The organism is Corynebacterium ciconiae DSM 44920 (assembly GCF_030440575.1).
GTDB lineage: Bacteria > Actinomycetota > Actinomycetes > Mycobacteriales > Mycobacteriaceae > Corynebacterium > Corynebacterium ciconiae.
Map to the genome: position 1 here is coordinate 229908 of NZ_CP047189.1, position 57671 is coordinate 287578.

At 63.6% G+C, this 57671-nt stretch carries 47 protein-coding genes, 4 tRNA genes and 1 pseudogene (2 of these 52 cut by a window edge); 36 read left to right on the forward strand and 16 right to left on the reverse strand.

The features are described from left to right. Together CCICO_RS00950 and CCICO_RS00955 are read left to right on the forward strand one after the other, a co-directional pair. Positions 1 to 106, forward strand: the final stretch of a protein-coding gene (locus tag CCICO_RS00950) for a glycosyltransferase family 87 protein (protein WP_083878214.1). Its footprint begins 1433 nt before the window's first position; only the last 106 of its 1539 coding nucleotides appear in the window; its start codon lies off the left edge, out of view; it ends in the stop codon at positions 104 to 106. Between the two features lie 11 nt (positions 107 to 117). Then, positions 118 to 1404 (forward strand): glycosyltransferase family 87 protein, encoded by a 1287-nt coding sequence (locus tag CCICO_RS00955; RefSeq protein ID WP_083878215.1) that lies wholly within the window; start codon positions 118 to 120, stop codon positions 1402 to 1404. A 3-nt stretch (positions 1405 to 1407) separates the two neighbouring features. Here the strand turns inward: CCICO_RS00955 and CCICO_RS00960 are convergent, their stop codons facing one another. Continuing rightward, entirely contained in the window at positions 1408 to 2175 is a 768-nt protein-coding gene (locus tag CCICO_RS00960) for a class I SAM-dependent methyltransferase (protein WP_018018580.1), read from the reverse strand. A 26-nt stretch (positions 2176 to 2201) separates the two neighbouring features. On the opposite strand from CCICO_RS00960, the gene CCICO_RS00965 reads away from it, so the two are divergent. Next, complete coding sequence (locus CCICO_RS00965; protein WP_018018581.1) at positions 2202 to 3278, forward strand: glycosyltransferase family 4 protein; 1077 nt, start codon at positions 2202 to 2204, stop codon at positions 3276 to 3278. On the opposite strand, the gene CCICO_RS00970 is transcribed toward CCICO_RS00965, so the two are convergent. Further along, complete coding sequence (locus CCICO_RS00970) at positions 3229 to 4653, reverse strand: MmpA family trehalose lipid delivery protein (protein WP_018018582.1); 1425 nt, start codon at positions 4651 to 4653, stop codon at positions 3229 to 3231. The genes CCICO_RS00965 and CCICO_RS00970 overlap by 50 nt on opposite strands. A gap of 1 nt (position 4654) precedes the next feature. Continuing rightward, positions 4655 to 5590: a porin PorA family protein gene (locus CCICO_RS00975; protein WP_018018583.1), complete on the reverse strand. Its 936-nt coding sequence runs from the start codon at positions 5588 to 5590 to the stop codon at positions 4655 to 4657. Positions 5591 to 5684: 94 nt separating this feature from the next. Between CCICO_RS00975 and CCICO_RS00980 the strand changes: the two genes are divergently transcribed. Next, positions 5685 to 6800, forward strand: coding sequence for an acyltransferase family protein (locus CCICO_RS00980; protein WP_026161258.1), 1116 nt, complete (start codon positions 5685 to 5687; stop codon positions 6798 to 6800). A gap of 988 nt (positions 6801 to 7788) precedes the next feature. Here CCICO_RS00980 and CCICO_RS00985 read toward each other — a convergent pair. The 3 genes and pseudogenes from CCICO_RS00985 to CCICO_RS00995 form a co-directional block, all read right to left on the reverse strand. Next, a pseudogene (locus CCICO_RS00985) lies at positions 7789 to 9531 on the reverse strand (alpha-(1->3)-arabinofuranosyltransferase domain-containing protein); the annotation flags it as partial. 52 nt (positions 9532 to 9583) lie between these two features. Continuing rightward, on the reverse strand, positions 9584 to 9778 hold the full coding sequence (locus CCICO_RS00990; protein WP_018018586.1) for a DUF2613 domain-containing protein: 195 nt from the start codon (positions 9776 to 9778) through the stop codon (positions 9584 to 9586). A 3-nt stretch (positions 9779 to 9781) separates the two neighbouring features. Then, entirely contained in the window at positions 9782 to 10246 is a 465-nt protein-coding gene (locus CCICO_RS00995; protein ID WP_040357156.1) for a universal stress protein, read from the reverse strand. Positions 10247 to 10628: 382 nt separating this feature from the next. Here CCICO_RS00995 and CCICO_RS01000 point away from each other — a divergent pair, with 382 nt between their 5' ends. Continuing rightward, positions 10629 to 12269: a VanW family protein gene (locus tag CCICO_RS01000; RefSeq protein WP_156809780.1), complete on the forward strand. Its 1641-nt coding sequence runs from the start codon at positions 10629 to 10631 to the stop codon at positions 12267 to 12269. A gap of 516 nt (positions 12270 to 12785) precedes the next feature. Here CCICO_RS01000 and CCICO_RS01005 read toward each other — a convergent pair. Then, complete coding sequence (locus tag CCICO_RS01005; protein ID WP_018018589.1) at positions 12786 to 13847, reverse strand: alpha/beta hydrolase; 1062 nt, start codon at positions 13845 to 13847, stop codon at positions 12786 to 12788. A gap of 578 nt (positions 13848 to 14425) precedes the next feature. Here CCICO_RS01005 and lpdA point away from each other — a divergent pair. From lpdA to CCICO_RS01020, 3 genes are all read left to right on the forward strand, one after another. Further along, positions 14426 to 15835 carry a dihydrolipoyl dehydrogenase gene (gene lpdA, locus CCICO_RS01010; RefSeq protein WP_026161260.1) on the forward strand — a complete coding sequence of 470 codons (1410 nt, stop codon included), beginning with the start codon at positions 14426 to 14428 and terminating at the stop codon, positions 15833 to 15835. 142 nt (positions 15836 to 15977) lie between these two features. Then, complete coding sequence (locus tag CCICO_RS01015; protein ID WP_018018592.1) at positions 15978 to 16394, forward strand: hypothetical protein; 417 nt, start codon at positions 15978 to 15980, stop codon at positions 16392 to 16394. Further along, positions 16385 to 16699 (forward strand): hypothetical protein, encoded by a 315-nt coding sequence (locus CCICO_RS01020; protein WP_018018593.1) that lies wholly within the window; start codon positions 16385 to 16387, stop codon positions 16697 to 16699. The genes CCICO_RS01015 and CCICO_RS01020 overlap by 10 nt, the downstream gene beginning before the upstream one ends. A 33-nt stretch (positions 16700 to 16732) precedes the next feature. On the opposite strand, the gene CCICO_RS01025 is transcribed toward CCICO_RS01020, so the two are convergent. Beyond that, complete coding sequence (locus tag CCICO_RS01025; protein ID WP_018018594.1) at positions 16733 to 17659, reverse strand: 1,4-dihydroxy-2-naphthoyl-CoA synthase; 927 nt, start codon at positions 17657 to 17659, stop codon at positions 16733 to 16735. Positions 17660 to 17679: 20 nt separating this feature from the next. Between CCICO_RS01025 and CCICO_RS01030 the strand changes: the two genes are divergently transcribed. From CCICO_RS01030 to CCICO_RS01050, 5 genes are read left to right on the forward strand one after another with little or no spacing between them, the layout of a single operon-like run. Then, entirely contained in the window at positions 17680 to 18642 is a 963-nt protein-coding gene (locus CCICO_RS01030; protein WP_018018595.1) for an o-succinylbenzoate synthase, read from the forward strand. Continuing rightward, entirely contained in the window at positions 18639 to 20258 is a 1620-nt protein-coding gene (menD, locus tag CCICO_RS01035; protein ID WP_156809781.1) for a 2-succinyl-5-enolpyruvyl-6-hydroxy-3-cyclohexene-1-carboxylic-acid synthase, read from the forward strand. Before CCICO_RS01030 ends, menD begins: the two co-directional genes overlap by 4 nt. Next, a complete protein-coding gene (locus CCICO_RS01040) occupies positions 20255 to 20710 on the forward strand; it encodes a DUF3592 domain-containing protein (RefSeq protein ID WP_018018597.1) in 456 nt (151 codons plus the stop codon). The genes menD and CCICO_RS01040 overlap by 4 nt, the downstream gene beginning before the upstream one ends. 5 nt (positions 20711 to 20715) lie before the next feature. Then, positions 20716 to 21840 (forward strand): glycosyltransferase family 4 protein, encoded by a 1125-nt coding sequence (locus CCICO_RS01045; RefSeq protein ID WP_018018598.1) that lies wholly within the window; start codon positions 20716 to 20718, stop codon positions 21838 to 21840. Positions 21841 to 21900: 60 nt separating this feature from the next. Next, complete coding sequence (locus tag CCICO_RS01050; RefSeq protein WP_026161262.1) at positions 21901 to 22599, forward strand: demethylmenaquinone methyltransferase; 699 nt, start codon at positions 21901 to 21903, stop codon at positions 22597 to 22599. Here the strand turns inward: CCICO_RS01050 and CCICO_RS01055 are convergent. Then, positions 22596 to 23843, reverse strand: a complete 1248-nt coding sequence (locus tag CCICO_RS01055) for a geranylgeranyl reductase family protein (protein ID WP_018018600.1) — start codon at positions 23841 to 23843, stop codon at positions 22596 to 22598. The genes CCICO_RS01050 and CCICO_RS01055 overlap by 4 nt on opposite strands. 155 nt (positions 23844 to 23998) lie before the next feature. Here CCICO_RS01055 and CCICO_RS01060 point away from each other — a divergent pair, with 155 nt between their 5' ends. From CCICO_RS01060 to rplA, 9 genes are all read left to right on the forward strand, one after another. Beyond that, the gene (locus CCICO_RS01060) at positions 23999 to 25051 is read left to right on the forward strand and encodes a polyprenyl synthetase family protein (RefSeq protein WP_018018601.1); all 1053 of its coding nucleotides are present in this window, start codon (positions 23999 to 24001) and stop codon (positions 25049 to 25051) included. Between the two features lie 105 nt (positions 25052 to 25156). Further along, positions 25157 to 25241, forward strand: a tRNA-Tyr gene (locus CCICO_RS01065). Positions 25242 to 25509: 268 nt separating this feature from the next. Further along, a tRNA-Thr gene (locus CCICO_RS01070) sits at positions 25510 to 25582 on the forward strand. Between the two features lie 50 nt (positions 25583 to 25632). Further along, positions 25633 to 25706: transfer RNA gene (locus CCICO_RS01075), tRNA-Met, on the forward strand. 161 nt (positions 25707 to 25867) lie between these two features. After that, positions 25868 to 25940: transfer RNA gene (locus tag CCICO_RS01080), tRNA-Trp, on the forward strand. 34 nt (positions 25941 to 25974) lie between these two features. After that, the gene (gene secE, locus CCICO_RS01085) at positions 25975 to 26289 is read left to right on the forward strand and encodes a preprotein translocase subunit SecE (protein ID WP_018018602.1); all 315 of its coding nucleotides are present in this window, start codon (positions 25975 to 25977) and stop codon (positions 26287 to 26289) included. A gap of 163 nt (positions 26290 to 26452) precedes the next feature. Continuing rightward, positions 26453 to 27382, forward strand: coding sequence for a transcription termination/antitermination protein NusG (gene nusG, locus CCICO_RS01090; protein ID WP_018018603.1), 930 nt, complete (start codon positions 26453 to 26455; stop codon positions 27380 to 27382). Positions 27383 to 27690: 308 nt separating this feature from the next. Continuing rightward, positions 27691 to 28122, forward strand: a complete 432-nt coding sequence (rplK, locus tag CCICO_RS01095) for a 50S ribosomal protein L11 (protein WP_018018604.1) — start codon at positions 27691 to 27693, stop codon at positions 28120 to 28122. A 131-nt stretch (positions 28123 to 28253) separates the two neighbouring features. Then, positions 28254 to 28967, forward strand: a complete 714-nt coding sequence (gene rplA, locus CCICO_RS01100) for a 50S ribosomal protein L1 (protein ID WP_018018605.1) — start codon at positions 28254 to 28256, stop codon at positions 28965 to 28967. A gap of 156 nt (positions 28968 to 29123) precedes the next feature. Here rplA and CCICO_RS01105 read toward each other — a convergent pair whose 3' ends face one another. Beyond that, entirely contained in the window at positions 29124 to 30389 is a 1266-nt protein-coding gene (locus CCICO_RS01105; protein ID WP_167540124.1) for a DUF2254 domain-containing protein, read from the reverse strand. Between the two features lie 118 nt (positions 30390 to 30507). On the opposite strand from CCICO_RS01105, the gene CCICO_RS01110 reads away from it, so the two are divergent. The 6 genes from CCICO_RS01110 (at position 30508) to CCICO_RS01135 (ending at position 37791) form a co-directional block, all read left to right on the forward strand. Beyond that, a complete protein-coding gene (locus CCICO_RS01110; RefSeq protein WP_018018607.1) occupies positions 30508 to 31071 on the forward strand; it encodes an LppP/LprE family lipoprotein in 564 nt (187 codons plus the stop codon). 54 nt (positions 31072 to 31125) lie between these two features. Continuing rightward, positions 31126 to 32163 (forward strand): endonuclease/exonuclease/phosphatase family protein, encoded by a 1038-nt coding sequence (locus CCICO_RS01115; protein WP_156809782.1) that lies wholly within the window; start codon positions 31126 to 31128, stop codon positions 32161 to 32163. A gap of 582 nt (positions 32164 to 32745) precedes the next feature. Then, on the forward strand, positions 32746 to 34581 hold the full coding sequence (locus CCICO_RS01120; protein ID WP_167540125.1) for a thioester-forming surface-anchored protein: 1836 nt from the start codon (positions 32746 to 32748) through the stop codon (positions 34579 to 34581). 181 nt (positions 34582 to 34762) lie between these two features. Then, positions 34763 to 35956 (forward strand): acetyl-CoA C-acyltransferase, encoded by a 1194-nt coding sequence (locus tag CCICO_RS01125; protein ID WP_018018610.1) that lies wholly within the window; start codon positions 34763 to 34765, stop codon positions 35954 to 35956. Positions 35957 to 35974: 18 nt separating this feature from the next. Further along, on the forward strand, positions 35975 to 37024 hold the full coding sequence (locus CCICO_RS01130; RefSeq protein WP_018018611.1) for a 3-hydroxyisobutyryl-CoA hydrolase: 1050 nt from the start codon (positions 35975 to 35977) through the stop codon (positions 37022 to 37024). Continuing rightward, entirely contained in the window at positions 37021 to 37791 is a 771-nt protein-coding gene (locus CCICO_RS01135; protein ID WP_018018612.1) for an enoyl-CoA hydratase, read from the forward strand. Before CCICO_RS01130 ends, CCICO_RS01135 begins: the two co-directional genes overlap by 4 nt. Before the next feature lie 84 nt (positions 37792 to 37875). On the opposite strand, the gene CCICO_RS01140 is transcribed toward CCICO_RS01135, so the two are convergent. Further along, positions 37876 to 39636, reverse strand: coding sequence for an AMP-binding protein (locus CCICO_RS01140; RefSeq protein WP_018018613.1), 1761 nt, complete (start codon positions 39634 to 39636; stop codon positions 37876 to 37878). 184 nt (positions 39637 to 39820) lie between these two features. On the opposite strand from CCICO_RS01140, the gene CCICO_RS01145 reads away from it, so the two are divergent. Then, on the forward strand, positions 39821 to 41401 hold the full coding sequence (locus tag CCICO_RS01145; protein WP_018018614.1) for a succinic semialdehyde dehydrogenase: 1581 nt from the start codon (positions 39821 to 39823) through the stop codon (positions 41399 to 41401). Here the strand turns inward: CCICO_RS01145 and CCICO_RS01150 are convergent. Beyond that, positions 41398 to 41991 (reverse strand): TetR/AcrR family transcriptional regulator, encoded by a 594-nt coding sequence (locus CCICO_RS01150; protein WP_018018615.1) that lies wholly within the window; start codon positions 41989 to 41991, stop codon positions 41398 to 41400. The genes CCICO_RS01145 and CCICO_RS01150 overlap by 4 nt on opposite strands. A 147-nt stretch (positions 41992 to 42138) precedes the next feature. Here CCICO_RS01150 and CCICO_RS01155 point away from each other — a divergent pair, with 147 nt between their 5' ends. Both CCICO_RS01155 and CCICO_RS01160 read left to right on the forward strand, forming a co-directional pair. Continuing rightward, complete coding sequence (locus CCICO_RS01155) at positions 42139 to 43347, forward strand: acyl-CoA dehydrogenase family protein (protein ID WP_018018616.1); 1209 nt, start codon at positions 42139 to 42141, stop codon at positions 43345 to 43347. A gap of 37 nt (positions 43348 to 43384) precedes the next feature. Beyond that, positions 43385 to 44149: an SDR family NAD(P)-dependent oxidoreductase gene (locus tag CCICO_RS01160; RefSeq protein ID WP_018018617.1), complete on the forward strand. Its 765-nt coding sequence runs from the start codon at positions 43385 to 43387 to the stop codon at positions 44147 to 44149. On the opposite strand, the gene CCICO_RS01165 is transcribed toward CCICO_RS01160, so the two are convergent. Together CCICO_RS01165 and CCICO_RS01170 are read right to left on the reverse strand one after the other, a co-directional pair. After that, positions 44092 to 45288, reverse strand: a complete 1197-nt coding sequence (locus tag CCICO_RS01165; RefSeq protein ID WP_018018618.1) for a pyridoxal phosphate-dependent aminotransferase — start codon at positions 45286 to 45288, stop codon at positions 44092 to 44094. The genes CCICO_RS01160 and CCICO_RS01165 overlap by 58 nt on opposite strands. A 10-nt stretch (positions 45289 to 45298) precedes the next feature. Then, positions 45299 to 46804 (reverse strand): alanine/glycine:cation symporter family protein, encoded by a 1506-nt coding sequence (locus CCICO_RS01170; protein WP_244263961.1) that lies wholly within the window; start codon positions 46802 to 46804, stop codon positions 45299 to 45301. Positions 46805 to 47000: 196 nt separating this feature from the next. On the opposite strand from CCICO_RS01170, the gene CCICO_RS01175 reads away from it, so the two are divergent. The 5 genes from CCICO_RS01175 to CCICO_RS01195 all read left to right on the forward strand — a co-directional run bounded on the left by CCICO_RS01175 (position 47001) and on the right by CCICO_RS01195 (position 54865). Further along, the gene (locus CCICO_RS01175; protein WP_018018620.1) at positions 47001 to 47717 is read left to right on the forward strand and encodes a GntR family transcriptional regulator; all 717 of its coding nucleotides are present in this window, start codon (positions 47001 to 47003) and stop codon (positions 47715 to 47717) included. A 93-nt stretch (positions 47718 to 47810) separates the two neighbouring features. Beyond that, the gene (locus CCICO_RS01180) at positions 47811 to 48998 is read left to right on the forward strand and encodes an NAD(P)/FAD-dependent oxidoreductase (protein ID WP_018018621.1); all 1188 of its coding nucleotides are present in this window, start codon (positions 47811 to 47813) and stop codon (positions 48996 to 48998) included. An 8-nt stretch (positions 48999 to 49006) separates the two neighbouring features. Next, positions 49007 to 50401 (forward strand): 2-oxoadipate dioxygenase/decarboxylase, encoded by a 1395-nt coding sequence (gene hglS / locus CCICO_RS01185; protein ID WP_018018622.1) that lies wholly within the window; start codon positions 49007 to 49009, stop codon positions 50399 to 50401. Positions 50402 to 50419: 18 nt separating this feature from the next. Then, positions 50420 to 51928 carry an L-piperidine-6-carboxylate dehydrogenase gene (gene amaB, locus CCICO_RS01190; protein WP_018018623.1) on the forward strand — a complete coding sequence of 503 codons (1509 nt, stop codon included), beginning with the start codon at positions 50420 to 50422 and terminating at the stop codon, positions 51926 to 51928. Between the two features lie 81 nt (positions 51929 to 52009). Next, entirely contained in the window at positions 52010 to 54865 is a 2856-nt protein-coding gene (locus CCICO_RS01195) for an FAD-binding and (Fe-S)-binding domain-containing protein (RefSeq protein WP_018018624.1), read from the forward strand. A 2-nt stretch (positions 54866 to 54867) separates the two neighbouring features. Here the strand turns inward: CCICO_RS01195 and CCICO_RS01200 are convergent, their stop codons facing one another. After that, positions 54868 to 56022, reverse strand: a complete 1155-nt coding sequence (locus tag CCICO_RS01200; RefSeq protein ID WP_018018625.1) for an acetoin utilization protein AcuC — start codon at positions 56020 to 56022, stop codon at positions 54868 to 54870. 6 nt (positions 56023 to 56028) lie between these two features. Then, positions 56029 to 57671, reverse strand: the 3' portion of a protein-coding gene (locus tag CCICO_RS01205; protein WP_018018626.1) for a GNAT family N-acetyltransferase. Its footprint extends 1075 nt past the window's final position; 1643 of the gene's 2718 nt are visible here — the last part of the coding sequence; its start codon lies off the right edge, out of view — the gene reads right to left on this strand; its stop codon occupies positions 56029 to 56031.

Consider the following 57671-nt stretch of genomic DNA (forward strand, 5'->3'; position numbering starts at 1 on the left):
GCCGCCGCGGCCTGCTCGAAGGGGCGCTGTGGCCCCTGTGGTGCCCGCGCGGGCTGAGTATCGCGGCCGGCCTGCGGACTCGCGTCCGCGCCGCGCCCAGCGCTAAACTGCGCGGTTATGGTTTCCTCTGCAGCCCGCGCGCCTCATGTGTCCTCTGTGCCTACGCGGGGGATCTTCTCGGCCCCAGTGTGGCTGGTGGCGGCGGGTTTCGCGGCGCTGACGCTCTATACCCAGCTGCGCCTGTCCACCCCGGACGATGCGGCCAGCTGGTGGATCGCGGGCCGGTTGGTGGCCACTGGGCATGCGGATGCGCTCTACTCCATTGACCCACAGGACTATGGCCTGTACACCGGTCCGGAGTGGTCTCACGAGGCGGGGCTCATCGCCGATCACACTATGGTTCCGCACCCTTATGTGCATGTGCCCACGGTGGCCTATGTGCTTGCCCCGCTGACGGCGATCATGAGCTTTCCCGTGTTTATCGGCCTCGGTGCGGTGATCACGGGGGTGTCGCTGACGCTGATGGTGGCCGCGGCGATCGCGATGTGGAGCGATCAAGCTCCCCGTCCTGGGGTGGTGATGGCTGTGACCGCGCTGCTGTGGGTGAGTGCGCCCGCCCAGGCCAGTATCACGCTGGGCCAGACCTCGCCGTTCATTTATGCGCTCATCACTCTGAGCGTGGCGTTGAGCCGCCGCCACCCTTGGGTTGCTGGGGTGGTGATCGCGGTGGCGAGCTTCATCAAGATCACCCCGATTGCCGTGGTGGTGGCCATGCTCTTTTTCGCTTCTCGACGCCGCGCCGGGGTCATCGCCACGCTCCTGCTGGGCATCGCCGGGCTGCTGTCGTTCCTGCTCATCCCGCGGTCAGTGATCCAGTCCTGGCAGGAGACGGTGGGCTGGATCGGCTCCCATACGCTCGCCCCGCACAATGTGGCCATCGATGCGCTGCTGATCTCTCCGGTGCACACCGATGCCATCGTGGGGGTCTTTGAGGAGTCCTCCCCGTGGGCGCTGCCGCTGAAGCTGCTGATTGCCGCGATCCTCGCGGTGGGGGCGCTGGCTCTGATGGGGACGCAGAGCACGAAGAAATTCGAGATCCTCGCCGTGGCCATGATGCTGGGCGCCACCGGTGTGTCGAGTGTGCTGTGGGGCCACTACATCCTCATCGCGGTGGTGGGAATCATCGGCCTGGTGGCGCTGTATCGCTGGTGGTGGGCGGTGGCCTTCGTTCTGCTGCTGGTAACGCCCTTCGCTGCCGGCGATGAGCAGCTTTCGTGGGAGGCTGCACCCCTGGTGGCGCTGCTGGTCCCAGCGCTGCTGTTGATGCTGGGCGCGGTGGGCGCCCAGCGCCCTAGCCTGGCGGCGATCGGCCGCGGGCTGCGGGAGGAATTCACCGGCTCCTAGCGGCTAGTTTTTGCGCAGCACAACCACCAGGTTGGATACGGCGAATTCACGGAAGATCGGGATGCGTACGGCCCACCACGCCCACCAGGGGTGGTAGCGAGGGAAGGCCAACACCAGCTGGCCGGTACCTTCGGCCCAGCGGAGCCCTTCCGCGCAGGAGACGTCGAAAAGCGATGTGCCAAAGATATTCTTCGGCTCGTGGCCATGTGTCTTCCGGTAGCGGCGGCGGGCAAACTCCCCGCCCACATAGTGCTGCCACAGCCCGGTTTCGTGGCCGCCGAAGGGGCCGAGCCAGATGGTGTAGGACAACACCATCAGCCCACCCGGGGCGGTGACGCGCAGCATCTCATCGGCCATGGTCCACGGTTCGGGCACATGCTCGGCCACATTGGAGGAATAGGTGATCTCGCAGCTGTTGTCGAGAAAGGGCAGCTGCATGCCGGAGCCGCGCACATCGGTGGCGAGCTCGCCCGGCTCGCAGGAGATATAACGGGCGCCGCGGGCAGCAAACTCCGAGGTGAAATAGCCAGGGCCGCCGCCCACATCCAGTACCCGGGCGCCGTGCAGGGGCACGTCGAAGTCCTCCCCGAGGGCGGCGATGAGATCGGCGGTGTCGCGGGCCAGGCCGGTGTAGAACACATCCGGGTCAGCCTGTTCGAGGGGGAAGGAGCGCAGCAGAGACCACGTGCGCCCAAAGGTGGCCCGCGCGAAGGTCTGCGGTGCGGGCCGCCCATTCAGGCGGTTGAGGGCCGAGCGGAATATGGTGCGCATGGGGCTCCATTATAGGCTTGGGGGTGATGAAGATTCTCCTGCTCTGCTGGCGCGACTCCACCCACCCCCAAGGCGGTGGTAGTGAGCGCTATCTTGAGCGTGTCGCCGAGCATCTCAGCGAGCGCGGCCACGAGGTGATCTTCCGTACCGCTGCCAGTGAGAATGCGCCCGCCACCAGCATCCGCGGCGGGGTGCGTTTTCGGCGCGCGGGCGGGCGGCTGAGCGTGTATCCGCGGGCGTGGCTGGCGATGCTTGCGGGCCGATGCGGGATCGGGGAGCTGCGCGGGGTGGACGTGGTGGTCGATACCCAAAACGGCATTCCCTTCTTTGCACGGTTGTGTCTGGGCGCCCCCACCGTGGTGCTCACGCATCACTGCCACCGTGAGCAGTGGCCGGTGGCAGGGCCGGGGTTGGCGCAGCTCGGCTGGTTTTTGGAATCCATCGCCTCCCCGCGCGTCTACCGCCACGCCCGCTGGGTCACGGTCTCCGAGGCATCCGCCGCCGAGCTGCGTGAGCTAGGAGTGCGCGATATTAGTGTGATCCACAACGGGGTGGATCCTGTGCCGCTTTTCGACGCCGCCCCGCCGGCCCCCGCCCCGCGGCTGGTGACGCTGTCGCGCCTTGTGCCGCACAAGCAAATAGAGCACGCCATCGAGGTCGCCGACTCCCTCGGAGTGGAGCTGGATGTAATCGGCTCCGGCTGGTGGGAGGAGAACCTGCGCGATATCGCCGGTGAGAATGTGCACTTTCACGGTCACGTCTCGGAGGAGACCAAGCACGCCCTGCTGGATCGGGCGGATGTGCACCTGATGCCCTCACGGAAGGAGGGCTGGGGGCTGGCGGTGGTAGAGGCCGCCCAGCACGGGGTGCCCACCATCGGTTATCGCAGCTCGAGGGGGCTGTGCGATTCCGTGATTGATGGCCAGACAGGCCTGCTGGTTGATAGCCCTGAGCAGCTTGCGGCCGCCACCGCCGAGCTCATCAATGATCCGCAGCGGCGCGCCGCCCTCGGCGAGGCCGCCCGCCAGCGAGCTCAGCGCTATTCCTGGGCTACTACTGGTGCTGCCTTCGCCGAGCTGCTAGAGCGCGTAGCCCGAGCATAAGCGGCACCAGCAGCCACGCCATGAGCAGCACCAGCCCATAGCCGCGCGGGCGCGGCTGGACCCCTGGCACATGGTGTCTCGTATCCCCATCGGCCACCAAGCCCACCCCGAGGCGGGCCAAGGCGGTATCATCGCGCCGCTCCCACGCGGCCATGGCCTGCTGCCAGCGCGGCTGAACGGGATCCACCAGCTCACCGTCTACCACGAGCCCGCCGGGTTGCACGGCGGAGACCGCCTTGGTGCGTGGATCCACCGCCACTCGGCCCTGGTAGGTCGTGATCGCGGTGGGAGGACCCACCAACAGCACATCCACGCCCCGGGCTTCATCCTGTAGCTCCTGCCATACGCTATCGGCTGGGACTGGGCGCAGCTCGGCCAGCTGCTGCGGCGCCTGGGGCACGCTGAGCGCCAGTAGCACCACGCCCGTGATCCTCAGCCACGCCCAGCGAATACCGGCGGCCATCGCGGCGTAGGCGGGCAGGGCGAAAAGCACATACTTGTGGCTATCACGAAACAGCGCCCCGCCGGGAACAGCCTGCAGATCGAGGCTCAAGGCGGCGGCGATCAGACCAGCCGCGCCGAGCACGACCAGCCGGCGTGGGGTAGAGCGCACCCCGCACAGCAGCACCGCGAAGAGCAGCACCCCAGCGATCACCCCGCCGCTGCGGGCCACCTCGGCGTTCCAGATCCCGCCCAAGCCCAGCACCGTGGCGCCCATATTCAGCGCCTCCGGGCCGAGAGTGGTTTCGGCCCGGGTGGCGAAGGCCGCCCCCGCGGTACTGCTGGGCGGGCTCAGTAGCGAGGGCACCAGCCACGGCAGCGACACCACAGCTGCGCCCACTACAGAGCTGAGCGCGGGGCGGGTGATGATGGCCACCACCCCAGCCACCACCGCGCCGGTGGGGGTGAGGCTGGCCAACCACACGAGGCTGAGCTGACGCAGCGGGCGGTGGGCACTGGCGGCGATGCCCGGCAGCAGCCAGGCGGCGATCACCAGCGACCACTGGCCCTGAGCGAGACGCTCGATCACGAAGGGATTACACAAACTCAGCCCCACCCCGAGCGGCCCATAGCCCCACGCGGCCCAAGCGGCCAGCCCAGCCGAGCCGAGAATCAGGAAGCGCGCGAGCCAGGACGCCGGCAGGATCTGGCCGGCCAGGGCCAGCAGCCCGTCCTGAGGGGCGTTGCGGGCGGCAAGATCCCCCACGCCCAAGGCGTCGGCGCTGAGTGCCGGGGTATCGATCACCACCATGTCGCGGGTGATGAGCACCCCACTACGCAGCAGAGTCAGGGCGAGCATTCCCAGGATCAGGGCCGCGATAGCCCAGGACAGCGTCGATAAGCGCACAGCGGGAAAGAAGACGCGTCCGCGCATGCTAGCTCCGCGCACGCAGATACGTGATGGCGGCGGCAATCAGCAGCAGGAAGGAGAGGGTGCGGGTGAGATATTGGGTCACGCGCATGGCGTGAAAGGCGCTGAGCTTGCGCTCGGCCTCGGCCCACTGGGTGGAAGTGCTGGTCTCATCCCAATCGAAACGGGCACTAAAAACAGCGCCCTCCACCGAGGAGCTGCCGGCAAAGAACTCGGCGGTGCGCTCCTTGGCGCTGGCCTCTGTCGGAGCGCTCAACCACAGCGGACGCTCCTTCATGTCCACGATCATGCCCGAGAAGGGCTCCACAGTGATGTCGCGCTCCACGGCGTAGTAGCCATCGATCACCCGCACTGGGCCGATCTCTTGGTGGAAGGTGAACACCTCCTCGCCGTGATAGGGCACGGCGTCTACAAAATCCACCGGCACCGAGGTTTGCAGCACCGTGTCGAAGTAGGAATAGGAGGACTTACCCGCGGTGGGTGGGAAACGATACTGCAGGCCCACCCGCACAAAGGAGGGGTGGTTAAGCGTAGACCCAGCGATCAGGCCCGGGGCGCCGCCGCTATAGCGTGCCGACGCCGTCTCCACCGGATAGGCAGTGCCGCGGCTGAGAGTCACCGCGTCCTCCTCGCGGTAGATTATCTGCTCGTCCGAGCGCACCGTGGTGCGGGCCTGGGCGGTCACATTCTCTCGATCCGCGGGCTCGCCGAAGACGATGCTGCTGTCCTTGTACACCGTCTGGCCTTGCGCCAAAGAACCGACCGCGGTGGAGGGAACAGTACTGATATGCATCGCATAGTCGCGCGGTAGCGGCTGCTCGCTGAACTTCCACGTGGTGTAGATGATGAAGGACAGCGCGAGAAAGAAGACAGAGGCGCCGAGGAGCACTCGGGGAATGAGCAGCGAGACGATGCTGCCGGTTGTGCGACCGCGGGCCACGTCGACTCTCTTTCTAGGCGGGGTTCATAAGGCGGTGACACTACCGCGCCGCGAACAGTGAAGTACCAATTGGGGTTATGAAACAATAAGTGTCGTGTCCACTCAATCCTACGCAACATCGCGCGGTTATAACCCTAGCCTCGAGGGTTTGCGCGCTGTCGCCGCCTGCGGAGTGTTGCTCACCCACACCTCCTTCCAGTCTGGCATGGATCCTCGTTCGGTGATGGGTGGATTCTTGGGGCGTTTCGACTTCTTCGTCGCGCTCTTTTTTGCTCTCTCGGCCTATCTGCTGGCGCGGGGCGACTACCGCACCCGCCGCTCCTTCTATGCCAAGCGCTTCTTTCGCGTCGTGCCCGCCTATGTGGTGTGCGTGGCCACGGCGCTGATCATCCTGCCAGCGAATTTCGATGCCGACCCAGCCGCGGTGATCGCCACCTTCTTCTTCGCCCAGATTTACCTGCCGCACGGGCTCTTGCCCGGTATTACCCACCTGTGGTCCATGTGCGTGGAAGTGGCCTTCTATCTGGTCTTTCCCTTCATCCCGAAAAGAAGGCTCATCATTGTGGGGCTCGCGGTGCTGAGCCTCGGATGGGCCTTTGTGCCCTTCCCCTCCGGCGGGCCCAACTGGCAGATCTTCCCACCCGCCTATGCCTGCTGGTTCGCGGTGGGGCTGCTGGCCGCGGGCATCCAGCCCACGCCCAGCGCGGAAAAGTGGCTGCGGCGCCGCTGGATCTGGTGGCTCTGCGCCGCCGCCATCCTCTTCGTGGCCGGCCAAGAGTTCTTCGGCCCCCTCGGGCTGGAGCATCCCTCTCCGCTGGAGTTTCTGCGCCGCGTGATCGCCGGCGCAGCCTTCGCCGCCGTGGTGCTGGTGCCCTATGCGCTCGCGCCGGGATCGGCCGTACTGGATTCGCAATTGTTCCGTCAGCTCGGCACCATCTCCTACTCAATCTTCCTGTGGCATGTGGTGGTGCTGGAGCTGGTGTTCCCGCTGCTGGGGATGCGCCCCTTCAGCGGCAACTTCCTGCTCATTACCGCGGTGACTCTGGCGCTGACTCTGCCGGTGGCGTATCTGTCTTACCACCTGGTAGAGCGACCAGCGCGAGGGCTGTGGCGATGGCTGCCTGCGTTAGCACGTGCCCGCCGGCCTCGACACCGCGCTGCAGCCACAGCCCCGCAACCAGCACGCTCAGCCCAGCGATCCGCAGAGTAGTGAAGCGCTCCACTACCCACGCCACCGCCAGGCCGATGAGCCCGGGAATCCCCAGAATCAGCGGGGCCAGCAGCAGGTAACGCGGGCTAGGGCGAAACACCCCGGGAATCCTAGGTGAGGTGGGCAGATATAGAGCCCAGGCCGCGGCCAGCAGCGAGATGATCACACCCACCAGCAGATAGCTGCGGGGAAAACGCAGCGGGCCCAAAGCATCGGCCTCGAAGGCCTGCATGCCCGCGTTGATGGTGGTGGGCGGGGCATCGCCCATACTCAACCCGGGGTTGAAGGAAAAGGTGGTGTCTACCAGCTGCTTGTGGGGCGCTGGCGGGGCCTGGGGGTTAGTGAGCAGCAGCCACTCCGCATTGGTGGAGAGATGATGCTCCCCAGCGCTGAGCTCCACCGGCCCGCACCCGTGGGAGGTGCCGTCGATGCGCGTATTGGTCCACGCCCCACAGGAAGAGGTGCGCAGCTCCAGCCGTGCCGGCTCGGGAAGCACGAGGGTGCGGGAGAGCACACCGGTGTAGACCTGCCGCTGGCTGAAGAGATAATGCTGGGCGCTGGGCGAGCCCTGCACCACGATCTCGCGCCGAATACCCATATCAGCCTCAGCAATGCCCTGCCCAGGGCCGGGGATGATGCGCACGGGCAGCTCGTCTACCCGCAGCTCGGCGGTCTCGCCCTCCTGCATGAACACCCGGTTGCCATTGACTAGCAGGTCGCCGGAGCGGCCCCTGATCTGCAGGGAGAGGGTGCGGCGATCGGGATCCTCCGGATCAAGGCTCAGCCAGTCGCCATAGAAGGCGGTGCCGGCAAAGCCATCCACCGCAGCGGTGGGGGAGTGGGAGGTCTGCGGACCATAGAGGCTGCTGGCATCTGCGGCGTGCGCGCCCGCCCTTAGCGTGCCGCCAGTCTCTCGCAGCCAGAGCGGCTCGGCCTGGGAAGGATAATCGATTACCGGGTTTTTAATGTCCGTCGCCTCCTCGCGACGGGCCAGCAGTCCCGAATGCTGCCCGGTGCCATAATTGCGGGCGATCGCCAAGGGGGTGTCGGTGATGATCTGGGCTTGCTCGGGATCGTCGATAAGCTGCCGCGGCTCATAGCCCAGCACCTCATTGATCAACGCCAGCGATTCTCCGGCGCCCTGCACCTGATCGATGGGCTGATCCACCACCGTGGCGCCACGATTCGGATCGATCTCGATCACATCCATCTCGCCGAAGGAGTGCACCGGAAAGCCCTGCTCCTCGGCGGCATCCACCAGTGTGTGGCTGGCGCGCTGGCCCACATCGTGGCGCACCGCAATCAGCCCCACGCCGAGCTGCGGCAGGGCGGCGAAAGAGCCATCCTGCAATGAATCCATCACCCCGTCGAGGCCGCGAATAGCCTCAGGGTTAATCAACGGCACCGCATCGCGGGCAATCCAGGGCACCTCCAGCAGGGGCTGTAGCGGCTCGTCCCTAGTCCAGCCCCAGTCCTGGCGGGCGAAACGCACCGGTGGATAGATGAGCGTACGGGTGTTGCTGCCGTGCTCATTCAGCCAGTCCGCTGTGTCATAAACATAGGAGGGAACCTCCTCAAAGCTGCCACGGGGCGCTAGCCGCAGCGACCACGCCGGCGAGCTGGCCATCACCAACGCCAGCGCAGTGGCGATATAGAGCAGCTTGTGCCAGTGCACGCTGATACAGGCCAATCCGATACACAGCGGCAGCCGTACCAAAGGATCAAACTTGTGCACATTGCGCAGTAGCGCGCCGGGGCCGTCCAAAAAACCGGTGACATAGTGCGAGCCGCAGAGGATGATCACGCCGATGAGGAGCAGGGTGATCCACATGCCCTGGCCGCGCATCCGCTTCAGCCCCGCAATGCCGGCGGCGGCGACGGCCACAGTGGCCAGCACCAGCACCGGGTTGAGGGCGAGAACGTGGCCGGCCACGCGCTCATTGTCCACAAAGGGCGTCCAGCTGGTGGCGCCGCGCAGCACCTGTACCCCGTTGAGGTTGCCGGTGGTGATGTGGGCATTTTCTATGTAGTCGGTAAAAGGCGGCGAGAGCCGGCCCATGGTGGCCAGCGGGATAAGCCACCACATGCTCACCAAGATGGAGCCGATGAGGAAGTGGCCGAAGTCCACCCAGCGGCGCCGGTAGAGCAGCACGAACCCGCCGGGAATACAGGCGGCAATGGTGGCGGTGGCGTTGACCGCGCCGAGGCAGGCGACGGCGATGATGGCCCGCCCGAGCGCCGGCTTGGCGCGTACGAGCGGCTCCACAATCCACGGAACCAGCGCCACCGGCCACGCCTCGGAGGAGATGGCGCCGAGGGTGGTGAGGATGCGCGGAGAAAGGGCATAGGCCGCCGCGCCGAGAATCGGGCTCGGCAACCTCAGGGTGCAGGCTAGGCGGTAGAAACCAGAGAAGGCGAGGCCGAGGATGAGGGTCCACCACAGGCGCTGGGCCACCCAGTCGGGCAACCAGTCGGTGAGGAGGAAAAACGTGCCCTGGGGGAAGAGATAGCCATAGGCCTGGTTTTGGAGCTGGCCCAGGGGGAATACATCGGTCCATGGCCGCAGTGCGCGGGCGAGGAACCCGCCTGGGTTGAGAGCGAGATCCAGTTTGGTGTCGGCGGCGGTGCGGCCCCAGGCGGAGCCGAAGCAGCACAGCGCCGCGATGAGCCAAGCGATCAGGTGCACGCGGGCATGCGGTGAAACCCGCAGGGCGGTGGCCCAGCGGGGCATTAAAGGGCGGGAGGCGAGAGAGGATGCCGCGGACACGCGGCGAGGCCGCGGCTTAGCGGGTGCCGTATTCGACGCCGCCGAGGAGTGCGTCGTCACTATTGACCGCGTGCGACTGGGGGACGGAGTCTTGCGAGGAGAAGATGGAGAGGCCAAGGATTGCAACCATCCCTAGAAGGAGCCCGACGACAGCAGAGGCGAACGCTGGGCCGATTGTGCGGCGAGTGACGCTATCTGATTCAAGAGCCATGGCTTAGTCCTCATTGTCTTCCGGGGGGACCACAAACACGGGAATGTTGGTGTTGTGGACAATACTATCTGTCGTCGAAGAGCTGAAGAAAGAGCGTATTCCGGTTTCAGCCCGAGTGCCAATCACGATCACATCTGGACGGAGATCTTCGGAGGCGTCCACGATGGCCGACCAGATAGAGGTGGCCGATTCCACCAAGTGCGCCTTGGCGTATAGGCCCAGCTCCTCGGCGCGGTTAACGCCCTCGCGGCAGGTGGCCAGCGCCTGCTGATAGGCGGGATCATCGGTTTCGTCGTCGGTGGACTGCAAGTCGGAGAATTTCATTCCGGACTGTCCCGCGGCCCGAGCGGCCTGGCGGTAGAGCGGCTCCCACGCGGTGATGATCTCCACGTGTTTCGGCGCCAGCAGCGAGGCGGCGTAGTCGAGTGCTCGCTGCGATTCCGGAGAACCGTCGTAGGCGATCAGCATCGTCTGGGTTGATTCAAACACCGGCGACAGTGCCCCTTTCCTATTGTCATAACTCGTTGATCTTTTTCGGCGCCGGCGCTTCAGGCATTCTCTGGCGAGAAAAAGCGGCGCGGCGCAGCCTAGGCCACATGGCGCTGAGTGGGCCCCTCAGCTGGCCTATCTGTGGCAAAACCTCTTCTAGTGTAGGTGATTGCGGGCGGTTGTCCATACCCCACTGGGGCGAGAATTACTCGCCACAGCAGTCACAATAGTCACTTTTCTGTCTCTGCTAAGCTCGCTTTAGCGCTGTTGAGCAGGGCAGACACGTATTCTCAGCCAACCTTAAGCTGAGATAGGAAATCGCCAAGAACACGCCTCATTAGTAGTGTTACAAGATGTGAATGTGCGCAAAATTTCCCTCCTCGTCGTCGTGGGGCTCCTCGCGGTGGCGTGTGTAGCGCTGCTAGCGAACTACCTGCTGGGCAAAGACAAGCTCCAGCGCAATATCGATATCAAGGGCGTAGCCGTCGGTGGGCTGAGCGATGCCGAGGCCCGCGAGCTGCTCGCCACCCGTTTGACGGGGGTTGAACACGAGCCGATCACTGTCCGTGCCGGCGAGATGGACACCCAAGTCGTGCCCGCCGAGATCGGCCTAGCCGCCGATTGGGAGAACACCGTGGCTCAGGCCCCGCACACCTCGTTGAATCCGGTGCGCGAGATCGCGGCCTTGTTCCGCACCCAGGAATCCGATGTGGTCAGCTCCGTTGACGATGCTGCATTTCAGGCCGGGGTGGATCGGATCGCTGAAGAGCTGACCCGTCCGCCGCGCGATGCCGCGGTGCGTCTGGACAAGGGCGAGGTAGTGGTAGATGAGCCGCTGAACGGCCAGCGTCCCGCCCGTGAGGGGCTGGAGGCCTCACTGCCTGAGCGTTGGCTCGATAGCGATGGGGTGGAGGTCTCGGCGAGCACCGAGGAACCGGCGGTGCGCGATAGCTCCGCCGCCGAGAAGGATGCCGCCACGGCGCTAACCGGCCCGGTGCTCGTACATGGCCGCGACGATGTCACCGGCGAGATCCCCCTCGAGCGTATGGGCGAGGTGATCAGCTTCGTGCCCGAGGAGGATCACCTCCGCACCGAGTACAAGGAGGATGCGGCCCGCGGCATCCTAGGTGAGAAGCTCTCTGACACCGAGGTGGAGATGAAAAACGCGAGCTTCACTCGCGGCGGGGGAGAGGTGATCCCCAGCGTTGACGGCGTACACATTCAGTGGGATGCCGTGATGGATGGCCTCGAGCAGCGGATTCTCGGCGATGAGCCCCGCGAGTTCGATGCCCCCTATGAGGATGAGCCCGCCACCTACACCACCGAGCAGGCCGAGCAGGCCAGCTTCGATGAGACCGTTTCCTCTTTCACTACCGGCAATTTCTCCGGCCCCTCGGGCACCAACATTGCGCTCACCGCTGAGATTGTGGACGGCGCGGTGGTGGTGCCGGGGCAGACCTTCTCCCTCAACGGCTATACCGGCCCGCGCGGCTCCGCCCAGGGTTTCGTGGAATCGGGCATCATTCTTAATGGCCGTGCCGATAAGGCCGTGGGCGGCGGTATTTCACAGTTCGCCACCACGCTCTACAACGCCGCCTATTTCGCCGGCATGGAGGATGTGGCGCACACCCCGCACTCCTATTACATCTCTCGGTATCCCGCTGGCCGCGAAGCCACTGTGTTCGAGGGTGCGATCGACCTGCAATTTAAGAACACCTCCTCGCATCCGATCCTCATTAAGTCTTGGGTGCACGGCAACGAGATCACCGTGGACTTCAAGGGGATAAAAGAAGTAGAGGTGGAGTCGGTCTCTGGGGGTCGGTGGGCCAGCACTCAGCCTCACCGCATCAGTCTCTCTGGGCCTGATTGCTCGCCCTCCTCCGGCGCGCCGGGCTTTACCACCTCTGATACCCGCATCATTCGGGATCTCTCTGGCGCCGAGCTATCTCGCGAGAGCCAGGAGACGGTCTACGATCCCCAACCGATCGTTACCTGCAGTTAGTGTCTTCTCGGCGCTTATCGACGCTCACCCAATGCCCCATCACCGCAGTTGTCGGTGGTGGGGCATCGCGCTGTGCACGCGCGACGTGAATCCGCCCCGTTAACTTAAAAAGCGCTCGAGGGGGGTCATCCTCAAGTCCTAGGCGCCCTGTGAGACCTAATCCTCGCTAAAAGCACCCTCGCTACCTACGCAGTACTGTGGCGCAGCCTCGGGGTGAACGTTGACTAATGCAGCCGCGACCCCCGCTTGGCCTCTGCCGGATCTCCCACCGCATTCCCCGCGATCAAGCTGGTGAGTGCGGCGTAATCCTTATCGCACATCTCGCAGAGCAGCGGACATAGACTAGCGGCGCCAGCGTGCTGCAGAAGACGGTGAACCTTAAGGCCCGCGCACCACGCTCGGGGTGCGCACTGCAGCTGAGAACGCAGCAACGCCCCGCACTCTTCTCTTTCACTAGGGGAAGAGCTGCGGGGCGTGAGGATGCCGCCTTCGGGCGCCGAGGGCGAGCAGGTGGTGCTAGTTGGTGCTCCAAGCGCGGTCGAAGACGGGCCAGGAGTCACGCAGATCCATCTGCCAGTAGCTCCACTGGTGAGTGCCGGTGTCGCGCATGTTGAAGGTGGCGGGGATCTCCAGCTTCTCCATCTTGGCCTTGAGCAGGTGGGTGCACCAGTTGGTGGCGGCCTCGATGCTGCCACCCACGAGCTGAACATTGGCCACGGTCATGGGGTTATTCGCGAATCGGGGGTTGCTGATCATGTCCGGCTTACCGGAGGGGCCAGCCGAATTGGAGATGTAAATCTCGTGGCCACGCAGGGATTCTGCCTGGGCGACGGCGTCGTGACGCGCGCGGGTGTCCGAGCCCACCGGTCCCCACATGTCGTCCGGGTTGGACTTGGCGCGGTTGAGGGTCACGCGCAGCATGGCGTCCGAGATGGGATCGTTCGTCGCGGCGCAGCCGGAGAAGGAGCCTACGGCCTGGTAGAGCTCTGGGTTGTGCTGGGCCAGCAGGAGGGAGCTCGTGGCGGACATGGACATGCCTGCGATACCGCGCTCGCCGGAGGCGCCGAGCTGAGATTCCAGCGGGGTGGGCAGCTCTTGGGTGAGGAAGGTTTCCCACAGCTGCTTGCCGCCGAGCTGCGGCTGGTCCGCGTTAACCCAGTCGGTGTAGTAGGAGAAGCGGCCCTCCATGGGTATCACCACGTTGACGTTCTTATCCGCGTAGAACTGCGCCACATCCGTTTGCATGATCCAGTTAGCGCGGCCCTCGCCGCCGTCGCCACCATTGAGCAGGTAGAGGGTGGGGCGAGGTGCGGAGGCGTCCTTCGGGGTGATGACCACCAGCGGTACATTGCGGTTCATCGCCGGGGAGAAGGCCCACATTTCCTTCATGTTGGGGGTGGAGTTCACCTTGGCGCGCCACTCGGGCTCCTTAGCCAGCCGGGGGGTGGCCCCTTCGTGTACCTGTGCTGCCTCGGCGGCCTGGGCCACCGGGGCGGAAGGAAGTGCAACGGTGGGCGCGATCAATCCAGCTGCTGCGATGGTGGCCGCCACGAGCGGCGCCGCGAAACGAAACTTCATACAAACCCCATGTCAGTTTTTAAGTCGGATTTTAGGCAACGATAAGACTACGCGGTTCAATCCATATTGGAAAGAGTTGCGATTGCGTAACCCCCTGTGCTCGTTTGTCACATCAGTCACAGGAGTATCATCTAGGCCCACGGCGGTAGGTGGCCTATTCTCATGAGCAGGCGCATGTCTGCTGGCCCTATCGCCCAAGGGTGATCTCGTCGGGCAGACGAGTGCCGCCTCCCAGCCCATGCAGGCCCGAATATATATAGGACTAAAGGACGCTTTATGAACGAAGAAATTCTTGTTGCCATCAACACCGTGCTCGGCCAGTTCCTCAACGCCGGTTCCTCCCAGGCCGCCGACATCGCGGTCGATCTCGGTATCTTCTAAACCCCACCTGTGGGGGTGGATACCCGTCGGCGGTCAGCTGTCCGCCGAGGGGTGCGCTGCCCTCGCGGTTATCTTCACGCCCATCACCTCCTGTCCTGCCCCGCCTGATGCTGCGGTGGGCGCAGGCCGTGACGGTGGTGGGCAGCTTTGTGTGCAATCTTCGACGGTGACGGGGCAAACAACGTATCCTTGTTAGCGTGTCTGATCATTATGATGTTGTAGTACTTGGCGCAGGCCCCGGAGGCTATGTCGCCGCCATTCGAGCAGCCCAGCTTGGCAAGAAGGTTGCGGTCGTGGAGAAGCAGTATTGGGGCGGTGTCTGCCTCAATGTTGGCTGTATTCCCTCCAAGGCCCTGCTGAAGAACGCAGAGCTGGCCCACACGTTTAACCACGAGGCAAAGACCTTCGGTATCGAAGGCGATGTCAGCTTCAGTTTTGAGGCGGCGCACAAGCGCTCCCGCAAGGTCTCCGCGGGCATCGTCAAGGGCGTGCATTACTTGATGAAGAAGAACAAGATCACGGAGATCAATGGTCTTGGTTCTTTCACCGATGCCCACACCATTGAGATCACCGAGGGTGACGATGAGGGCACGACCCTCACCTTCGATGACTGCATTATTGCCACTGGTTCCGTGGTGCGCTCCCTGCCCGGCGTGGAGCTGGGGGGCAATATCTGCTCGTACAAGGAGCAGATCCTCAACAGCGAGTTGCCGGATTCCATGGTGATCGTTGGCGCCGGCGCCATCGGCATGGAGTTCGCCTATGTGCTCGCCAACTACGGCGTGGATGTCACCATCGTCGAGTTCATGGACAGCGTCTTGCCTAATGAGGATAAGGACGTGTCCAAGGAGATGGCCAAGCAGTACAAGAAGCTTGGCGTGAAGATCCTCACCGGCTATAAGACCACCGAGGTGCGCGATAATGGCGACAGCGTCGAGGTGGACGTGGAGTCCAAGGACGGCAAGAAGAACGACACCCTGCTCGTGGATCGCGTGATGGTCTCTATCGGTTTCGCCCCGCGGGTGGAGGGCTTCGGCCTCGAGAACACCGGTGTTGAGCTCACCGATCGCGGCGCTATCGCCATCGATGAGCGCATGCGTACCAATGTGAACCACATCTACGCCATCGGTGATGTCACCGCGAAGCTGCAGCTTGCGCACGTAGCAGAGGCCCAGGGCGTGGTGGCCGCAGAGACGATCGCCGGCGCTGAAACCCAAGAGCTGGGCGATTACATGATGATGCCCCGCGCTACCTTCTGTAATCCCCAGGTTGCCTCCTTCGGCTACACCGAGGATGCCGCCAAGGAGAAGTTCTCTGACCGCGACATCAAGGTGGCCACCTTCCCCTTCTCCGCGAACGGCAAAGCCCAGGGCTTGGGCGAACCCGCTGGTTTCGTGAAGGTTATCGCCGATGGCGAGTACGGCGAGCTGCTTGGTGCGCACATGGTGGGCGCGAATGTCTCCGAGCTGCTCCCGCAGCTCACCTTGGCACAGCGTTTTGACCTCACCGCCGAGGAAATCGGACGCAATGTGCACACCCACCCGACTCTCTCCGAGGCCATGAAGGAAGCCTGTGAGGGAACGATGGGGCACATGATCAACCTCTAATCCTCACCTTCTCACGCAGCCCTCCAGCAGATGCTGGAGGGCTGCGTGCTGTCTTGTGTCCCTCCTCAAACAGGACGTATCAAGGGTGCATCGTAGGCGGTAGGCCTGAAGGGGGAGGAGGGATTCTCCTATATTGTGTGGCATGAATCGATCGGAAGCTCAGGAAATTCTCGATCTCGTCCGGCAGATCGATGAACGAGCTACGGCTCGACCGCGAAGTGTATGGGTGCGCGACGGGCTACTTAGTGTGCTCGCGGGAGTGGGGCTGATCTGCGTCCTTCAACAGCTCGTGTGGCTGGGAGTCATTCTTTTCCTACTCGTCATTGGGCTCGCGCTCGCCAAAGTGGGGGATGCTCGTGGGGTGCGGCGTGCTGTCAAACAAGACCAGCGACAGCTCCCCACCGCCTCATGGAAGCGGGTGTGGTTTCCTATCCTCGTTAATCTGCCCGTGCTTTTCTTGCCGCGGGGCAATCTCGCGCTCTCCGTTGTCGTGGGAGTAGTCGCCGCAGGCTTCATGCTGTGGGCTCTCACCCAGGAAAGGAAGGCATCATGGCTCTAGATCCAGTTTTGCGTACCCGCGAGCATGTGGGCCTCTGCGCCGCGCTTGCTGCCGCTGGCGCCACCGAGGAGGGGATGCGCCATGAGATGGACTCGAGTTATCTATGCACACTCAGTGGGGTATCCGAAGCGAAGCTGCCCGCGCTGCTCGCAGAGTTGGACGCCGACGGCTATGTCACCCTGTTTCGCGAGTACAGCTCGGGCCAAGGCGACCGGACAGTGTGGGTGTCGCTGACTACACAGGGCGCCGATGCCTATGATCGCCACCTTCAAGCGGTGCGCGCGATAGCCGAAGGGCAGGGTTAGGGCGCGCACCGTCCACACGCGGTGTGGGAAGGCCTAGTAGTAGAAGGGGAAGGCCGACCAGTCGGGCTCACGCTTGTCGAGGAAGGAGTTTTTACCTTCCACGGCCTCGTCGGTCATATAAGCCAGGCGGGTCGCTTCGCCAGCGAAGACTTGCTGGCCCATCAGCCCATCGTCGGTGAGGTTAAAAGCGAATTTCAGCATCCGTTGCGCGGTGGGGGATTTGCCGTTGATCTCCACTCCCATCTGGATGGCCTCGTTTTCGATCTCGGCGTGATCGGCCACGAGGTTCACCGCGCCCATGTGATACATCTCCTCGGCGGTATAGCTCCGCCCCAGGAAGAAGATTTCGCGGGCGCGTTTTTGGCCCACCATTTTCGCCAGGTAGGCGGAGCCATAGCCGGCATCGAAGGAGCCGACGTCGGCGTCGGTCTGCTTGAAGCGGGCGTGCTGCCGGGAAGCGATCGTCATATCGCAGACCACGTGCAGTGAGTGTCCACCGCCGGCAGCCCAGCCACCCACCACGGCGATCACGACTTTGGGCATGGTGCGGATGAGGCGCTGAACTTCCAGAATGTGTAGGCGCCCACCCTCAGCTTTGGTGCGCATCTCATCGACGGTGTCTTCGGTGTCGCCCGAGGCATAGCGATAGCCGGAGCGGCCGCGGATGCGCTGGTCGCCGCCGGAGCAAAACGCCCAACCGCCATCTTTGTCACTGGGGCCGTTGCCACAGAGCAGCACACAGCCCACATCGGGGGTGCGGCGGGCGTGATCGAGGGCGCGGTACAGCTCGTCCACGGTGTGGGGGCGAAAGGCGTTGCGCACCTCGGGCCGGTCGAAGGCGATGCGCACGATGCCGTGGGCGCGGTCGGTGCCCACGTGCCGGTGATAGGTGATATCGGTGAGATCCTCGAAGCCGTCGACAGCGCGCCACAGCTCGGGGTTGAATGGTTGCTCGCTCATACCTCATTATCCTAGAAGCTATGAGTTCGCTCGATGAGGTTCTGGAGCGCACCCGCGTGGTGGCGCTGCCGATGCGCGTGAAATTTCGGGGTGTGACGGTGCGCGAAGCCGCACTCATTGAGGGGCCGCTGGGGTGGGGCGAGTTTTCCGCGTTCACGGAATACTCACCGGCCGAGGCGTCTCGCTGGCTGCTCTCGGGCCTCGAGGCCGCATTTTTGGGCTTGCCGACGCCACCTCGCAGCCACATTCCCGTCAACGGCACCATCCCCGCCGTGGGGCCCGAGCAGCTGCCCGAGGTGCTGCAGCGATTTCGTGCCTGTTCGGTGTTGAAGGTGAAGGTGGCGGAGCCGAGCCAGAGCCTAGCGGATGATTACGAGCGCATTGCTGCGATTCGCCAACTGCGCCCCGATGCCACGCTGCGGGTGGATGCCAACCGCGGCTGGTCGGTGAATGAGGCGATCGCCGCGGCGAGGTTGCTGGGCCCTTTGGAGTATATGGAGCAGCCGGTGGCCACCGTGGAAGAGATGGAGCAGCTGCGCCGCTGGGTGGATGTGCCGATCGCTGCCGACGAAGCCATCCGCAAGGCCGAGGATCCCTATGAGATCGCCCGCCGCCGTGCCGCTGACTATGCGGTGATCAAGGTCGCGCCGATGGGCGGGGTAGCCCAGGTGGAGAAGGTGGCCGAGTTCATGGCCCGCTACGGCATGGGCGTGACGATCGCATCGGCGCTCGATACGGCGGTGGGGATGAATGCTGGGGTGGTGGCCGCCGCATGTGTCGCCCCTGAGCGGGCCGCCGGCTTAGCCACCAGTCAGCTTTTTGTGGAGGATGTGGCCCCGCCTCGAGAGATCGTGGACGGGATGATCTCTACCGCTGCTGTCGCCCCAGATCCGGCGCGGGTGGAGGAGTTGGCTGCCCCGCCCGCGCGCCGGGATTGGTGGCTCAAGCGCATAGAGCAGTGCTGGTTAGAATTAGGGCTATGACATCTTGGGACACCGCGCGCGCCATTGTTGAAGAACTCGCTTCGAGCTGCAGTGATGTGGTGGTGTGCCCAGGGTCGAGGAATGCTCCTTTGTCCATGGCGCTGGCCGCGGCAGAGGGGCTGCGGTTGCATGTGCGTCTCGATGAGCGCGATGCGGCCTTCACTGCGCTCGGCATGGCGCGGGTGACTGGGACGGTGGTGCCGGTGGTGATGACCTCCGGCACGGCCGTGGCCAATTGCCTGCCGGCGATGATTGAGGCGCACCATGCGGATATTCCGTTAGCGATTGTCTCCGCGGATCGCCCGGTGCGGCTGGTGGGCACCGGCGCCAGCCAGACCATCACCCAGCAGGGACTTTTTTCCACTGTCACTCCCACGGTGTCGATCGCCGAAGCCAGCCGTCCCGAGACGGCGCGCGCTACGCTGCGACGCGCACTGGCGGAGCATCGCCAGGCACACATCAACGTGGCTTTCGATACCCCCCTGGTGCCGGAGGTGCCGCTTGAGCCGGTGGCGGTGGGGCAGAAGGTGGCGTCGATAAGCCCCAAGCCGCGCGACTGGGGTGAGGTTGCGGTGGATCTCAGCGCCCAGGTGCTGGTGATTGCCGGCGATGGCGCGTGGACGGTGGAGGGGTTGGAGGATGTTCCCACCATTGCCGAGCCGAGCGCACCGGCGCCTTTCCACCCAGTGCATCCTTTGGCGGCGAATGTGCTGCTCAGTGGGGTGGACATCGCTCGTCCCGAGCACATCATTATTGTCGGGCATCCGACGCTGCACCGCGATGTGCTGGCCCTGATGCGGCTGGGGGTGCGCACCACGGTGCTCACCCGCGGCGATAGCTACACCGACCCGTGGGGTACGGCCACCGAGGTGGCCAGCAGCGTCCGTGTCAGCGGCGAGCTGAACCACACATGGCTGGAGCTTATCGACGCTGCCTCCACCCGTGCCGCCGATGCGGTGCGCGATACCCTTGCCGAGGACGATCTCGGCTTCACTGGGCTGCACGCCGCCGCCACGGTGGCCGACACCCTCGAGGTGGGCGATGGTTTCTTCGTCGGAGCCTCCAATCCCGTGCGCGACGCCAGCCTAGTGGGGCTGCCCTTCGATGGGGTAGATACCTATTCCCCCCGCGGCACCGCGGGCATCGATGGCTCTATTGCCCAGGCGGTAGGGGTAGCTGTAGCCCGCCAGCATCAGCAGGCGGATGCTGTGCGCGCCCCGCGGACGGTGGCGCTGCTGGGGGATGTCACTTTCCTGCACGATATCGGCGGATTGTTGCTCCCCGCCGGCTCGCCGCGGCCGGAGAACCTCACCATCGTGGTGGCCAACGATAATGGCGGCGGGATCTTCGAAACTCTCGAGCAGGGCGCGAGCGCTCACCGCGAGATTTTCGACACCGCCTTCGGCACCCCGCACAATGCCGATCTGGAGGGACTGTGCGTCGGCTATGGGGTGGCCCACCGGCGGGTCGAAACCCTGCCGGAGCTTATCGATGCGCTCGCCGAGAGCTGCGACTACGGCGTTGATGGCATTGAGGTGATCGAGGCCCGCACCACCCGCGCCACCCGGCGCGAACTGCACCAACGCCTCAATGAGAAGGTGGCGTGGGAGAAATGATCGCCCGCCGCCTCCGCCAGCTTGTGATCGTGCTCTATAGCGCGGTGGTGCTCATGAGCATGGGCATGGTGGGTGCCGCCATCATGAACGATCACGCCATTTCCTCCAACCCTGGTCGCGCCCTAGCGCGGGTGACCAATGAGGACTGGCTGCGCACCACCGTGGAGTTCCAAGATGAGCGCGGCATGTTTCACGTTCCGCCATCTGGGTTGCTTTATCCCTCCGATCTGGGAGTGGGGCAGCGGGTGTGGGTGAACTATTCTACCGATAACCCCAACTTGGTGAAGGTGGAAGGGCGCAACTGGACGCTGGCGATCATCCCCGCCCTGTCGGTGCTGAGCATCGCTACCGCGATCGGCGCGGGGCTGTGGTGGTTTATTGGGCATTCATCGAAAATTCGGACGCTCGACACCCTGAGCCAACCCGCACGGAAGACGAGCACGGCACACTAAGCGGCATGCGCATCGGAATAGTCGCGGAATCCTTCCTGCCCAACGTCAACGGAGTTAGCAACTCCATCCTTCGCATCCTGGAGCATATCGAGGGCACCCACGAGGCCATCGTGATCGCCCCAGGTGCGCGGGAGTTTCAAGAAGAGATCGCCAGTTATGCGGGCGCGCAGATCGTGCGGGTGCCCACCATCCGCATGCCCTTAATTAACTCTCTTCCCATCGGCGTGCCCGTCCCGGCCGTCACCCACGCCCTGCGTTCCTTTGCCCCCGACGTGATCCACCTGGCGTCGCCTTTCGTGCTCGGCGGCTATGCGTCCTTTTCTGCCCGCCAGCTTGGCATCCCCGCTGTGGCCGTCTACCAAACCGATGTGGCGGGCTTCGCCACCACCTATCACCTCACCCCGTTGGCGGTGGCCGCCTGGGATTGGACGCGCATCATCCATAACCAGGCGGCGCGGACTCTCGCACCCTCCTCAGCCACCATCGCCGAGCTGCAGGAGCATGGGGTGCAGCGGGTGCACCGCTGGGGTCGCGGTGTCGACGCCGAACTCTTCCACCCCCGTCGCCGCGATACAACGCTGCGCGCCGAATGGCTTAGCCACCGGCCCGGGGCGCGCTACGTGGTGGGCTTTGTCGGCCGGCTCGCCGCAGAGAAGGGAGTCCAACGCCTGCAGGCGCTCGCCCACCGCGAGGATGTGCAGCTCGTGATCGTCGGCGATGGCCCCGAGCGCGCCGCCCTCGGCGCCCACCTACCCCAAGCCATCTTCACCGGGGCGCTGTCAGGCACGGCGCTGGCGCGGGCCTATGCCAGCATGGATGTGTTTGTCCACCCCGGTGAGTTCGAAACCTTCTGCCAAACCATCCAAGAAGCCCAAGCCAGCGGGGTGCCCACCATTGCTCCCCGCGCCGGCGGGCCCATCGATCTCATCACCGATGGCTACAACGGCTATCTGCTCGACGTCGACGGTTTCAGTAACCAGCTCGAGCAGGCCGTTGACCGCTGCCTCATGCACCTGCCCACTCTGCGGGATGATGCCCGCCGTTCCGTCGAGCCGCGCACCTGGGCGGCGGTGGTGGATCAACTCCTCGAGCACTACGAGCAGGCCATCCATTCCCCCGCCCGCCGCTAGCGGGGCGCACGCTAGCTCCCCACACAGAACACTAGGGCTGCTCGGGTAAGCTCTGCAGGCGTGGTAAAGGCAAATCTGGACAAGCAGCCCAAAGACGTCGCGCGCATGTTTGATGACGTAGGTAAAAACTACGACATCACCAACACCGTGCTCTCCTTCGGCCAAGACCGGCACTGGCGTAGCCGCACCCGTGAGCGGTTAAACCTCCAGCCTGGGGAAAAGGTGCTGGATCTCGCGGCGGGAACCGCCGTGTCCACCGTGGAGCTGAGCAAGTCCGGCGCATGGGTGGTGGCCTGCGACTTCTCCCAGGGAATGCTCAAGGCCGGCCATCGACGCGCGGTGCCCAAGGTCGTGGGCGATGGCATGCGTCTGCCTTTCCGCGATAACACCTTTGATGCCGTCACTATCAGCTTCGGCCTGCGCAATATCCACGACTATCGCGCTGGGCTGAAGGAAATGGCGCGCGTGACCAAACCGGGCGGCCGGCTCACCGTGGCCGAGTTTTCCACCCCCACCGTGCCGATCTTTGCCACCGTGTACAAGGAATATCTCATGCGGGCACTGCCCGCTGTGGCGCGCGCCGTCTCCTCTAATCCGGAGGCCTATGAGTATCTGGCGGAATCGATCCGCGCCTGGCCCAACCAGGAAGAGCTAGCCGCCGCCATCATGAGCTCCGGCTGGAGCGAGTGCGGCTGGCAGAACCTCACCTTCGGCATCACTGCCCTGCATTCAGCCATCAAGCCCGCACACAGCGACTAGTCCCATAGGGGAGTATCGTCCACCCAGCCCAGCGAACGCTGGGCGCCGTGCCACACCCGGGCCACCAGATCCCGATCCGAGTCGGTGATGAGGTTGCCCATGAGCCGCGCCGCAGCCGGCATCAGTACCCGGCCGCCGATTCCGCGCATCGCCACCGGCCCCGCCGCTGGCAAGAACTGCGGATAGGTGAGCACGCGCGCCAACCGCCGCGCCAAGCGGAAACTCTCGCCATAGTGCTCGCGCAGCAACCGTGGCCATGCCTCGCGCACCCGCGAGGTATGCCCCATGAGCTCGACGGCGAGCCGCGCCGACTCCATGCCATAGTCAATACCCTCGCCATTGAGGGGGTTGACGAGCGCGGCGGCGTCGCCCAGCAACATCCAGTTCGCACCAGCCACCGAGCTAATCGCCCCTCCCATCGGCAGCAGCGCCGAGGCGATCTCGCGCGAGGGCTCCAACTGCCAGTGCTCGCGCTGCTGCGCGGCATAGGACAGAAGCAGCTTCTTCGTGTTGATCTGGGCGGGACGGGCCGCTGTGGACAGCGCGCCACACCCAATATTCACCTCATCCGAACCGAGCGGGAAAATCCAGCCATAGCCGGGCTGCAGGTGTCCCTGCTCATCGCGCAGCTCCACGTGGGAGTGCATCCACGGATCATCCCCGCGGGCAGTGGTGCAATAGGCGCGGGCAGCAATGCCGTAGACCTGCTCGCGATGCCACTGCCGGCCCAGTTTCCGGCCGAAGGAGGACCGCACCCCATCGGCCACCAACACCATGCGCGGGCGCACCATACGGATTTCGCCGCCGTGGCGTACCTCCACCTGCTCGATCCGGCCCGCATAGAGCTGCGGGCTTAAAGCCTCGGCATTCTCCCAGGTGTCGACCCCATCCTGCTGCTGCGCATGGCGGAATAGCAGAGTGTCGAAGTCGCGGCGCTTCATCGCCGAGCCGAGGCGGCCGAATGTGCTCTCGGGCCACGGGGCCTGCACATCGCCGCCGTAGCCGTGCAGGAACAGGCCTTGGTTGCGGTAGCGAGAAGTCACCTGATGCGCGAGGTGGAGAGAATGCAGCTCCTTGATGGCGCGTGGGGTGAGGCCATCGCCGCAGGTCTTATCGCGGGGGAACGAGGCGGCGTCGATAAGCAACACCGATTGCCCCGCGTGGGCGGCATGATAGGCGGCGGCGGAGCCAGCGGGGCCCGCGCCCACGATCAGAACGTCTACAGCAACATCAGGATGAGCCACGCACCTATTGTGGCATTGACGAGGCGTCGACTGTGGATAGCCCCCGAACGTAGACTACGGTTATCATCTGTAGATTAAAACCGCCTGAGAAGTGTGGACGTTCTGCTCTCAGAAACAGACTCACAGCAGCCAACGAAGGTCGAGGACAACCAAGCATGAGTAACGGTACAGCCGTCGGCTCGCAAGACAACGAGCACTGGGTGCAAGTCACCGCATCCCAAGGCTCGATTCCCCGTCTTGACTTGGGAGACCCAGAGCTGAGCGCCTGGGTGGCAGAGAAGATGGACGAGATCGAGGAGCTCCTGCGCGGCGAAGTCGCCAGCGGCGCCGAGTTCGTCTCGGACAAGGTCTCGCACCTCTTTGAGGCCGGGGGCAAGCGATTCCGCCCCATGTTCGCCCTCCTTGCCTCCCAGTACGGCCCAGAACCTGGCAGCCTCAACGTGCAGCGCGCCGGGGCCATCGTGGAGATGACCCACTTGGCCACGCTGTATCACGATGACGTGATGGACGAGGCAGAGAAGCGTCGTGGCGCCGAATCCGCCAACCATCGCTGGAACAACTCCGTGGCGATCCTTGCCGGGGATATCCTGCTGGCCTATACCTCGCGAATGATGAGCCAGCTCGGCATCGAAACCGTGCGGCACTTCGCCATCACCTTCGAACAGCTGGTGACCGGCCAGATGCGCGAAACGGTGGGCCCGCGCGGCGGTGACCCCGTGGAGCACTACCTCAACGTGATCCGTGAGAAGACCGGTGTGCTCATCGCCGCCGCCGGCTATCTCGGGGCCTTGCACTCGGGGGCGGAGAAACACCACATCGCGGCTCTCGAGCGCTACGGCGAGGCTGTGGGCATGGTGTTTCAGATCGTGGATGACATCATCGACATCTTCTCCGACTCCAGCCAGTCCGGAAAAACCCCAGGCACCGACCTGCGCGAGGGAGTATTCACGCTGCCGGTGCTCTACGCCCTGCGCGAAGAGGGCGAAGTGGGAGATGAGCTCCGCGCCCGCGTCACCGGCCCTGTGGCTGAGGAGGACGTGCCGGAGATCATCGCCCTGCTCGAGCGCTCCGGCGGCCGCCAGCGTGCCAAGGAAGACATCGACCGCTACCTCGCCGAGGCGGAGAGCGCCTTGGCTGAGCTGCCGCAGAACACCGTCACCGAGGCGCTGCGCACCCTTGCTCAGCTCACCGCCGGGCGAGTGGGCTAAGGGCCATACCTATCCTACTCGCTGCGGAAATCCGCAGCTTAGGCGGACGATTTGCTTAAACATATAGGGCGTCTAGTAGAGTAAGTCACCGCACCAAGCGTGCACGCCAGGTTGCCCGAGCGGCCAAAGGGAGCGGACTGTAAATCCGCCGGCATTGCCTTCAATGGTTCGAATCCATTACCTGGCACCACACACCCGAGGATCATCCCCCTAAAGGGGAGGGCCTCGGGTTTTTGCATGCTTTGATGTCGCGCGGTGGGGGCAGGGCGGCTGGGGGTAGGTGCTCGAGTGCGAGGAGCACGGTGTAGCCCTGTGGGCTATAAAGGGGCCATGCGAGGGCGGAAAAAGACGGGTTGAGATGCAGATTTGTGTTCTTTCATGGCTTCGGGTTAATCTTCTTAAGGCTTCAACGGAACGGGCACTGCGAAACGCAGTCCAGTTCCTATAAGGGAAGCTAAGCCCCCTTAGCTCAGTCGGCAGAGCGTTTCCATGGTAAGGAAAAGGTCGACAGTTCGATTCTGTCAGGGGGCTCTGTTCATTTATATAGCCGCTCCAGCTTGTGGGTGGTTGTACATGAATGGGGCGGTTTAGCTCAGTTGGTGAGAGCGCACGACTCATAATCGTGAGGTCCCGAGTTCGAGTCTCGGAACCGCTACTGCACACCGCATGATAAGGCCGAGCCGAAATCTTCGGTTGGGCCTTATTTCGTGTGTGTGGCCGCGAGGTGTCTTTACTTCCCGCGTGGAAGTCATTACAGTGAGCGGCAGTGTTGCGCAGAGGCTGCTTATTCATGGTGGCGGACGCGGCAGCGCGCCAAGGGGCGTGGCTCAATTGGCAGAGCAGCGGTCTCCAAAACCGCAGGTTGCAGGTTCGAGTCCTGTCGCCCCTGCAAGTACTTTTAGAAAGTCGTATCGAGGAGAAACGTGGCAGACGATCTCACATCGAGCGCGCGGCCCACGGGCAAGCGTCAGCTCACCGGCGTAAGCACTACCTCGAGCGAGTCTTACTCCTCCAAGCGGGCAGTGGCCACCCAGGATGCGGACGACCGCCCTGGTGGAGGCCCCACACGCTTCGTTCCTGAAGTAGTGGAGGAAATGAAGAAGGTCATTTGGCCGACCTCCAAGCAGATGGTGAACTACACGCTCATCGTCTTCGGATTCCTCATCGTGATGACACTGCTCGTTTGGGGCATCGACATTCTGGCCTCTCGGGGAGTTGACCTAGTTCTTAACCCTTAACTAGGATGAATCTCATAGCTTTTACCCGCCTTAGCCACTAGCGCCAAGGCGGGACTTTTATTGCCTGTACCGCCCGCGCGGGGCTGCGCTCCACGGCGGCAATGAGAGCACGAAGCCGCTACACCTGTGAACCGACACTAGCTAGATTTCAAGCGAGGACGATATGAGCGAGAACATCGAGAACACCACCGGTGCCGCCCCGGAGGCTGAAGACACCGCCACCGAGAACGTGGGCGCCGCCGCGGAGGGTGCCGCTACCTCTTTCGAGACCGCCGCCCAGGCCGCAACCGCCGCCCAGGCCGCCGAGGAGCGCCTCGAGAACCAGGCTGAGGAGAGCGCCGAGGAGCGGGCCGCCGCCGAAAAGGAGGGCGTGGAGGATGCGCTCAACGCCGATGTGGCCGTGGCCGACCAAGCCGCCGCTGAAAGCGATAATTCCCTGGCTGAGTACAAGGCTCGGCTGCGCAAGTTCATCCGCGAGCTGAAGAAGAAGCCGGGCCAGTGGTACATCATTCAGTGCTACTCCGGCTACGAGAACAAGGTGAAGACCAACCTGGACATGCGCGCCCAGACTCTCGAGGTGGAGGACTCTATCTACGAGGTCGTCGTCCCCATCGAAGAGGTCGTGGAGATCCGCGATGGTCAGCGCAAGCGCGTCAAGCGCAAGCTGCTGCCGGGCTATGTGCTGGTGCGTATGGACATTGATGATCGCTCGTGGTCCGTGGTCCGTGAAACCCCGGGTGTTACCAGCTTCGTGGGTAATGAGGGGCACGCCACCCCGGTGAAGCACCGTGACGTGGCCAAGTTCCTGCTGCCGCAGGAGTCCACCCCGGTGGAGGGCGAGCAGGGCGAGCAGCCGGCCGCCTCCAAGGATGGCGAGCAGGTTGTGGCGCAGCCCAGCAAGAAGCAGGCCCCCGTGGAGGTGGACTACCAGGTGGGCGAGGCTGTCACCATCCTCACCGGTGCGCTGGCTACCGTCTCCGCCACGATCTCCGAGATCGACGCCGAAAACGGCAAGCTGCAGGCCCTGGTGTCTATCTTCGGCCGTGAAACCCCGGTGGAGCTCACCTTCGATCAGGTGGAAAAGGTCAACTAACCACCCGCCAGCACAGCACTCTTGTTCCCCTGCTTCCATGCAGCGGGGCGGGAGTGCTGTTCTATTTGGTCTGACCTGCTAGAAGGTGTAGACTTTCCCTTCGCGTGTCTGCGCACCTACGCGCAGCACTCGCCTCCGCGTGAACAGCACCTGTTATCACTGCAGGTGCAGCACGCACCGAATACTGTCAATATCCCCGGTGGCTGAGTTGAGCTCGGCATCCGGACGCATCGGCTGCATACGGGCGGGTTAATACTAGCCAGTACCTGCCCTCGCCGGTGCGGTACCAAGGAAGAGGTTCATCAAACATGGCTAAGAAGAAGAAAAAGGTCTCTGGCCTCATCAAGCTGCAGATCGAGGCTGGCGCCGCTAACCCGGCTCCCCCGGTCGGCCCGGCCCTCGGTGCCCATGGTGTCAACATCATGGAGTTCTGCAAGGCCTACAACGCTGCTACCGAGGCCCAGCGCGGCAACATCGTGCCGGTGGAGATCACCGTCTACGAGGATCGCTCCTTCGACTTCGTGCTGAAGACCCCGCCGGCAGCCAAGCTGCTGCTGAAGGCCGCTGGCCTGAAGAAGGGCTCCGGCGTTCCCCACACTGACAAGGTTGGCTCTGTCACCTGGGATCAGTGCAAGGAGATCGCCACCACCAAGAAGCCGGACCTCAACGCCAACGACATCGAGGCTGCTGCCAAGATCATCGCCGGCACCGCCCGCTCCATGGGCATCGAGGTCAAGTAACACCTTCGCCGCCTCTGTGGAGGCCTGCCGCCTTCCCCGTTGTGGGGCAGGCGGGTGGTAGGGCCCGCTCACGGCCCATCGACACCACAACATTCCCGACACACGTTTCAAAACATTAAGGATTGTGAAACATGAGCAAGAAGCACTCCCGCCGCTACCAGGAGCTCCAGTCCAAGGTGGACAAGGGCCGGATCTACTCTCCGATCGAGGCCGTTCAGCTGGCTAAGGACACCTCCTCTGACAAGTACGACGCATCCGTGGACGTTGCCGTCCGCCTCGGCGTGGACCCCCGCAAGGCTGATCAGCTTGTGCGTGGCACCGTCTCCCTGCCGAACGGCACCGGTAAGTCCGTGCGCGTGGTTGTCTTCGCCGCTGGCCCGAACGCCACCGCCGCTGAGGAAGCTGGCGCTGACTTCGTGGGCTCCGAGGATCTGATCGAGAAGATCCAGGGCGGCTGGACCGACTTCGACGCCGCTATCGCCACCCCGGACCAGATGGCCAAGGTGGGTCGCGTGGCTCGCGTCTTGGGCCCCCGTGGCCTGATGCCGAACCCGAAGACCGGCACCGTCACCACCGATGTGGCCAAGGCTGTCAAGGAGATCAAGGGCGGTAAGATCGCCTTCCGCGTGGACAAGGCTGCTAACCTGCACGCCCTGATCGGCAAGGCCTCCTTCACCCCCGAGCAGCTGGCCGAGAACTACGGCGCTCTCATCGATGAGCTCCTGCGCCTCAAGCCGGCCTCGTCCAAGGGTATCTACCTGAAGAAGATCACCGTCTCCTCCACCCAGGGTCCCGGCATCCCCGTGGACACCTCCGTGGTGAAGAACTACGCCGCTAAGGCCTAAGCTCTTTATCCCCTCGAGGCGCCACCCCAGCCGCGCAAACGGCGAGGGTGGATCCCTTGGGACACACGCACACCCCTGTCACCCTTCGTATCTCGCGGAGATGCTGGTGACAGGGGTCTTGTGCATTGTGCCCACCGAAGCTAGGCTGCTGGCGCCCTAGCTGCCGATGCCTGCAGCCTCCAGTACCCGCTGTCGGTCCATGGGTTCTTCGATGCTGCGCTCCGCGGCGCGGACGATCGCCTCGATCTCTTTGCGCACCACCGCCCGTACGGCAGCATCCTGCGATTCTGCGCCCACGATGTGCAGCAGGTCCAGCAGGTCCACCAGCACGCCCGGTTCTTGGGCACCGTAGCGGCGCATCTCCGACACCCATTCGGCAATTAGTGCGGCCTGGCTGCGTTCTGCGGCCCACAGCACGCGGCGGCCGTGGGCGTCGTCCCGCACCACGGGGCGGGGTGGATGGGCAACGAGGGTGCGCAACACGCTGGTGGCTTGGCCGATGGCGTGGCGGGCAGTGGTGGGATCGTTCACCCCGGGCGACAGCGCCCGCACACCGATATCGAGGAGCTGGCGCAGCCCGAGGGCAAAGTCGCTGCCAGAGACCCGCTCGAGGGAGAGAAAGATCGGATCGGGCATCTGAATGGCGTGGGTGGCGTGCTGAGTGTCGCACCACCAGTGCGCGACTGGCTGGCCGGCGATGATGCGATCGCCGGGTTGGACGTCAATGACCACGGTGGCGTCATGCGCAGCGGCCCAGTCCGCGACCGTGTCGTGATCGATGCGCTGCACATAGCCAAAATTTTCTGCCCGCAACGTGGCCGCGTGGTGTGCGGGCGTGGGCCGCTCGTATTCCACGGCAGGGGTGTCGTCGGTGCTCGTGGTCTGCGCATGGGCGAGGGTGCGTGTAGCCGATTGACGGATGATGGTGTCCACTCGCACCATGTCCACGACGCGCGAGACGTACCAGATGAAGGTGCCGAGCGCGATGAGCACACCGATCACGGCGACGGTCACAGCCAGTTGGGGCGGGGATTCCGCCTCTTTATCCAGAGAGCGCAATACCAGCACGGCATACACGAAATTGCCCACATACACGGCGATGATGCCGCGTACTGCGGGGGATTCGATGTAGTCGCGGAGCAATTGGTGCGAGAAATTCCCCGAGGCCACCTGCAGCACAATGAGGGTCATGGAGATCGTGGTAGTCAGTACCGTCATGGTGGAGGAGGCCACGAAGCTGAGCATGTCGGCTGCCGCGTCGGTGTCGCCGGGCCACAGGTATTGTGCGAGCACATATTCGCCTGGCACAGTCACCTCGGTGAGCACGATGGCCACGATGGCCGCCACGATGCCGGTGACCGCCGCCCCCGACCACAGTTTCGAGGTGGCGAGGTTTTTCAACGCATAGAGAAAACGCTTCACACGCCCCATGCTACGTAGTGCGCAGCACGCTTATCGACGCCACCTTCCCGCCCACAAACCCCAACGCTAAGTCTCGGCGTGGCGGCGGGGGAGCGGAGGTGTGCAACAATTGGGTGCTATGAGTATTTCTATGCGTCAGCGCCCTGCCCGTGCCGGCCTCGCAGTGGCAGCCTCCGTACTGCTGCTCGGAGTGGCTGGCTGTTCCTCCGATGACGGCGATAGCGCGGCATCGCTTAGCAGCGAGGCTTCCAGCGCCGCCTCCTCGGTGACCAGCTCTGAGGAGTCCACCACCACTGAGGCCGCCGGTGGCGACGGCGAATGCGCCGTGAACCCGAATGCGGAGGCCGTGCACCGCGCGGTGGGGCAGATCAACCAGGAGGAAGGTTCCTGGTCCTTTAAGGGCGATTCCAACTGGAACCCCTGCACCGATCTCACCTACGCCCGCGTGGATGAAGCCGATAAGCCTATGGATAACGCCAAGTCCGTGCTGCTGCTCTTCCACGCCGGCGAATATGTGGGACGCGATGAAGGTAGCCCGCACACCATCCAAGACCTCACGCCTGATCTGGATGGATATGGCATCGACGTCACCTACAAGGATGGCGATGAGAGCGATAATGTCCTGCTCTACTGGAACGAACAGGACAACGCAGTAGCCTATCAGCGCCCTGAAGAAAACTAAGGGCCTCTCGGCCCTTCATCACCCCAACCGGTCACTGAAGGAGAGGATGCCTCCATGAGAACAGCGCGGACGGTCATCGTTCAGCTTGTTCTCTGGGCTCTCGTAGCGGCCTGCGGGCTTCTCATCCTCTTCCCCCATACCGCGCCAGCACGCTGGTTGAGCACCCGCATGGGTGTGGCCCAGGTGCTGGCTTTTCCCTATCTCGTGGCTGGGGCCGGGCTCGTGTTCGCGCTAGTGCTTGGAATATGGGGGTGGATGCGCCGCAGTGCCGGATGGGGGTGTTGGTCTACCGCTGCGGCCGGGTGTGTAGCAATGGTTCTTGCCCTCATCATGGGCTTAAGTCCGGTGCCCGCCCCGCGGGGAGGGGAGCAGGCGCGCCCCGCGCAGCCCTCGCCCGAGTCCATCACGGTGGTTACTTTTAATAGCCAAAACACGCTCACCGCCAGCGGTTTCGGCGAACTCGTAGACACTATCGATCCCGATATCGTGGTCCTGCCCGAGGCTGAGCGCCACCGAGTGAAGGTGGCGGTGGCTGGCACCGAGTTTGAGGATGCCTTCATCGACCCCGATCCCGCTGGACCGCCAGTCCTCGGCCCCGCCGCCACCCAAGTGCTCGTCCACCCTCGCCTTGGTACCACCCGCCCAGCCGATGTGCCCTCCTTCGAGGTTGAGGCCAAGGCTGGGATTGTGACTCCTCCGGCGGCGGGGGAGTTTCGCGTGGCTGGGGTGCATCCCGTTCCGCCGATGCCACAGCTTGTCCCAGCCTGGCGGGAGCAGACAATAGCCTTTATGCGCTACGGCGAGGACGTTGAGGAGCCTGTGATCCTCGCCGGTGATTTCAATGCCACCCTCCGCCATGGCCCCCTCGCAGCGCGTGAACGTCTCACGGCCGCCAGCGAGGTGTGTTCACGCCGCGCGGTGGGGACCTGGCCCGCCGATGCCCCTGTGGCCAACGCTTGGCACCTTCATCCCCTGCGTACCCCGATCGATCACGTCTTTGTCTCTGGCGAGTTTCGAGTGGTGGACTGCGACACCATGCCTATTGGCCAAGCCGATCACCTCGCCTTCATCGCACGCATCACCCGCACTTAATACCCCAGCGGTTGAGACGCCCTCAAAGCCTTGTTTTCGCCAGCGTATAAACCATTATGGGCTAAAACACTGATTTTTCTCAGCTATGATGTGCGCCACGTTATAGATCGTTGAGCGGGTGGCCGTCCGGCGTGGGTGGTGGTGTGTCGACGAAAGTGCCCGCACGCTGCGCGCATGACACACCATCTATATGTGTAAAGTCTCTTGTCGAGGCCGTCTAAGCGCTTTATGGCACAGTGTCCTATTTGTGATCACATTGAGACGCTCTTAGTTTTTCACGGTAGCCCTGTGTACTGCAGATATAGTGTCCGATCTGGCATTTCATACACTTTTCATGTCCGATCGTGTCCGAATTCCGGCCGCAATCTGAGACGCGGACGTTTCAACAAGAATAAAAGATGTAAACACAGCTGGCTTGCTGAAGCCTGAAAAAGGTATTAGATTTCCACTTCATCGCCATAGACGTCCCATGTGGAAACAGGGGTGAGAAGGCTATGGCTGGAAAGTATCTCCGGTGTTCTCGGGCGGTGCGGATGCACGCTCGGAGCGCTGCCGGAACGGAAATTGAAAAGCAGGAGAACATTGAACGCTTTGAGAACAAGCTGGACGGCCGTGTTGGCCGCCGTCGCCTTGCTTGTGGGAGTAATCGCGGTGGGCCTGCCGGCCACCGCTCAGGCCACCGAGGGACAGGACTACCGCGGATTCACCACCGCCACCCCGTTCAGCCACTTTCGTGTCACCGAATGGACCGGACAGGATGTTGCCCAAACTGATGGCGAGGTAGCGTTCTGCTTCAACCAGCGTCTTGCGCCCCCGACCTCTGCGGACTCGAACTACCCGGTTCGCATGACCTCCTCCTATGATCTGCTCGAAGCCGCGAACAAGCCCAGTTCGGGCACTCGCTCGGCCTTCGACAACAACGAGGAGTTCACCGAGGCCATTTTGCGCACGATCTACAACGGCTACGGCTTCAACGCCGCCGGCATCAAGGAGCGCTTCGGCCTGAGCGAGGGCGACTTCTACCACGCCACTCAGCTGGCCGTGTGGCGCTACACCGACAACATGTTCACCGCCAACGGCTCCCGCGAAGCCAGCGCTGAATCTATTGCTGCTGTGGATCCCCACGCTGCCAACAACTTTAACGTTGCCCGCGCCGCCGCCGCGCTGCTGGGCAAGGATTCCGAGGTGAAGCTGGCCAAGCACCCCGAGGACGCTGTGATTCGCGTCTACGTGACCGACCAGACCCCGCAGATGTCCGGTTCGGTAGCTGCCCGTGGTTTCCAGAACCTGCTGACCGTGGAGATGACCCACGGTAAGGGCGGCGAGCGCGTGGTTGTGGAAGGTAACACCCCTCAGGCTCCGAAGAAGGAGAACCGCGGTCCGTCCTCCATGCGGACCACTGTCTCCGTCGAGGGCAAGAAGGCTTCCTCCGAGACTCCCGTGGAGCTCGAGGCCAACGAGGTCTCCCAGGCCGTGCACGTGGTAGACACCATCGCCTTCGAGGGTTTTGAGAAGGACAAGGAGTACACCTTCACCGGTGAGCTCATGGACCTCAATGACGACCGCGTGGTGGCCACCGCCACTCAGGTGGAAACAGTCAAGGATGCGAAGGGCACCGTGAAGGTGGACTTTGGTGAGCGCAATCTTGAGCCCGGCCACTCCTATGTGGTTTTCGAAAAGGCCGTGCGTTCCGAGGGCGGACAGCCTGTCGAGGGTGGTCACGAGGTGGTTCACCGCGACCGTGAGGATCGTGCACAGACGATCGTCGTCAAGTCTGCTCCCGTAGAGCTGCCGGGCGAGTCCACCCCCGCCGCCCCAGTCCCGGCCCAGCCGAACTGCTCGGATAAGCCGAACTGTGGCAAGCCGAAGAAGCCGAACTGCTCGGACAAGCCGGATTGCGGTAAGAAGGACAAGCCCAAGAAGCCTTCGTGCGGTGACAAGCCGGATTGCCACAAGCCGAAGAAGCCGGAAAAGCCCGAGAAGCCGAAGAAGCCGGAAAAGCCCGAGAAGCCGAAGAAGCCGTCCTGCGAGGACAAGCCGGACTGCGGCAAGAAGGACAAGCCCAAGAAGGATAAGCCGAAGAAGGAGGAGCCGAAGAAGGACGCTCCTGCAGAGGAGCCGAAGAGGGAGAAGCCGGAGCGGGAAACTCCCGCTACCGAGACCTCTGAATCGGAGACCCCTGCCACCACGGCACCGGAGTCGAGCACTCCCACCCCGTCCGCCGCTGAGAAGCCGGTCCGCAGCCAGGGCAATGCCCCGCAGACCTCGCCGGCTCCCACCAAGGCCGCAAACAAGGAAGAAAAGCGCACCGGCCTCGCCGACACCGGCGCCTCGGTGATCACCATGAGCATCTTCGCTCTCGTGATGATCTTCCTGGGTGGCACGCTGATCCTAGTTCGACTGCGTAGCCGCGACTAAACACACCACGGACCCAAGTGTCACGTGATGAATAAAACCTAGGGCACAGCCTCGCTTCATGCGGGCGCTGTGCCCTTCGGTCATGCATATCCATCCATAAAATATGTGGCGCGCGTCTCATCATGGCTGTACGATAGCAATCTAGTACGTACACTTCAGTAGCTCTGCGCTGGGAGGCAGCATGACACGGTCCACGGACACAGACATCGTTATCGTCGGAGCAGCACGCACCCCGATCGGCCGCCTCATGGGTCGCCTATCCACCCTCAGCGCCCCAGAGCTAGGAAGCATCGCCATTCGTCATGCGCTCGCCGGATCGGAGATCAACCCCGAGCTAGTGGATGCCGTCATTGTGGGGCATGTGCTCAGCGCGGGCGTGGGGCAAAACCCAGCAAAGCAGGCCGCGCTCGGGGCAGGCATCTCTCCCCGGGCTCACACCGCCACCGTGAACAAGGTATGCCTCTCCGGTCTGAGCGCGCTTATCGACGCCACCCGCATGCTCCAGCTTGGGGATGCCGATGTGGTCGTGGCCGGTGGTATGGAATCGATGTCCCAAGCCCCGCATCTACTGCTGGGCAGCAGGCGGGGGACCACCTACGGGCCTCTGCGCACCCTCGATCACATGGCTCACGATGGGCTCACCGCCGCCGACCTCGGCATTGCAATGGGGGAGCTGGGGGAACGGCATGCCGAGCGCTATCCGGTCACGCGCAGCGAACAAGACGAGTTGGCCGCCTGTTCGCATCAGCGCGCCGCCCGCGCGACCGCGGCAGGACATTTTGCGGCAGAGATCGCGCCGGTGAGTATTGCTCAACGCGGCGGGGAAGATGTGGTACACGAGGATGAGGGGATTCGCCCCGACTGCACGGTAGATACCCTCGCTCGGCTGCGTCCCGCGTTTAGCCCAGAGGGCACATTGACCGCCGGGAACTCCTCCCAAATCTCCGATGGGGCAGCCGCCGTTGTTCTCACCCGCCGCCATATCGCTGAAGGGAAGGGCTGGACTGTCCTGGCGTTCGTGAAATCGTATGGGCAGGTGGCTGGCCCCGATAACTCCCTTCAGGAACAGCCTGCACACGCATTACAGACCGCACTGTCAGCCCAAGGCTGGCGGGCGGGGGATCTCGACTGGGTAGAAATTAATGAAGCCTTCGCCGCGGTGGCGGTGCACTCGGCAGGCGTGCTCGGTATCGAACCGGCGGTGCTGAACCCTGACGGCGGCGCGGTATCGCTCGGCCACCCCATCGGCGCCTCTGGAGCTCGGCTTGCAGTCCACGCAGCTCACGTGCTGCACGCGGGGCGCGCCCGCAGGGCGGGGGTAAGCCTCTGCGGCGGGGGAGGCCAAGGCGAGGCGCTGTTGCTCGAGCGGGCCTAGGGGCGATCGGACGCGACGATGGTCGAGACAGTGCTCTACGAGCAGCGGGGAAGGGCCAGCATCATCACCCTCAACCGGCCCCGAGCGATCAATGCGCTTAGCCTCGAGATGGTGCGCCGGATCAGCCAATTACTTCGGCGCAGTGTGGAGGATGAAGGCGTGGATCTCGTGCTTCTTCGTGGCACAGGCGAGCGCGGCCTGTGCGCTGGGGGAGACATCGTGGATCTGTATCACGATGCGCGTGCCGGTGGCAGTGCGAGTGCGCAGTTCTGGTCCGAGGAATATAGCCTGAACCTGCAGCTGGCTCGGTGTCCGCTGCCGGTGGTGGCGATCCAGCACGGGCTGGTGCTCGGCGGTGGGGTGGGGGTCTCGGGCCATGCCAGCCACCGCATCGTTAGCGACAGCACCGCGCTCGGTCTCACCCAGACCGCCATCGGGCTCGTGCCTGATACGGGCTCGAGCTATCTGCTTGCCCGCGGCGACTATGCCACCGGCGCCCACCTTGCCCTCACGGGGCAGCACGCGGGCCCGGCCGAGGCCATCGAAGCGGGTTTGGCCGATTATTACGTACCCCAGAGCCGGCTTGAGCAACTGTGCGCGGAGCTCATCGATAGCGGCGATCCGAGCATCATTGCCGAGTGTGCCGTGCCGGCGCCGGTGCGCTGGACACTCGGCACTGCGCAGCGGTGCGAGATCTATACCCCAGAGGCGAGCCCGGCTGAGATCCTCCGGCGCCTCGCTGCCTGTGGTGCTGCTGGGGCCGAAGCAGCCGAGAGGATCCGCTCCAACTCGCCGCTCGCGGTGGCGATCACTGCGGAATTGCTGCGCCGAGCACGCACCATGAGCCTAGAGGATGTTCTCGATCTAGAGTTGTGCGTATCGTTGCATATGCAACGCTGCGGCGAGTTTATCGAGGGGGTGCGCGCCCTGTTGGTGGATAAGGATCATGCACCTTCGTGGCGGCATGCCGCCGTGGAAAACGTGCACCCCGCCGAGATCGAGGCCGCCTGTACACTGATTACTGACCCAACAATCACCTATCCCTCGAGACGAGAAGGAGAGCCATGACCAGCAATATTGTGTGTGAAACCCGCGGCCGAGTGGGGATTATTACCCTCAACCGGCCCAAGGCACTCAACGCCCTCAACGACGCCACCATGCGTGAGGTGGTCACCGCCGCCCGCGAGTTCGATGCCGACGATGCCATCGGATGCATTGTGATTACCGGCTCGGAAAAAGCCTTCGCTGCAGGGGCGGACATCAAGGAGATGGCCGAGCAGTCCGCCACCGATATGTACCGCAGCAATTGGTTCGCCGAATGGGACGGCCTGAGTGCCGTGCGCACTCCTGTGGTCGCGGCAGTGAGCGGCTATGCCCTCGGCGGCGGCTGCGAGCTGGCCATGATGTGCGACATCATTATCGCCGCCGAGTCGGCGAGATTCGGGCAACCGGAAATCAACCTCGGGGTGCTGCCGGGTATGGGCGGCTCGCAGCGACTTACCCGTGCGGTCGGTAAATCCAAGGCCATGGATATGTGCCTGACAGGGCGGATGATGGATGCCGCAGAGGCCGAGCGTTCGGGGCTGGTCTCTCGTGTTGTGCCCACCGAGTCCCTGCTAGAGGAAGCACTGGGAGTGGCCGAAGAGATCGCGTCTAAGTCTCTGGTGGCATCCACCATGGTGAAGGAGACGGTCAATGCCGCCTTCGAAACAACCCTGCAGCAGGGCGTGCAGTTTGAACGCCGCGTGTTCCACTCGGTGTTTGCCTCGCAGGATCAAAAAGAGGGCATGGATGCCTTCGTCAACAAGCGCGACGCCGAGTTCACCCACCGCTAGGATTCGCTGCAGCGCATACGGCACCGCCCACCGATGCACGTGCACATGCGTGTCGGTGGGCGGTAGCGTGTCTGCGGGCGGGGCTTAGCCCTTGAGCGAGGGGAAGTCGCTATCGGCCCATTCGGAGCCCACCTTGCTGGCCCCGGCATCGGCCTTGTGAATCTCCATCTCTCGTTTGCGTAGATCCACTCGGCGGATCTTGCCGGAGACGGTCTTGGGCAGGTCATGGAACTCCAGCCGTCGGATGCGCTTGTACGGCGCGAGTGTTGTGCGGCAGTGGCGCAGGATGCTCTCTGCGGTCTCGGCGGTGGGCTCATAGCCAGCTGCGAGAATCACGTAGGCCTTCGGCACGGCGAGTCGAATCGGATCCGGCGAGGGCACCACGGCCACCTCGGCGACGGCCGGGTGCTCGATTACCGCGGACTCCAGCTCGAAGGGGGAGAGGCGATAGTCCGAGGCCTTGAACACGTCGTCGGCGCGGCCGATATAGGTGATATAGCCGTTCTCGTCCCGTTCGGCGATGTCTCCCGTGTGGTAGTACCCATCGCGGAAGGTCTCGGCGTTCTTCTCCGGATCGCCATAGTAGCCCGGGGTCAGGCCTACCGGGCGCGGATCGAGAGAGATACAGATTTCGCCGTGATCACCGAGTTCATCGGTGGCAGGATCTTTGAGCACAATGTCGAAGCCAGGCATGGGGCGCCCCATCGATCCGGCCTTCACCGGGTTACCGGGGGAATTGGCGATTTGTAGTGAGGATTCGGTTTGGCCGAAGCCGTCACGGATGGTGACATTCCATTTCTTTTCCACGTGGCTGATCAGCTCGGGGTTGAGCGGCTCACCGGCGGCCACCACCTTGGTCGGTGGGGTGGCGAGCAGATCCAGATCGGCTTGGGCCAGCATGCGCCACACGGTGGGAGGGGCACAGAAACTGGTGACCTTCTCCTTGTCCATCACGCGCATCAGCGCGGCAGCGTCGAAGCGCGCATAGTTGTAGAGGAAAATGGTGGCGCCGGCGATGAAGGGGCCGAAGAAGTTGGACCACGCGTGCTTGGCCCAGCCGGGTGCCGCCACGTTGAGGTGCACATCGCCGGGTTCAAGCCCAATCCAATACATGGTGCTCAAATGGCCCACCGGGTAGGAGGTGTGGGTGTGCTCCACCAGTTTGGCCTTGGAGGTGGTGCCGGAGGTGAAGTACAGCAGCAGAGTGTCATCCGCGCCGGTGGGTTCGCTGAGACTGAACTCGGTGGGGGCGGTGTGGGACTCTGAGTATTGCAGGGTGGGGTGGGTGCCTTGAGCCGGTGGGAGATCGGTGCCACCGGGCCCGGTTTGGATCACGGTGAAATCTCCCGAGACTTCGCCGAACTTTTCGGCATCCTCTGGGTTGGCCACCACCCAGGAGATCTCGGCGCGATCAGTGCGGTCTTGTAGGTCTGCCGCCCCGAGCATCGCTGTGGCGGGGTTGAGGACGAAGCCGCCGCGGATACAGGCGAGCATGGTTTCCCACAGCTCGACTTGATTGTTGAGCATGAGCATGACGCGATCGCCGCGGCGCATGCCGATGGAATCAAACCATGCGGCAAGCTGGGTGCTGCGGGCGGCGAGCTCGGCGTAGGTGCGGCGGGTATCGGGACCGTCGACCTCAGTGATCACCAGGGCCTCCCGTTCGGCGGAGTCTGGGTGAGTGGCTAGGTAGTCGAACCAGTCGGTGGCAAAGTTGAAGTGCTCAAAGCGGGGCCAGTGGAAATCGGCGCGAGCCGCGGTGTAGTCCTGCTGGCGTTCCACGAGAAGGTCGCGGGCTGCGAGGAATGCTCGGGTGTTCTCATTAGGGGTGCTCGCCTGAGCCATGGGTACTCCTTCGCTGGGCGGGTGTTGCCTGGATCAAGAAGATCCTGCGGGTGTGATGTGAGTCTCAAGTGTAGCGAAGATAGCCCGTATGGGTACGGTTTCGGCGAAAAATGTACTCACGGGGTGTGTGCGGGGAAGGGTCTCGGGCCCCGCTGCTGCCTAGGGGCTTGGTACTGTCCGAGGCATGATGCCTCAACGCCTTCGACTCGGCCCCTTGCCCACCGACTTCGCCGCAACCCTTCGTGGCCTCAGTGAACCCGCCCGCTCGGGCGAAACTGAAGGTGAGCGCATATCCGTGCAGGCCCCCTTCACTGGCGAGGAAATCGGCTGGGTGATGGCGGGCACGAACGAGGACGTGGCCCGTGCATTCGAGCGGGCCCGCAGCGCTCAACTGCAGTGGCGCGAAGAGTCGTGGGCGCGGCGGCGGGCTATTGTGAACAACTTCCACGATCGGCTACTGCGCCACCGTGATCTGCTCTGCGATATTGTGCAGCTCGAGACGGGAAAGAACCGTGCCTCGGCCTTCGATGAGGTCATGGACGTGGCCACCAATGCCCGTTACTACGCTCGGCATGCCGAGAAATTCCTAGCCCCGCAGCGGCGCCGCGGTGCTGTGCCGGTGCTGTCGCGCTCCATGCAGTATCACCATCCGCACGGGGTGGTGGGCCAGATCAGTCCGTGGAATTATCCGCTGTCCCTCGGCATAGGCGATGCCATTCCTGCCCTTTTGGCCGGTAATGCTGTGGTGCTCAAGCCCGATAGTGCCACGCCCTTTACGGCGTTGCTCGCCTATCGATTGCTTTTCGACGCCGGACTCCCGCGCGAACTAGTGCAGATCGTCACCGGCTCCGGCACGGTTGTCGGTGCGGCTGTGGCGGAGCAGTGTGACTATCTTATGTTCACCGGTTCGAGTGCCACTGGGGCGCTGCTGGGAGCTACAGCAGGGCGCCGGCTGATCGGTTATTCGGCGGAACTCGGGGGTAAGAATCCGATGATCGTCGCCGCGGATGCCGATTGTGCTGCGGCGGCGCGGGTTGCCGTCGATGGCTGCTTTAGTAATTCGGGCCAGCTGTGTGTCTCTATCGAGCGGATCTACGTGGACAGACGACTCTTTGACCAGTTCCGCGAGGCGTTTGTGCAGAAGGTGAAAGAGATTTCCCTGGTGAATGGCTTTGAATGGGGCGCGGGCATGGGCTCATTGGCTTCGGCGCAGCAGCTGGAGACGGTGCGCTCCTTCGTGGATGATGCTCGCGCCCACGGCGCCCAAGTGCTCACCGGTGGGCGGGCGCGCCCAGATCTGGGTCCCTATTTCTACGAGCCCACCGTGCTTGCTGGTGTGCCCGAACAGGCTCGGCTGCGACGCGAGGAGGTCTTCGGGCCTGTGGTGTATCTTGAGGCTGTCGATACCGCGCAGGAGGCGATCGAGCGGGCGAATGACACCCGTTATGGGCTCAATGCCAGCGTGTGTGCCGCGCCCGCAACCGCGTGGGCACTTGCCCCGCACGTGGAGTCGGGCTCGGTGGCGATCAACGATGGCTACACCACTGCGTGGGCTGCGATCGATACCCCCATGGGCGGGCGCAAGGATTCCGGTCTGGCGCATCGCCATGGCCGCGAGGGCATTGTGAAGTACACGGCCTCTCAAAACGTCACTGAGCAGCGGTGGATGTCGATCCGGGGCCCGCAGCGGCTACCGCGCCGCGGCTATGCGGCAATCATGGCTGCGGCGCTGCGTGTGGGCAAGACACTGCGTTTTCTCCCCTAGGGGCGGGCTTCGGCGTCGATACCGTGCACGATGATTCCGCCGAGCACTTGATAGGTGTCTTGAATGGGCAGCGTGTGGGCGTATTCCCCGGCCTGGATGTGGGTCATGGTGGTCTCGATGAGGGTGGCGAGGAAGGACGCGGGTACCTCGCGGAATTCCCCAGCCTCCATGCCTTCGGTGATGAGGCGCTGGATGGTGGCGGTGGCTGCGCGGGTATTGGTCACATATACCTCGGCTGCCACGGGGAGGGTGGACATATCGTGCATGAATGCCTGGGAGGCGGGCTGTAATGCCTCGGACATCGCGTTGAAGTAGCGCTCTAATGCTTGTCGACGACTCCCCGCGTCCGCAATAGCCGCCTCCGTGTACTCGGCCACGTCCCGAAAGAAGCTTACGAGCACTCGGCGAATGATCTCATCCCGAGTGCGGCCCACCGCATACATGGTGGATTTCGAGCAATGCAGGGTACGCACCGCGTGGTCGATAGTGAAACCGGCGAAACCGTGGGCGAGAAACTCCTCGCGCAGGGTGGAAAACAGCTCGCGCTGACGCGGGGTGAGCGAGGCGGCGGTGGGGGTAGTGCGTGTCATGGATGGGGCTTTCTTGCGCAAGGTCAAAGGCTCAGGGGCTGTACATTCCACACAACAACTGTACAATCCGTGAGTAAACCGTACTCTGTGGTCCAGAGCACATTGTGTCTCGTGGTTTTCGTCCTTGATTCATCTTAGGAGCACCCCATGTCCCACTCTCACGCCGGACTCCCCACCGATCCCGCCCTGCTAGCGAAGGCGCATGTACCCGATGCCGATATTCTCGGTGTGGCCAGCATGCTCAGCGAGCCAGAACGCGCCCGCCTGGCCCAGCTGCACGATGTTCTCCAAACTCGCGTCCGTCCCGTGGTGGGCGAATACTGGGATCGAGAGGAACTACCCTTCGAGCTGCTCCCATTGCTTGCCGAGCACGGACTGGGCGAACTGGAATTCTCTGGCGCCTCACGGCTGTTCCGGGGTCTGGCCTATGCCGAGGTGACCCGCGCCGATGTGTCGCTGTCGGCACTGGTGGGTATTCATAACGAGCTGGTGGTGGATCTCATCAACCAACTGGGTTCTGAGGAGCAGAAATCCACATGGCTGCCAGGGCTGCGCCGCTTCGACAAGGTCGGCTGTTTTGCCCTCACCGAGCCGGAGCACGGCTCCGATATTGCGGGTGGGCTTGCGCTGAGCGCAGAACGCACGGCTTCCGGCTGGGTACTCAATGGCGCGAAGCGCTGGATCGGTGGCGCTACCTTCGCGGACTTCGCCATTGTGTTCGCCCGCGACGTGGCTGATGGGCAAGTGAAGGGCTTTGTGGTGGAGCTCGACCAACCGGGAATAAAGCGAACAAAGATTGCGCGCAAGATGGGGTTGCGCATCATGCAAAACGCAGATCTGGTCTTCACCGACGTGGAAGTTCCCGAAGGTGCATTGATTCCTGGGGCGGAGTCTTTTGCCGCCACCAATGAGATGCTGCGCAACTCCCGTGCCTGGGTGGGCTGGCAAGCCGCAGGCATCCAGCTGGCCATGTTCGATCGGGCCCGAGAGATCGCGCTCAAGCGCGAACAGTTTGGCAAGCCCATCGCCGCATTCCAACTGGTGCAGGAACAACTCACCCGCATCCTCGGCAACGCCACCGCGACCTTGTCCATGATGGCCTCCATCGCGCGGCTGCAGGAGGAAGGCGGATTCGATATGCCCCATGCGGCCCTCGTCAAGGCCACCGGCACCCGGTTGGCGCGGGAATCAGCACAACTCGCCCGCGCTATCGGCGGCGGCAATGGCATCCTCACCGAGCATGAGGTGTCCAAGCTCCTCGGCGACGCCGAGATTCTCTACACCTATGAGGGCACCTACGAGATCAACTCCCTCATTGTCGGCCGCGCCGTTACCGGTATCTCTGCCTTCGTGTAATCCCCGGCACTAACCCTGCAGCATCTAAGGAGCATCTATGCAGATTCAACCCGGCAGCGTCGCCATCATCACTGGAGGGGCCTCGGGCCTCGGGGCGGCTACCGCCCAGCACCTGCGCGAGCAGGGAATGACCGTAGTGGTGTGTGATCTTCCCGCCGCCATCGACGCCCTCGAGCAATCACCGCAAGGAGTGCACTATATTCCGGTGGATGTGACCCACCCAGAGCAGGTGAGTGCCGCGGTGGACCGCGCCGCCCAGCTGGGCGATATTCGGGTCGTGGTAACCTGCGCGGGCATTGCGCCGTCCAAGCGCATCGTGGGCCGCAACGGGGCGCATGACCCAAAGCTGTTCTCGACGGTGGTCAACATCAACCTGTGCGGCACCTTCTCCATGCTGGCTGCGGCCGCGGCCGCGATGGCTGAGCAGGAGCCGGTGAACGAGGACGGCATCCGCGGCGTGATCATCATGACTGCCTCAGTGGCTGCCTTTGAAGGCCAGATCGGTCAGGCGGCCTATGCCGCCTCGAAGGGAGGCGTTCACGCCCTCACCCTCACCGCCGCGAGGGATCTCGCCCGCAACGGCATTCGTGTCAACGCCATTGCCCCTGGGGTGGTGGCCACCCCGATGATGGCCGCGATGCCCGATGCGGTCCAAGAAGAACTCGAAGCGCGGGTTCCGCTGCCGGCGCGCATGGCACGCCCAGCGGAATATGCCGCGCTGGTCGAGAGCATCGTGAGTAATGACTACCTCAATGGAGAAACCATCCGTTTGGACGGGTCCTTGCGGATGCCCCCAAAGTAATCCCGAATAATGCCTAGGCCGCGGCGGAGATCCTCCTCCGAGGCCGCGAAGGAAATCCGAATATGGCTCTCCCCGCTGGGGCCATACTCGGCACCTGCTCGCACGATCACCCCGCGCTCGGCGAGCTCCTCGGCCACTTGGGCAGAAGGCAGTGGGGCGCCATAGCGGAAGAAGGCATAGAATGCGCCTTCCGGTGGGAAGAGGGTCACGCCCTCGATGGAGTCCAGTTCTTGGGCCACGAGATTGCGTCGAGAAGCAAAAGCCCTATGGATCGGCTCCAGCTCCGCCTCTGGCAGCCGCATCGCCGCTGCGCCCGCCAGCTGGGTAGCGTGTGAGATCGAGCCATTGAAGGTGCGGTGGAATTGGCCGATTGCCGAGATCGCCGCTGCCGGGCCAGCCACATAGCCCAAGCGCCATCCCGTCATGCAGTACTTCTTAGAGAAGGTTTGCACATAGAGCAGCCGCTCCCGCAGCTCAGCCACCTCGAGGGCGCTGCTAAAGGGCTGCTCAGTGTAGGTAAGCGAGCTATAGGCCTCATCCGCCACCACCAGAGTGTCGGTGCCCGCGGTGAGCTCGGCGAGCATGTCCAACTCCTCTCGGCGGTGAACGATGCCCGTGGGATTCGACGGGTTAGAGAAGATGATCATGCGCGCGCCGGGCAGCACCCGCTCCAGCTCAGCGCGGTCAAAATGCAGATCCGGGCCGAATTCCGCAAAGACCACCTCGCCGCCGGCGAGAGTCACTTGGTCGGCGTACAGGGAATAAGCCGGCTGGGGGATCACCACTTTATCGCCGGGACTAATGAGCGCGAAGAACAACGCCCCTAACCCCGCAGTGGCGCCATGGGTGAGCACGATATTGTCGGCAGCATTCCACTCGCTCGTGATCGGAGTACGCGGCAAATCCTCTAAGATCGCCTGGCGCACCTCACACAAGCCGTGCTGGTCGGTGTAGCGGGTATTCCCGTTGTGTACTGCAGAGATGCCGGCCTCAGCGATCGCAGCGGGAGTGGGGAAATCGGGTTCGCCGAGGGCGAGGCTCACAGCCCCGTCCGGAACGGCGCCCAGCGGCGGTCGTAGGGAACTGGCTCGCTGATCAGCGATGCGCTGGGCTGGGCGGTGGAGTGCGGACGGGGACATGCGAGCTCCTTTATTCATCCTTGTTCAACATTTTCACTTGCTCCTCCTCGGGAGCAGGCTCCATCTTGCCGGCGGCAGTGGCCTTGCGGTAGCCGAAGATCTCGCGGCGCAGCGGGCCGGCCAGCAGGTAGATGCCCAAAATATTGGGCACGGCCACGAAGAAGAAGGCGGCGTCGGAGAAGCGCACCACAGTGTCCAGCGATACAGCGGCGCCCACCACGATCATGATGAGGTAGCCGACCTTGTAAGCCATCTCGGCCTTCTTGCTGTTATTGAACACATAGCCAGCGGCCTTCTGCCCGTAGTAGGCATAGGACAGCAGAGTGGAGAAGGCGAAGATCACGATGCATACCGAGAGCACATAGGTGAAGCCGTGGTTGACGGTGGCGAAGGCGCTAGTAGCCATCATCACGCCCTCATCGCTGGGGTTCTTGTACTGGCCGGTGGTGATAATGGCCAGTGCGGTGAGAGTACACACCACCACGGAGTCCACGAAGGGCTCCCATGCTGCGGTCAGTCCTTCCTCTGTGGCGTGACGGTTCTTGGTGGCGGAGTGCGCGAAACCAGCGGTACCCACACCAGCAACGTTGGAGAACAGAGCTCGCTGAATACCGATCACCATCACACCAATGACACCGCCGGTCACGCCCTCGGGAGTGAAGGCGCCGGAGAAGATGAGGGAAATTGCATGCCCCAACTCGCCGAAGTTCACGGCGAGCACAGTGAGAACACCCAGCACGTACAGCGCAGACATCAGCGGGACCATGCGGGAGGTCCAGTTGGAGATCGACTGAATACCGCCAATGATCACGATGGCGGCAGGAATAGCAAGAATCACGCCGATCAACCAGGCGTTGCCGTTGAAGAAGCTATCCTCGCCGCCGGTGATCTCAATAACGTGCAAGGCCACCTGATTGGCCTGGAAGATATTGCCCGCACCGAAGGCGGCGATGGCAAAACCGATGGCGTAGATCATGCCCAGCACCTTGCCGAGCTTCGGTTTACCCACAGACTTCAAACCATCGCTGAGGTAGTACATCGGTCCGCCGGAGATGCTGCCATCGCTATTGACGCGGCGGAACATCTGGGAGAGGGTGGCCTCGGCGAGCTTTACTGCCATACCGATGATGCCGGCGATGATAATCCAGAGGGAGGCGCCGGGCCCGCCGGCGCCGATGGCCACAGCCACACCGGCGATATTTCCGAGTCCCACCGTTCCGGCGAGCTCGGTAGCGAAGGCTTGGAAACTTGTCACCTCGCCGGGATCTGATTTTTTGGCCAAACGGCCGCGAATCACGCGCAGAGTTTGCACCGCATCTTGGATGGGGCGTACGCGGAGGAAGAATGTGCAGAACAGGCCTGCGAGAAGAAGCCACACCACCACGAGGGGAAGCTCGGCTTCGCCCACGGGAATGGAGTAGAACACTACCTTCTCCATCACGTCCACAATGGGGCCGAAGACGGATTGGATAATGCTGTCGACTGACTTCGATTCCGACAAGGTGACGTAATCCATCACCATCAATCTCCTTTCACATGCACACACGTCGCCGTACTGGCGACGCGGCGCGGTGTCGTACGGTTGGTTTGTGTCTCACTGCATAGGGGCATGTGCCTAGAGACGTGAGGCTCATTGTATGTTATATACAACCGAGGGGTGCAAGTTACGTGCCGCCGCACGTCTGATGAGAGAGGCGAAGAAGGAGAGCACTGTGTCCGAACTACAGCGCTTCAACAGTGAGGATGGGCAGTCTGGCGCCACCTACAAAGCTCAGATTGAGGCACATATTCGGCGCCTGCTGTTGCGGGGGGATATGCAGGTGGGTCAGATCTATTCCGCCAATTCCATGGCCAAGGAATTGCATGTGTCCAACTCCCCAGTGCGGGAAGCGATGATGAGTCTGGTGGAGCGTCACCTGTTGGAATTGGTGCGGAATCGGGGCTTTCGGGTGGTGGAGCTCGACAGCACTGATGTGTGGGAGATCTACCAGCTGCGTCGCCTCGTGGAGGTGGAAGCGGTGCGCGTGGTGGCTGCCTCGCGTTTGGATTCTGTGCAGGTCAAGCGCCTCGAGGAGCTGGCTGCGCGCACGGATGAGCTGTCCAAGGCGGTTACGCGCGATGACATGTTTGATTATCTCGAGGCGGATCATCATTTTCACCTCTATCTCGTGTCGCTAACGGGCAATCGCCGCTGGGTGGAGGCTGTAGAGCGGCTGCGAGACCAGTCGCGCGTTAACGGGCTATATCTGAATCTGCTCGACTGTGGGAAGGTGGCGGACACTGCCGGCGAGCATCTCGAGATTGTGGATGCGGTGGTCACTCGCGATGTGCAGCGGGCCATGGAACTCATGGTGGCGCACCTGGAGTATGCCCGCACTGTGACGGGAGAAAAGGTCGAAGATGGCGCTTATCGACGCCCATCGGTGTGATCTAGGCCTTGACGGAGTGTGAGATGGGGCATATTCTCAGCAGTACGGTTATCGATAACTGGTCACTGTTGCCGCAAGGAAGGGATATGTGCCATGGAGGTCAAGATTTCTCTTGCCCCATCGTTGACGTGCATTCAGCCCGACTTCGCCAGTGTCGTGATTGTCGGCGGTGGAGTCATGGGGATGAGTACCGCGTGGCATCTCGCGCAGCGCGGGGTGCGGGGCATCGTTGTCGTCGAAAGTCACAGTGTGGGTGGCGGTTCTTCGGCAAAACCCATGGGAGGGGTGAGGGCGAACTTCTCCGATCCCATGAATGTCATACTGGGGCAGCGCTCGTTGGAAGCCTTTGCCTCATTTAATGAAGACTTCGGGGTCAACATCCAACTCAGCCGCGTAGGGTATCTCTTCCTTGCGCGTAACGAGGATGAGGCCGCCGATCTTGAGGAATCCACCCGCATTCAGAACGAATTGGGGGTGGATTCCTTTTTGGTTGGGCCAGAGCGAGTTGCGGAGCTCAACCCCTTCATCGATTCCAGCAAAGTGGTGGTGGGGGCTTATTCTCCCGAGGATGGCTATGCCTGCCCCGCCGCGGTGGTAGATGGCTATTGCCGCGCCGCCATGGAGCTCGGGGTGTCGGTGATGGACCACACCGAGGTACAGGGGATCGAAACGAAGGCCGGCAGGATCGATGCGGTGATGACGAACCGCGGAGTCATCCGCACCGAGAAGGTCATCTGCGCCGCCGGGGCGTGGAGCGCCGCGATCGGAGAGATGGCGGGCCATCCTTTGCCCGTGGATCCGGTGCGGCGCATGATCGGGCTCACCGCTCAGCGCCCCCGAGCCCATCCCACTGTGCCCTTCACGCTGGATCTGTCCACCACCTTCTACATGCACAATTACTACAACGGGCTGCTGTTGGGAATCTCGCATGAGGAGGACGTGGGATTTAACCGCGAGTGGTCCTATTGCTGGCTGGAGGAGTTCAACGCTGCCGCCCGCGCTATCGCGCCCGAGCTGGTTACCCCTGATCTCGAGGCTGGTTGGGCGGGCTTTTATGAAAACACCCCAGACCGCAACGCGATCATCGGCGCCTCGGACATTGTCCCCGGCTTCTACTACATCACTGGGTTTTCGGGGCACGGGTTCCTACAAGGCCCAGCGGCTGGGGAATTCATGGCAGACATTGTGCTGGGCACCGAGTCCTTCTTGGCGGCGCACGCCTATTCCGCGGAGCGCTTCGAAATGGATTCCATCAACACGATCGAAAAGTACATCATCTAGGAGGCCTCATGACTTTTGTGCACACATGGCAGCTCCGCGCCCGCTTCGCCCAGGCGCTGTCGGATATGTACGGCACCGAGGTGCCGGCCTATACCACCTTGGTGGAGGTGTCCGAGGAGGTCAATGCCCGCTATATGGACGCAATGGGCGAAGATGCTGAACGCTTGGGCAGTATTGAGCGGGTAACCGCCGAGCGGCATGGAGCTATCCGCGTGGGCAGCCCCGAGGAAATGGGGCAGGTGGCGCGGCTGTTTGCCGCCTTTGGTATGTATCCGGTGGGTTTTTATGATCTGCGCGATGCAGCCAGCTCGAGCGTGCCGGTCGTATCCACGGCCTTTCGCCCCGTGGATGCCGAAGAGCTCGCTAAAAATCCTTTCCGCGTGTTCACTTCGATGCTCACCAGCGATGACCCTCGCTTCTTCAGCGCTGATCTGAGCCGAAGAGTGCGGGAGTTCATCGGCTCGCGCACCTTGTTTGACGCCGAGCTCATGGCGCTGGCGGAGCGGGCCACGGCAGCTGGAGGGCTAGAGGAGCAGCCGGCGCAGGAGTTTATCGCCCGCGCCACCGCCGCCTTCGAGCTCGGCGAGGAGGCCATCGATCACGCTTGGTATCGCGAGCTGGAGGAGATCTCGGCGGTGGCCGCCGATATCGCTGGGGTGCGTGGAACCCACATCAATCATCTCACCCCGCGGGTGTTAGATATCGATGATCTCTACCAGAGCATGCAGGCCCGCGGAATCACGATGATTGATGAGATCCAGGGGCCACCTGGGTGGGAGGGACCCGATATCCTGCTGCGCCAAACCTCTTTCCGAGCCCTCGATGAGCAGCGGCTGTTTCGGCACCCCGATGGCGAGATCGCGCCCGGTTTCTTGCGGGTGCGCTTCGGCGAGGTGGAACAGCGCGGTATCGCGCTTACTCCCGCGGGGCGCAGCCTCTATGACGAGATGATCGCAGAGGTGGACCGCCGCTTAAGCACGCGTTCCGATGCCACCCGTGTTGAGGTAGCCACCGAGGTTTGGGAGGAGAATCTTCCTCGGGACGAACGCGGCCTGCGGGAACGGGGGCTGGCCTACTTCACCTTCCGCGCGGTGGGCACCTGCGAGAGCGACCGGCAGTGGGATATCGAAGAGCTCATCGAGGCTGGTGTGGTGCGCGCGGAGCCGATTGTGTACGAGGATTTCCTGCCGCGCTCTGCGGCGGGGATCTTCCAATCGAATCTCACGGGCGCCGGGCAGCGCAATGATGACGAGCGGGGCACAGACTATGACATCGCCACGCTGTCAGAGATTGTGGGCACCCCGATCCGCGAACCGTGGGAGCTCTACGCCGCCCAGCACGATGCCTCCCTCGCCGCAGTCTGTAGAGACCTCGGCGTGTCCTTGACTACACACACCAACTAAGCACGAGAAAGGCTTGTCATGACCACTCTTCACGATATGGCTACCGCCGCGCTTGCAGCTTGCGGAGCCACCACCGAGTTCACCCGCGGCGATCTGCTCTCGCGTACCCCGTTGACAGGCGAGAACCTGCTCGCCGTGGACGCCAGCACCCAGGAGGAGACCGAGGCCGCGATAGCCCACGCCGCTAAGGCCTTTCGTCGTTGGCGGGAGGTGCCGGCGCCGGCGCGGGGAGCGGTGGTGAAACGCTGGGGCGAGCTGCTGCGGGAGCACAAGCGAGACCTGGCGACTCTGGTGCAGATCGAGGCGGGCAAGTCCATGTCGGAGGCCGAGGGCGAGGTGCAGGAGATGATCGATATCTGCGACTTCGCGGTGGGGCAATCCCGGATGCTGTATGGCAAGACCATGCCCTCGGAGCGGCCCGGCCATCGGCTCATGGAAACCTGGCATCCGGTGGGAGTGGTAGGCGTGATCTCCGCCTTCAACTTCCCGGTTGCGGTGTATTCGTGGAATACCGCCATCGCCTTGGTGTGTGGCAACACCGTGGTGTGGAAGCCCTCGGAGATGTGCGTGCTTTCTGCGCTCGGGGCGCACGGGCTGTTGCGTCGCGCGGTGCTGGACTGCGACCAAGACCCGGAGATTCACCAGCTAGTGCTGGGTGCTGCCGAGCGCGGCGAACAATTGGTGGATGATCCCCGCGTGGCGCTGGTCTCTGCCACTGGTTCCACCCGCATGGGGCGCGAGGTGGCGCCCCGAGTAGCCGCCCGTTTCGGCCGCTACCTGCTGGAGCTGGGTGGTAATAATGCCGGCATCGTTACCCCTTCGGCGCGGTTGGATCTGGCCCTGCGTGGCATCGTCTTCGCTGCGGCCGGCACTGCGGGTCAGCGCTGCACCACGATGCGTCGACTCATCGTGCACGAATCGGTGGCCGAGGAACTCATCGGCACCATAGTGGAGGCCTACCGCAGCCTCACTATCGGCGATCCCCGTGACGAGTCCGTGTTGGTGGGGCCGCTGATCAACGAGGCAGCAATGACCGCGATGCAGGATGCGCTGCGCCAAGCCGAGGCTGAGGGCGGGGAGATACTCATCGGCGGCGAGCGGGTGCTTGTCGACGCCAACGAGCAGTCCTTTTATGTCGAACCAGCAGTGGTACGCATGCCCGCTCAAAGCGAGGTGGTGCGCACCGAAACCTTCGCCCCAATCCTGTATGTGCTCACCTACACGGACTTTGAGGAGGCGCTGGAGATGCACAACGCGGTGCCGCAGGGTCTATCCTCGGCGATCTTCACCCAAGACCAGGCCGAGGCCGAGCTGTTTCTTTCGGCGGGCGGCTCGGACTGCGGTATCGCCAACGTCAATATTGGCACCTCCGGCGCGGAGATCGGTGGGGCCTTCGGTGGAGAGAAGGACACCGGTGGTGGTCGCGAATCCGGATCCGATGCGTGGAAGGCCTATATGCGTCGCGCCACCAATACCGTCAATTATGGTGGCGAGTTGCCCTTGGCCCAGGGCGTGAAATTCCTTTAATCCCCGTGACTGCGCCCAGCGAGGTGGCGTCGTCACGCTATAGCTGAACAATGGGACAGGTAAGAGAGAAAGGAGGGAAAGATGGCGCAGACTCCGCCCCGCTGGGCGCACCTGGCGCACGCGTTGCGCCTGCGCCAAGACATGACCACCCGCGCCGCCTATACCTCGGACGCCTCGGTGTTTCGGCGGGTGCCGGCGGCGGTGGTGGAGCCGCGCAGTGCCGCAGATGTGCGCGATGCGCTGGAGCTGGCCAGGCTGCGGGGATGGAGCGTGACCAGCCGCGGGGGAGGCACTTCGGTGGCGGGAAATGCCATCGGCGAGGGGTTGATCATCGATACCTCGCGCCATCTCACCCGCATTCTCGAGATCGATCCTGACACCCGCACCGCCCTCGTGGAGCCCGGGGTGGTGTGCGATCGGCTGCGCGAAGCGGTCGCACCCTATGGGTTGAGCTATGGCCCTGATCCCTCCACTCACTCTCGGTGCACCATTGGCGGCATGGTGGCCAATAATGCATGTGGTTCGCATTCGGTGGCGTGGGGCACCGCCGCCGATAACCTCGTGGAGGCCACGCTGCTGCTCGCCGACGGCCGCGAGGTGCAGCTTGGGCCTGGGCAGTGCAGCGACAAAGCACTCAAGGAGCAGATCGATGCGCTGTGGCGTGAACACCGCGAGCTGATCGAGACAGAGCTGGGGAGGTTTCCGCGCCAAGTATCCGGCTATGGTCTGCATTATCTTCTGCCCGCTAAGGGAGGAAACTATGCCCAAGCGCTCGCTGGGTCAGAGGGCACACTCGGAGTGTTTACCCAGCTACGTGTGAAGCTGGTGGAGACACCCCCAGCCACCGCACTAGCAGTGCTCGCCTATGACACGGTGTTCGATGCGGCCGCGGCCGCCCCAAGGCTGCGCCGTGAGGGAGTGAGCACCATCGAGGGCATGGGCGGGGATCTGCTGGCTGCGCTGCGGGCTAAAAATGGCGAGAAGCGCGCCGGCTCTGCGTTGCCAGGGGTGGGCGCCAAGCAGCAGGCTGGGGGCTGGCTCTTTTGCGAGACCACGGGGGAGACTCTCGCCCAGGCGGAATCGCGAGCCCGGTCGCTGGTGAGCGCCGAGGTGATCGATCACGTGGTGGTGTCGGATCCGCAGGAGATGGGCGAGCTATGGCGCATTCGCGAATCCTCCGCAGGCCTGGCCACCCGGCTGCCCGATGGCGGTGAGGCTTGGCCCAGTTGGGAAGACAGCGCGGTGCCGCCGGAGAACCTCGCCTCCTACCTGCGCGGGCTCTACGAGCTCATGGATCGCTATGGGCTGCGCGGCATTCCCTTCGGGCACTTCGGCGAGGGCTGCATTCACGTGCGCATCTCCTTTGATCTGCACAGCGAGGAGGGGATCGCCGCCTTCCGCAGCTTCATGCATGAGGCCGCCGAACTGGTAACCGCCCACGGTGGTTCGCTGTCGGGCGAGCATGGCGATGGGCGAGCCCGCTCCGAACTGCTCGAGGTGATGTACAGCCCGCAGATGCTTGAGCTCTTTGCTCGTTTCAAGCACATCTTTGACCCCGAAGGACACTGCAACCCCGGCGTGCTGGTGCAGCCGGAGGCCCTCGATGCAGGATTGCGGATCAGTCCGCAGCAGCAGCGGCTTAGCCTGCACGAGGTGCACGCTTTCTCCAAAGACCGCGGCGAGCTGCGCCATGCGATCAACCGCTGTGTCGGAGTGGGGGCCTGCCGCTCGATGGACTCAGCGATGTGCCCCTCCTTCCAGCTCACTCACGATGAGGTGCACTCTACGAGGGGCCGAGCACGGGTGCTATCAGAGATGCTGCATGGCACCTTGGTGCGCGGCGGGATGCGCTCGCGTGAGGTACACCAGGCCCTCGATCTGTGCCTGTCTTGCAAGGCCTGCGCCAAGGAATGCCCCGTGAATGTGGATATGGCTACGTACAAGGCGGAGTTTCTCGCCGGCTATTACCGGCGCCGGATCCGGCCGAGGGCACACTACAGCATGGGCTGGCTGCCGCTGAGCGCCCGGCTTGTGCACGCGGTCCCAGGGCTTGCGCGGCTCGCCGATGCTGTGCTGCATGCCCCCGGCCTGGGCCGGCTGATCGCCTGGGCTGGGGGAATTGATAGCCGCCGGCCGCTGATCCATCTTGCGCCCACCAGCATCCAGCGGTGGGCTCATGGTCGTCGACCGGCAACCGAAGCGAAGAAAGAGATCGTGCTATGGCCCGACTCCTTCAGCAGCCACCTCGATACCGGCCCCGCCCAAGCGGTGTATCGCCTGCTCGAGCATCTCGGCTACCGCGTGCACGTGCCCCGCGGCTTTGTCTGCTGCGGGCTTACCTGGCACTCCACCGGGCAACTGGCCCAGGCGCGCCGGGTAGTTGAGCATTCGGCAGCGCACCTCGCAGAGTATCTTGATCGGGGGCTGCGGGTAGTGACGATCGAGCCGTCCTGCAGCACCCAGCTGCTGCACGAGGCCACCGAACTCAGTGACAACCCACAGGTCGAACGCCTAGCGCAGGCAGTGGTGCCGTGGGCGCAGGTGATAGCCGAGGAACTTGACGCACTCGATATCCAGGCTGCGGCCCCGCTGCGCCGCGCACTCACCCAGGTCCATTGCCACGAGCGTGCCCTCGGTGATCCGGATGCCGCCGCCCCGATCTACACCGCGCTCGGTCTCAAGAAGGAATCGGTGGCTAGCGGCTGCTGTGGTTTGGCCGGTAACTGGGGTTACGAACGGGGCCATGCCGAGATGTCACTGCAGCTAGGGGAGCGGGAGGTGTTTCCACGGGTGCGCCAGCTGCAAGCTGAGGATCCGGAGGCGCCGGTGATTGCCGATGGGTTTTCCTGTCGCACCCACATCGAGCAGGGCACGGGGATGCGTCCCCGCCATCTGGCCGAAGTGCTCGCCGAAGCGTTAGGGCTGGAAGGAACCTAGCCCTAGCCGTGGTAGGCGGCGATGCCCCAATAGGGAAACACCGCTTTCGAGGTGGCCACCATCGCCTGGCAGCGCTGCCCGCCAATCACCTCGGTGGGGTCTATCCCAGAAAGATCGGCCCAGCTATCGCCGAGCGTGGTGGAGGTGGGTACCACCCCGTGGCGGTGCACCACGCTATCCCAACCGGCGGGCATGGGGGTGGCCATATCGATGACCACCCCGGCAACAGCGGCCAGGAGCGACGCCCAAGTTCGTGCCACCGAGTCCCGCTGATAGCCTCCACCGCCCAAGGCCACCCAGCGTCCTTGGGCGTATCGATCAGCCCAGCGGCGTACTGACCGAGCGGTCATCTCCATGGCGTTAACGGATAACTCCATGTGGGTGAGTGGATCAGCGCGGTGCGGATCGGCCCCGTGCTGGGAGATGATGATCTGCGGGCGAAAGCGCTGCAACAGCGGCGGAATGATGCCGTGCACCGCCCGCAACCATTCCTGATCCGAGATGTTCTTCTCCAGCGCCACGTTCACCGCAGTGCCCAGCGCCTGGGGCCCGCCGATATCTCCGGCGAAGCCCGTACCGGGAAAGAGATACAGCCCAGACTCGTGCACCGAGATCGTGAGCACCCGCGGATCATCCCAGAACATCTGCTCCACCCCATCGCCGTGGTGGGCATCGACATCCAGATAGGCCACCCGCTGGGCGCCATGCTCCAAGAGCCAATCTATGGCCGAGGCGGCGTCGTTGAGCATGCAAAACCCAGAGATTCCATTGCGCTGGGCGTGGTGCAATCCGCCGGCGATATTAACCGCCCGTGTGCACTGGCCCTCCCACACCAGCTGCGCCGCCGTGGTGGAAGCGGCAGCGATATCGAGCGCCACCTCGTGTATCCCAGCGGCGAGAGGATTGTCTTCCGTACCCCACCCATAGCGAGGATGGGGTACCAGCTGACCGAGCGCTTCGAGATAATCAGGATCGTGGATACGCCGCACCTGGGCGCGGTGCTGAGGTAAAGGAACACAGATATCGAAGAGCTCCATAATCCCCAGATAGTCCGCCAACTCCAGCGCGAGCCGCACCCGATCGGGGCCCATGGGGTGATCGGGCCCAAAGCTATAGCTCAGCAGGGTGTCGGAATGCAGTAACACGGGGCGAGACATGGCGGATCACATCGCTCGAACCAGAGGATCACGGTAGGCAGAATGTGGCTGCACCACCACCCGCGCGCCCACCACTGCGGCGGCCTGGGGGCTGGCGATCACCGGGGTGAGCTCGATGTCTGCCACGCTCACCAGATCATCTTTGAGCTGCGCGAGCTGCACGATAATGCGGGTGAGAGCCGAGACATCGGCGGCGACCGTGCCGCGATAGCCCGTCAGTAGCTCCGCGGTGGAAAGCTGCGAGATCATCGCCTGCGCATCCGGCTCGCCCAGCGGCGGGGTGCGCCAACTGCGATCCTTGTTTAACACGGCTGCGGCGGAGGTCAGACCCACTGAGACCATCGGCCCCACCACGGGGCTTTCGCTTGCGCGCACACTCACCGCTGTACCGGTGGCCACCGTCGGCTGCACCACCGGGCGCAGTGCTTCTACCGCCTCCTCGGCGCTCTCGGCCAACCCCAGCTCCACTCCCATCTGGCCGAGCGCGGCCCAAGCGCGAACCAAAGCGCCACGATCGTTGATCGCGCGATGGGTGGTGTTCAACTCGGGGCGTCCGCGCACCTGCGAGGCGGTGGCCTTGAGCACCACATTCCAGCCGAAGCCCTCCGCAGCCGAGTGTGCCTCATCTACGGTACGCACCGCCTCCCAGCGCACCAGCTCGATGCCATAGCATGACAACAACTCCGCGCAGTCCGCATCGCTGATTTCCCCGCCCTCGGGCAGCTCGGCCAGCGCGCGATCAACCACCGCGGCAGCTCGGGCGCGATCGGTGCACGCCGTATCAGGCTGCTCGTAGTGCTGCCGGGCCTTGATGTCCGCGGCATCCACAATCACCCCGAGCGCCTCGAGGGCGTCGGCGTAGTTACGAAACAGCGGCACCCCTTCGGTGGCGGGGCTGTCGGTCTGCTGCGGCAGCGACTCGTGGCAGCCCACCACTGCGGCTAGCAGCGGTACCCGCGGCTCCCCAGCGGCCACCGCATCGAGCTGCGGTAGCACCGGCGCGATGATCGGCTCGCTGATCTCCACGGGGGCACAAAGTACCGCATCGCAGCCCTCCTCAAGCGCGTGAGCGCTAGCCTCCACCAGCCCCGCCACCGGATCGCCGCTCACCGTCACGTGGCGTGCCTCAAGCCCGAAACGGGCGGCGGATTGCTTCATCTGCTCGCACAGGCCCGCGGAATTGGAAATCACCGTGACTCGGCGGCCGGTGGGGGCCGGCTGGCTGGACAGAATACGAGCAATATCGAACATCGTGTCGCGCCGAGACACCACCATCGCCCCAGTGCTGCGAATCACCTCGTTCAAGGCGGCGGCTGGAACATCTACAGTGCCAGCCAGGGCCTCAGGGCTGTCCGCACTGGGTAAAGCCGAGCGCAGCGCCCGCGAGGGGGTGAAGACCACCACGTGCTTGTCCACGGCGAAGCGGCGAAGCAGCCGGAAGAATTTGCGGGGGTTACCGATGGCATCGAGGCTAAGCAGTGCGATCGAGGTGGCGGCATCGGCGCTCCAGTATTGGATCACGTCATTGCCGGTGACATCCGCAAAAGCCCCAGAGGCGATGAAGGAACTCACGCCGATGTTGAGTTCCACCGCCCGCGACAGAGCGAGCGTGGCCACCCCAGCGGATTGGGTGAAAAGACCCACTGGGC

Coding starts and splice junctions, on each gene's coding strand:
- CCICO_RS00955 (WP_083878215.1), top strand. CDS start 118: ATGGTTTCCTCTGCAGCCCGCGCGCCTCATGTGTCCTCTGTGCCTACG.
- CCICO_RS00960 (WP_018018580.1), bottom strand. CDS start 2,175: ATGCGCACCATATTCCGCTCGGCCCTCAACCGCCTGAATGGGCGGCCC.
- CCICO_RS00965 (WP_018018581.1), top strand. CDS start 2,202: ATGAAGATTCTCCTGCTCTGCTGGCGCGACTCCACCCACCCCCAAGGC.
- CCICO_RS00970 (WP_018018582.1), bottom strand. CDS start 4,653: ATGCGCGGACGCGTCTTCTTTCCCGCTGTGCGCTTATCGACGCTGTCC.
- CCICO_RS00990 (WP_018018586.1), bottom strand. CDS start 9,778: ATGGCTCTTGAATCAGATAGCGTCACTCGCCGCACAATCGGCCCAGCG.
- CCICO_RS00995 (WP_040357156.1), bottom strand. CDS start 10,246: ATGCTGATCGCCTACGACGGTTCTCCGGAATCGCAGCGAGCACTCGAC.
- CCICO_RS01005 (WP_018018589.1), bottom strand. CDS start 13,847: ATGAAGTTTCGTTTCGCGGCGCCGCTCGTGGCGGCCACCATCGCAGCA.
- CCICO_RS01015 (WP_018018592.1), top strand. CDS start 15,978: ATGAATCGATCGGAAGCTCAGGAAATTCTCGATCTCGTCCGGCAGATC.
- CCICO_RS01020 (WP_018018593.1), top strand. CDS start 16,385: ATGGCTCTAGATCCAGTTTTGCGTACCCGCGAGCATGTGGGCCTCTGC.
- CCICO_RS01025 (WP_018018594.1), bottom strand. CDS start 17,659: ATGAGCGAGCAACCATTCAACCCCGAGCTGTGGCGCGCTGTCGACGGC.
- CCICO_RS01030 (WP_018018595.1), top strand. CDS start 17,680: ATGAGTTCGCTCGATGAGGTTCTGGAGCGCACCCGCGTGGTGGCGCTG.
- menD (WP_156809781.1), top strand. CDS start 18,639: ATGACATCTTGGGACACCGCGCGCGCCATTGTTGAAGAACTCGCTTCG.
- CCICO_RS01040 (WP_018018597.1), top strand. CDS start 20,255: ATGATCGCCCGCCGCCTCCGCCAGCTTGTGATCGTGCTCTATAGCGCG.
- CCICO_RS01045 (WP_018018598.1), top strand. CDS start 20,716: ATGCGCATCGGAATAGTCGCGGAATCCTTCCTGCCCAACGTCAACGGA.
- CCICO_RS01060 (WP_018018601.1), top strand. CDS start 23,999: ATGAGTAACGGTACAGCCGTCGGCTCGCAAGACAACGAGCACTGGGTG.
- nusG (WP_018018603.1), top strand. CDS start 26,453: ATGAGCGAGAACATCGAGAACACCACCGGTGCCGCCCCGGAGGCTGAA.
- rplK (WP_018018604.1), top strand. CDS start 27,691: ATGGCTAAGAAGAAGAAAAAGGTCTCTGGCCTCATCAAGCTGCAGATC.
- rplA (WP_018018605.1), top strand. CDS start 28,254: ATGAGCAAGAAGCACTCCCGCCGCTACCAGGAGCTCCAGTCCAAGGTG.
- CCICO_RS01110 (WP_018018607.1), top strand. CDS start 30,508: ATGAGTATTTCTATGCGTCAGCGCCCTGCCCGTGCCGGCCTCGCAGTG.
- CCICO_RS01115 (WP_156809782.1), top strand. CDS start 31,126: ATGAGAACAGCGCGGACGGTCATCGTTCAGCTTGTTCTCTGGGCTCTC.
- CCICO_RS01125 (WP_018018610.1), top strand. CDS start 34,763: ATGACACGGTCCACGGACACAGACATCGTTATCGTCGGAGCAGCACGC.
- CCICO_RS01130 (WP_018018611.1), top strand. CDS start 35,975: ATGGTCGAGACAGTGCTCTACGAGCAGCGGGGAAGGGCCAGCATCATC.
- CCICO_RS01135 (WP_018018612.1), top strand. CDS start 37,021: ATGACCAGCAATATTGTGTGTGAAACCCGCGGCCGAGTGGGGATTATT.
- CCICO_RS01140 (WP_018018613.1), bottom strand. CDS start 39,636: ATGGCTCAGGCGAGCACCCCTAATGAGAACACCCGAGCATTCCTCGCA.
- CCICO_RS01145 (WP_018018614.1), top strand. CDS start 39,821: ATGATGCCTCAACGCCTTCGACTCGGCCCCTTGCCCACCGACTTCGCC.
- CCICO_RS01150 (WP_018018615.1), bottom strand. CDS start 41,991: ATGACACGCACTACCCCCACCGCCGCCTCGCTCACCCCGCGTCAGCGC.
- CCICO_RS01155 (WP_018018616.1), top strand. CDS start 42,139: ATGTCCCACTCTCACGCCGGACTCCCCACCGATCCCGCCCTGCTAGCG.
- CCICO_RS01160 (WP_018018617.1), top strand. CDS start 43,385: ATGCAGATTCAACCCGGCAGCGTCGCCATCATCACTGGAGGGGCCTCG.
- CCICO_RS01165 (WP_018018618.1), bottom strand. CDS start 45,288: ATGTCCCCGTCCGCACTCCACCGCCCAGCCCAGCGCATCGCTGATCAG.
- CCICO_RS01170 (WP_244263961.1), bottom strand. CDS start 46,804: ATGGATTACGTCACCTTGTCGGAATCGAAGTCAGTCGACAGCATTATC.
- CCICO_RS01180 (WP_018018621.1), top strand. CDS start 47,811: ATGGAGGTCAAGATTTCTCTTGCCCCATCGTTGACGTGCATTCAGCCC.
- hglS (WP_018018622.1), top strand. CDS start 49,007: ATGACTTTTGTGCACACATGGCAGCTCCGCGCCCGCTTCGCCCAGGCG.
- amaB (WP_018018623.1), top strand. CDS start 50,420: ATGACCACTCTTCACGATATGGCTACCGCCGCGCTTGCAGCTTGCGGA.
- CCICO_RS01195 (WP_018018624.1), top strand. CDS start 52,010: ATGGCGCAGACTCCGCCCCGCTGGGCGCACCTGGCGCACGCGTTGCGC.
- CCICO_RS01200 (WP_018018625.1), bottom strand. CDS start 56,022: ATGTCTCGCCCCGTGTTACTGCATTCCGACACCCTGCTGAGCTATAGC.